This is a genomic window from Xanthomonas euvesicatoria pv. euvesicatoria (assembly GCF_020880415.1).
GTDB classification, from domain to species: Bacteria; Pseudomonadota; Gammaproteobacteria; order Xanthomonadales; family Xanthomonadaceae; genus Xanthomonas; species Xanthomonas euvesicatoria.
Genome location: NZ_JAJIUJ010000026.1, coordinates 1 through 51757 on the forward strand (window position 1 = coordinate 1; position 51757 = coordinate 51757).

Annotated in this window: 26 protein-coding genes and 4 pseudogenes; 10 read left to right on the forward strand and 20 right to left on the reverse strand. The window is 65.9% G+C overall.

From position 1 onward, the window contains the following. Positions 1-6 precede the first annotated feature (6 nt). Entirely contained in the window at positions 7-3459 is a 3453-nt protein-coding gene (locus LN450_RS04195; protein ID WP_170808562.1) for a hybrid sensor histidine kinase/response regulator, read from the reverse strand. Between the two features lie 728 nt (positions 3460-4187). On the opposite strand from LN450_RS04195, the gene LN450_RS04200 reads away from it, so the two are divergent. Further along, positions 4188-6830, forward strand: coding sequence for a glycosyl hydrolase 115 family protein (locus LN450_RS04200; protein ID WP_011349054.1), 2643 nt, complete (start codon positions 4188-4190; stop codon positions 6828-6830). A 94-nt stretch (positions 6831-6924) separates the two neighbouring features. On the opposite strand, the gene LN450_RS04205 is transcribed toward LN450_RS04200, so the two are convergent. Together LN450_RS04205 and LN450_RS04210 are read right to left on the reverse strand one after the other, a co-directional pair. After that, a complete protein-coding gene (locus tag LN450_RS04205; RefSeq protein ID WP_011349055.1) occupies positions 6925-9324 on the reverse strand; it encodes a GH36-type glycosyl hydrolase domain-containing protein in 2400 nt (799 codons plus the stop codon). Between the two features lie 2 nt (positions 9325-9326). Further along, entirely contained in the window at positions 9327-10709 is a 1383-nt protein-coding gene (locus tag LN450_RS04210; protein WP_008571735.1) for an MFS transporter, read from the reverse strand. Between the two features lie 157 nt (positions 10710-10866). Here LN450_RS04210 and LN450_RS04215 point away from each other — a divergent pair, with 157 nt between their 5' ends. Next, positions 10867-11451 carry a gluconokinase gene (locus LN450_RS04215; protein ID WP_011349056.1) on the forward strand — a complete coding sequence of 195 codons (585 nt, stop codon included), beginning with the start codon at positions 10867-10869 and terminating at the stop codon, positions 11449-11451. Between the two features lie 734 nt (positions 11452-12185). After that, a pseudogene (locus LN450_RS04220) lies at positions 12186-13916 on the forward strand (outer membrane protein assembly factor BamB family protein). 339 nt (positions 13917-14255) lie between these two features. Here LN450_RS04220 and LN450_RS04225 read toward each other — a convergent pair. The 5 genes from LN450_RS04225 to LN450_RS04245 all read right to left on the reverse strand — a co-directional run bounded on the left by LN450_RS04225 (position 14256) and on the right by LN450_RS04245 (position 21255). After that, complete coding sequence (locus tag LN450_RS04225) at positions 14256-14483, reverse strand: hypothetical protein (protein WP_011349060.1); 228 nt, start codon at positions 14481-14483, stop codon at positions 14256-14258. Then, positions 14464-14913 carry a 3-dehydroquinate dehydratase gene (locus LN450_RS04230; protein WP_011349061.1) on the reverse strand — a complete coding sequence of 150 codons (450 nt, stop codon included), beginning with the start codon at positions 14911-14913 and terminating at the stop codon, positions 14464-14466. The genes LN450_RS04225 and LN450_RS04230 overlap by 20 nt, the downstream gene beginning before the upstream one ends. A gap of 10 nt (positions 14914-14923) precedes the next feature. Next, positions 14924-15352 carry a hypothetical protein gene (locus tag LN450_RS04235; protein WP_011349062.1) on the reverse strand — a complete coding sequence of 143 codons (429 nt, stop codon included), beginning with the start codon at positions 15350-15352 and terminating at the stop codon, positions 14924-14926. A gap of 270 nt (positions 15353-15622) precedes the next feature. Continuing rightward, the gene (locus LN450_RS04240; RefSeq protein WP_011349064.1) at positions 15623-19477 is read right to left on the reverse strand and encodes a translocation/assembly module TamB domain-containing protein; all 3855 of its coding nucleotides are present in this window, start codon (positions 19475-19477) and stop codon (positions 15623-15625) included. Next, the gene (locus tag LN450_RS04245) at positions 19474-21255 is read right to left on the reverse strand and encodes an autotransporter assembly complex protein TamA (protein ID WP_011349065.1); all 1782 of its coding nucleotides are present in this window, start codon (positions 21253-21255) and stop codon (positions 19474-19476) included. The genes LN450_RS04240 and LN450_RS04245 overlap by 4 nt, the downstream gene beginning before the upstream one ends. 237 nt (positions 21256-21492) lie before the next feature. On the opposite strand from LN450_RS04245, the pseudogene LN450_RS04250 reads away from it, so the two are divergent. Further along, a pseudogene (locus LN450_RS04250) lies at positions 21493-24181 on the forward strand (TonB-dependent receptor domain-containing protein). A gap of 252 nt (positions 24182-24433) precedes the next feature. Here LN450_RS04250 and LN450_RS04255 read toward each other — a convergent pair. The 3 genes from LN450_RS04255 to glyQ all read right to left on the reverse strand — a co-directional run bounded on the left by LN450_RS04255 (position 24434) and on the right by glyQ (position 29507). Then, complete coding sequence (locus LN450_RS04255; RefSeq protein WP_011349068.1) at positions 24434-26041, reverse strand: tetratricopeptide repeat-containing sulfotransferase family protein; 1608 nt, start codon at positions 26039-26041, stop codon at positions 24434-24436. Next, entirely contained in the window at positions 26041-28281 is a 2241-nt protein-coding gene (gene glyS, locus LN450_RS04260) for a glycine--tRNA ligase subunit beta (RefSeq protein ID WP_011349069.1), read from the reverse strand. Before glyS ends, LN450_RS04255 begins: the two co-directional genes overlap by 1 nt. Positions 28282-28598: 317 nt before the next feature. Then, positions 28599-29507, reverse strand: a complete 909-nt coding sequence (gene glyQ, locus LN450_RS04265) for a glycine--tRNA ligase subunit alpha (RefSeq protein ID WP_008577775.1) — start codon at positions 29505-29507, stop codon at positions 28599-28601. An 89-nt stretch (positions 29508-29596) separates the two neighbouring features. On the opposite strand from glyQ, the gene LN450_RS04270 reads away from it, so the two are divergent. Then, a complete protein-coding gene (locus tag LN450_RS04270; RefSeq protein WP_011349070.1) occupies positions 29597-31411 on the forward strand; it encodes a GspE/PulE family protein in 1815 nt (604 codons plus the stop codon). A 394-nt stretch (positions 31412-31805) separates the two neighbouring features. On the opposite strand, the pseudogene xopAD reads toward LN450_RS04270, so the two are convergent. After that, positions 31806-40457 (reverse strand): annotated as a pseudogene (gene xopAD / locus LN450_RS04275) (XopAD/skwp family type III secretion system effector). Between the two features lie 469 nt (positions 40458-40926). On the opposite strand from xopAD, the gene LN450_RS04280 reads away from it, so the two are divergent. Then, positions 40927-41679, forward strand: a complete 753-nt coding sequence (locus LN450_RS04280; RefSeq protein ID WP_003484963.1) for a glutamine amidotransferase — start codon at positions 40927-40929, stop codon at positions 41677-41679. Between the two features lie 59 nt (positions 41680-41738). Then, positions 41739-42638: a BPSS1780 family membrane protein gene (locus tag LN450_RS04285; protein ID WP_014091465.1), complete on the forward strand. Its 900-nt coding sequence runs from the start codon at positions 41739-41741 to the stop codon at positions 42636-42638. Between the two features lie 184 nt (positions 42639-42822). Here the strand turns inward: LN450_RS04285 and tatC are convergent, their stop codons facing one another. The 4 genes from tatC to LN450_RS04305 all read right to left on the reverse strand — a co-directional run bounded on the left by tatC (position 42823) and on the right by LN450_RS04305 (position 45407). Beyond that, positions 42823-43560, reverse strand: a complete 738-nt coding sequence (gene tatC / locus LN450_RS04290) for a twin-arginine translocase subunit TatC (RefSeq protein WP_005923115.1) — start codon at positions 43558-43560, stop codon at positions 42823-42825. After that, entirely contained in the window at positions 43557-44183 is a 627-nt protein-coding gene (gene tatB / locus LN450_RS04295) for a Sec-independent protein translocase protein TatB (RefSeq protein ID WP_011349077.1), read from the reverse strand. Before tatB ends, tatC begins: the two co-directional genes overlap by 4 nt. Before the next feature lie 15 nt (positions 44184-44198). After that, positions 44199-44426 (reverse strand): Sec-independent protein translocase subunit TatA, encoded by a 228-nt coding sequence (gene tatA, locus LN450_RS04300; RefSeq protein ID WP_003484969.1) that lies wholly within the window; start codon positions 44424-44426, stop codon positions 44199-44201. Between the two features lie 72 nt (positions 44427-44498). Further along, positions 44499-45407, reverse strand: coding sequence for a lipid-binding SYLF domain-containing protein (locus tag LN450_RS04305; protein ID WP_011349078.1), 909 nt, complete (start codon positions 45405-45407; stop codon positions 44499-44501). Between the two features lie 153 nt (positions 45408-45560). On the opposite strand from LN450_RS04305, the gene hemH reads away from it, so the two are divergent. From hemH to LN450_RS04320, 3 genes are read left to right on the forward strand one after another with little or no spacing between them, the layout of a single operon-like run. Then, positions 45561-46526: a ferrochelatase gene (gene hemH, locus LN450_RS04310; protein WP_011349079.1), complete on the forward strand. Its 966-nt coding sequence runs from the start codon at positions 45561-45563 to the stop codon at positions 46524-46526. 2 nt (positions 46527-46528) lie between these two features. Next, positions 46529-47389, forward strand: a complete 861-nt coding sequence (locus LN450_RS04315; protein ID WP_039419263.1) for an alpha/beta fold hydrolase — start codon at positions 46529-46531, stop codon at positions 47387-47389. A gap of 7 nt (positions 47390-47396) precedes the next feature. Further along, positions 47397-47705: a hypothetical protein gene (locus LN450_RS04320; protein WP_046934857.1), complete on the forward strand. Its 309-nt coding sequence runs from the start codon at positions 47397-47399 to the stop codon at positions 47703-47705. Between the two features lie 135 nt (positions 47706-47840). Here the strand turns inward: LN450_RS04320 and LN450_RS04325 are convergent, their stop codons facing one another. The 4 genes and pseudogenes from LN450_RS04325 to LN450_RS04340 form a co-directional block, all read right to left on the reverse strand. Next, positions 47841-48626, reverse strand: a complete 786-nt coding sequence (locus tag LN450_RS04325; RefSeq protein WP_011349082.1) for a YgjP family zinc-dependent metalloprotease — start codon at positions 48624-48626, stop codon at positions 47841-47843. Positions 48627-49188: 562 nt separating this feature from the next. Then, the gene (locus tag LN450_RS04330) at positions 49189-50094 is read right to left on the reverse strand and encodes a recombination-associated protein RdgC (RefSeq protein WP_008577753.1); all 906 of its coding nucleotides are present in this window, start codon (positions 50092-50094) and stop codon (positions 49189-49191) included. A gap of 63 nt (positions 50095-50157) precedes the next feature. After that, complete coding sequence (ttcA, locus tag LN450_RS04335) at positions 50158-51075, reverse strand: tRNA 2-thiocytidine(32) synthetase TtcA (protein ID WP_014091470.1); 918 nt, start codon at positions 51073-51075, stop codon at positions 50158-50160. A gap of 419 nt (positions 51076-51494) precedes the next feature. Beyond that, positions 51495-51757, reverse strand: a pseudogene (locus LN450_RS04340) (hypothetical protein); the annotation flags it as partial.

The following is a 51757-nucleotide window of genomic DNA, read 5'->3' on the forward strand; positions in this document are numbered from 1 at the left end:
CACCTGTCAGCGTGTCTTTGCATCGTGGTAGGCGCTCAGGAACGCGCGTAACGAGGCCGGTTTCACCGGCTTGGTCAGCAGCCGGTAACCGCGTTCGCGCGCAAGCTGCTTGAGTTCGTCGCGGCCGTCGGCCGTGAGCAGGGCGCCGGCGATCGGCGCCGGTGCGGCGGCTTGCACGGCATCGAGCGTGTCCAGGCCATCCATGCGGTCGTGCAGGTGGTAATCCACCAGCATCAGGTCCGGCTGTTCGCGCGCACGTTCCAGTGCCTGGTCCACGGTGCTGGCGGTGATCACCTCCACCTGCCAGCGACCGAGCAGCGCGCGCATGCCATCGAGAATTTCGCGGTCGTTATCCACGCACAGCACGCGCAGGCCGGCCAGCGAATCGCCACTGGGCGATGCACGTGCGGCCGTCACCGGCAACAGCGGTGCCACCGGAACCGGCGCCACACGCGGCAACAGGATCGAGAACATGCTGCCTCGGCCGACCTGGCTACGCGCGCTCAGGTCGTGGTCGAGCAGGCGCGAGATGCGTTGGCAAATCGACAGACCCAAGCCCAGACCCTGCTCGCCCCAATCGAAGGGCTGCTGATAGCGGCGGAATTCTTCGAAGATCTGCCGCATGTGGTGCTCGGGAATGCCAGGGCCGGTGTCCCACACCTGCAGCTCCACCTGCTGCCCACGCCCGCGCATGCCCAGCACGATGCGGCCCTGGCGCGTGTAGCGCAGCGCATTGGCCAGGAAGTTCTGCATCACCCGGCGCAGCAGGCGGCGGTCGCTGCGCACCCAGATCGGGCGCACATGCACCTGTAGCTGAAGACCACGGCTGGCCGCCACCGGCGCGTATTGCGCGGCCAGCTCGTGCATCAGCGCGCTGGCGTCGAAATCCTCGACCGTGGGACGCAATCCACCGGCATCCAGGCGCGAGACGTCGAGCAAGCCGTCGAGCAATTCTTCGGCCGCACGCAGCGAGGCATCCACGCGTTCGGCCAGATGCCGCTGCTCTTCGTTGTTCTGATGGCTCTCGCGCAAGGCCGAGGCGAACAGGCGCGCGGCGTTGAGCGGCTGCAACACGTCATGGCTGATGGCCGCCAGAAAGCGGGTCTTGGATTGTTGCGCCAGCTCGGCTTCGCGCGAACGATCGGCCACGCGTTGTTCCAGGTTTTCGTTGGCGTCCAGCAACGCGCGTTCGGCGCGCTTGTAGTCGGTGATGTCGTTGTAGCTGGTGACGTAGCCACCGCCCGGCAGCGCCTGGCCACGCATCTCGATCACCTTGCCGTCGCTGCGGGTGCGTTCGAACACATGCGGCGAGCCGGCGCGCATATGCCGGATACGCCGGTCGATCTGGTCTTCGATATCGCCCTCGCCCAGTTCGCCGCGCTCGGCGTTGTAGCGGATCAGATCGGCCACCGGCCGGCCCACATACAACATGCCATCGGGATAGCCGAACAACTGCTGATAACGCCGGTTCCAGGCGGTCAGGCGCATGTCCGGGTCGACCACGCTGACCGCGGCGCTGATGTTTTCCAGCGTGGTGGACAAGATCTCGCGATTGAAGCGCAGCTCCTGGCCGGCTTCGTCCAGCACTGCCACCACTTCGCCCAGTTCCATGCCCGAACCGCGCAACAGGCTGGTCAGCACCAGGCGCGCGGAGGCGGCGCCGATGGAGGCCGCGAGCAGGCGTTCGGTGAACTGTACCCAGGCGCGGTCGGCCACCACGGTGGGCTGCAGCTCGCGTTCCAGCAGCACCGCCTGGTCGACGAAAGCGCGATGCGCGTGCCGCTCGCCCACCACGCGCTCGGCCAGCGCCTGCAGATCGGCCACGCGCACATGCCCCGGCCAGTGACCGGCCACCGCCGGGCGCTGCGCGTACGGATCCAGGAACGGCGCTGCACGCAACCGTTCGTCCACGCCGGGACGCCAGCGCGCAGAGACCAGCATCATCGCGCCCACGTTGATCAGCAGCGACCAGAACGTGCCATGCGCCAACGGGTCCCAGCCGCGCATGCCGAACAACTGCTGCGGCTGCAGCCAGGCGATACCGAACGGCCCGTCCACCAGCCAGTCGGTCTGCAGCCAGCCGGCGCGCGTGGCCGCCGGCAGCAGCAGCGTGTAGATCCAGGTCATGAAGCCGAGCGCCATGCCGGTCTCCACGCCCTTGCGGCTGGCACCACGCCAATACAGCCCGCCGATCACACCGGGCGCAAACTGCGCCACCGCGGCAAATGCCATCAGCCCGTACGCAGCCAGCGTGGTGTCGTTGGCCACGCTGCGGTGATATCCATAGGCAATGAGCGCCAGCAGCAAGATGGCAACACGTCGGATCCATAACACGCGCGAGGCCACCGCCGCGCGCGCATCGGCGCTGCCGCGGCGACGCAGCAGCACCGGCATCACCAGGTCGTTGCTGACCATGGTGGCCAGCGCGATGCTGGCCACGATCACCATGCCGGTGGCCGCCGAAAACCCGCCTACATACGCCACCAGCGCCAGCACCGTGTTGCCCTGACTCAGTGGCAGGGCCAGCACCACCGCATCGTCGACCACCGCACTGCCCTTGCCGAACAATGCGATGCCTGCCGAAGCGATCGGCACCACCATCGCCGAGATGATCACCAGATAGGCGCCGAAGAACCAACGCGCACGGCGGATATCGCCAACGTCGCTGCATTCGACCACCGCCACATGGAACTGGCGCGGCAGGCAGATCACGGCCAGAAAACTCAGCAGCGTCTGCGAAATGAAGCCCACCGACGGCGTGTGCTCGAACAGCGTGCGCGCCGAATCGGCGATATGCAGTTGGTGCTCGCTCAACCATAGCCACGCGAACAGCCCCACCGCCACGATGGCGACCAGCTTGATCACCGACTCCAGCGCGATCGCCAGCATCATGCCGCGGTGGTGTTCGGTGGCGTCGACCTGGCGGGTGCCGAACAAGGTGGCGAACAGGGCCATCAGCAATGCCACATACAACGCCGGGTCGGCGAAGATGCCGCGCCCGGCGCTGCTATGCCCGGTCAGCACTTCCAGGCTCATCGCCACCGCTTTGTATTGCAGCGCCAGGTACGGAACGATGCCGATCAGTGCGATCACCGCCACCAACGCGGCCAGGCGGCGCGAACGGCCGTAGCGCGAGGAGATGAAATCGGCGATGGACACGGTATTTTCGGCGCGCGCGATCAGCGCCAGGCGCTCGATGATGCGCCAGCCGAACAGCAGCAACAGCAGCGGGCCCAGATAGATCGGCAGGTAGCCGATGCCATTGCGCACCGCCGAGCCGACCGCGCCGTAAAAGGTCCACGACGAGCAATACACCGCCAGCGCCAGGCTGTAGACCGCCGGCCGCAGCCACGGCCGCTCCGGATATAGCGGGCGGCGGTCGCCCCACCACGCCACCCCGAACAGCAGGGCTGCGTAACCCAGGGACACCAGCAGCAGGATCCAGCTCGAGACCAACATGTCCTCCGACGTGGCGCAGCGCCAGCGGTGGAGTTTACGCAGTCGCGCACATCGGCGTTGCAGGCGCCGCATCCGGGCCGGGCGGCTCTGCGGTGTGGGTGCATCGGCATGCGCGTTGCGTCCTGCCGGGCTGCGCAAGACCTTGGTGGCCTGCACTGCCCCCCGCCTTGCCGGGCATTGGCATCGCAGATTGCGCAAACCTGCCCGCGCGGACTGGGGGCATATCTGCGGTTGGTGTGCGGCCACCGGCGCGGCGCCCGTGGCCCATTCACACATGCCGGCACGGTTGAGCCACACAGCGACCATCGCCGCGCTCGGCGAAACCATGGCCGCGCAAGACGTGACCTGCGCAGGGCTGCGGAGCGTCTACCGAGCAGCCGGGCTTGCCGGCGGGCTTGATGTTAGCGCTAACACAACATACTGTCTGTCCACCTTGAATCGGACGATGTACCCAAAGCATTTCGTTGCTCGATGGCGTCTTGCATGACAGCAATGCCAGGCACAAGGTCATCGCTTGCGTCACTGCGCCAGTGCGATCGACTGTTGCAGTGCAACGACGGCAGTCAACGCACCCAGTTGCGCGTTCATCACCACGCGATGGAACGCGACCCCTCGTGCAGGCGTGGCGCAGACCGGTGCGGTGCATCGGCCGCGCCCGCCGCTTGGCAGTGCCGTCGATCCGTGTGTCGCACCCATCCAGAAATCAGCACCGCATGTGTGGAGAGCCCATGTCCGTTCAAGCAAAAAGCCAGATCTCGTCTAGTGCGCCGTCGGGCGTGCGATCCCTGCTGCTCATCGTGGCCGGCCTTTTCGCCGCCGACGGTGTCTGGGCCTGTCGCACGCCGGTGTCGGTGTGCGAACGCGACAGCGCCGGTGCGTTTGCGCTGATCCGCTCGGACGTACCCGCCACGGTCGTGGTCGATGACTCGGCCGATTCCGCCGTGCGATCGGTGGCCGACAATTTCGCAGCCGACCTGCAACGGGTTGCCTGCCGCACCAGTGGCGTGAGCACCGATCTGGCAGGCGTCCGCGGAACGGCCGTGATCGTGGGCACGCTCGGCCAGAGCCCGATCATCGATACGCTGATCGCCGCCGGGAAAATCGACAGGCGCGACTTGCTGCAACGCTGGGAGGCGTATACGCAGATTGTCGTCGATCGCCCCACGCCGCAGATCGATCGGGCGCTCGTCATCGTCGGCGCCGATCGCCGTGGCGCGGTCTTCGGTACCTACGATGTCTCCGAGAAGATTGGCGTGTCGCCGTGGTACTGGTTTGCCGACGTCGCAACGGCGCATCGATCCAGCCTGTTCATCACCCGCGGCAGCGTGTCCGATGCGCCGAAGGTGCGCTACCGCGGATTCTTCATCAACGACGAAGACCCTGCCTTGAAGGGCTGGGCGACGAAGAAATTCGGTGGCGTCAATGCGAAGATGTACGCGCATGTCTTCGAGCTGGGCCTGCGCATGAAGGCCAACTATCTGTGGCCGGCGATGTGGGGCAAGGCATTCAATGTCGATGATCCCAACAACATGGTGCTGGCCGATCAGATGGGCATCGTCATGGGCACCTCCCATCATGAGCCGATGATGCGCGCGCAGAAGGAGTGGCACCTCAAGAGCATCCCCAACAGCGGCGGCGCCTGGGACTACACCCGCAATGCCGCCAACCTGCGCGCCTTCTGGAAGGGCGGCATTGCGCGAATGATGTCCAAGGGCGGCGGCCAACGCTACGACAGCCTGGTGACCGTCGGCATGCGCGGCGATGGCGACGAACCGATGGCCGAGAGCACGGCCAGCCATTTGCTGGAACAGGTTGTGGCTGACCAGCGCGCCATCATTGCCGATGTGACGAAGGCGCCGGCCGCGCAAACGCCGCAGGTGTGGGCGCTCTACAAGGAAGTGCAGGACTACTACGACCACGGAATGCAGGTGCCCGACGATGTCACGCTGCTGTTTTCTGACGACAACTGGGGCCAGATCCGCCGCCTCCCGGTCACCGACCTGCAGCGCGCCGGTGGGTACGGCGTGTACTACCACTTCGATTATGTGGGGGTGCCGCGCAACTACAAATGGATCAATACCAATCAGGTCGAAAAGATCTGGCAGCAGATGGATCTGGCCTATCGGCGCGGCGCACGGCAACTGTGGGTGGTCAACGTCGGCGATATCAAGCCGATGGAATATCCACTGAGCTTTTTCCTGAAGATGGCCTGGAATCCGGAAGCGATGACGCCCGGCGCACTTGCGGCGTATCCGCAGCAATGGGCACAGGAATCGTTCGACGCCGCGCATGCCGCACGCATCGGAGAGCTGATTACCCGCTACAGCATGCTGGTTGCGCGGCGAAAGCCGGAATTGATCGATCAGGACAGCTTCGCCCTGGGCGAAGGTGCGCCGGCCAAGCTGGATGGCGGCGAGTTCGGCGCAATCGTTGCGCAGTGGCAGGCGCTCGAGCAGCGCATGCTCGGCGTCAAGGCGAGCCTGCCTGCCGACCAGCAAGATGCCTATTACCAGTTGATCGAATACCCGATCGCGGCGGTTTCCAATCTGTACCAGCTCTATTACGCGGCCGCATGGAACAAGCGCCTGGCCGCTCGCAACGATGCACGTGCCAATTACTTCGCCGACATGGTCGAAACCACCTTCGAGCGCGACAAGGCCCTGACACAGCGCTACCACGCGCTCAACGGCGGCAAATGGGACGGCATGATGAATCAGGTCCACATGAGCTATGTGATCTGGAACGACCCGACCCAACAGTCCATGCCCTCGATCAGCCGCGTTGGCGGCGATACGCCGCCCGACCGGATCGCGCGCTCGATCGCATTCGCCCCGCCTGCCCCGCAAACGCCAGGGGTGCTCGCGCTCGAAGCGCCTATGTTCTCGCGGGTCATCGCCAACAAGGGGCTGCAATGGACGGCGATCCCCGCGCTGGGACGTACGCAAGGCGCCCTGGTCGCGCTGCCGCAGGGTCAGCCTGCCACCACGGCCGAAGACCGTGTCGCAGTGGAGTACGACGTGGTGGTCACCACGCCGGGCCCTGCGACGCTCGGCCTGTATCTTGCGCCCACACTGGATACGTCCAACCGCGGGCCGCTTCGCCTCGGCGTCTCCATCGACGACGGTCCGGTGACCACCGTCAATTGGGAGCTGCACCCGACCGGCGGGGCACAGAACACACCCGCCGAAAAAGCCTGGGCAACCGCGGTGCGGGACAATGCGGTGTTCGTCTCGGCGCAGATGGGCGCGTTGGCGAAGGGTCGGCACACGATCAAGGTCTTCAGAATCGACGACAACATCGTCCTGGAGAAGCTCGTGCTGAGCACCGTGCCGGTGCCTGCCTCCTATCTGGGGCCAGCGCCGACACGCTGACGCAAGCCAGCTGGAGAGCGTCGCAAGCGCGCTCCAGCCGCTTTCAGCCGTCTATTGCCGCCGCCAACACCGAGGCGGCGACCGGCCCGCGGACTCATCCGGGCAACCGGACCTCGACCCGATACACCTGCCCGCGCGCGATGTTGCCGATGCGCTGCTCCGGACAGAGCGCGCCATCGACCAGTACCTCCATCGCGGTGCGACCCGGCTCGCGCGTCAGCGTGACGTCGAAGTCCGCACCACGGAACTGGCGCCTCGCACGCGCGTGCGGCCAATGCGACGGCAGCTGCGGACGGATCGCCAGCGTATCGCCCTGCCCGACCAGTCCGAACAGGCCATCCAGCACGCAGCGATACACCCACGCCACCGTGCCGGTGTTGAACAGCTGGCTCGAGCGCCCGGCCGTGCGCGGGTATTGATGCCACGCGCCACGGTAGTAGTTGGGCAGCGACACCGGCAGGTGGCCGCGTTGCAGCACATCCTCGCGGGTCGGCCCCGGCAGCAATGCGCGCAGGATTTCCCAGGCGCGGTCGGCCTCGCCAATCTGGTACAGGCTGTACAGATAGAATGCCGCCGCGTGGTTGTACACCGCGCCGTTTTCCGCCGCGCCCGGCCACTTCTGGGTCAGCCGTCCTACGTCATCGCGCATGTGCGTGTACGCCGGCGCCAGCATCACCGGGCCATACGGTGTGTGCAGCTGCTCGCGCACCGCCTCCAGCAGCGCCGCACGTTGCTGTGCATCGGCAGTGCCGGCCAGCAGCGCGAAACTCTGCGGATTGAGATAGATGCGCCCCTCCACATCGTCGGCGATGCCGAAGCGCACCCCGTCGTCGGTGATGCCGCGCGCGTACCAGTTGCCGTCCCACAGCTCACGGTTGGCGTCGGCGTTGATGACGGCAACCGCCTCGCCGAATGCCTGCGCCTGCGCGCTGCGCCCTTGCGCGGTGCAGATCTCCGACCACAGGCGCACTGCATACGCGGTGGCCACGGTGAGCCAGCCGGACACGCCCTTGCCGCGCCAGCCGACCATGTTCATCGGGTCGCACCAGTCGCCCTGCGCGATGAAGCTCAACCCACGTGCATCGCGCGCATCCAGTAGCCACTGCATGGCCGCATCCAGGCGCTCGGCCACGCTCAGGCGCTGCCCGTCATGGGTTTCCACGAGCGTGTCCAGGATGCTGGTATCGCCGGTTTCGGCCAGATAGGCGCTCAAAAAGATCGGCAACCACACGCAATGATCGGTATGCGGCACCTGGTTGATGTATTTGAGCTCGGCGCCTTCCACCAACAAGATGCCGTCCGGCATTGCGCCGCTGGGCTCCTGCTGCGACAGGGCGTGCAACAGCGCCGCGCGTGCGGTGGCGGGCTGCAGGTAGGCCATGCCCATATGGTCCTGCAGATAATTGCGCGTCTGCGGATCGGTGGTCAGGCGATTGACGTCGCCGTGATAGAACACCTGGCGCGGCAACCAATGGTTGACCAGATTGTCCAGCGCCGCATCGGGTGTTGCGATCTGCACGCAGCCACGACCGGCCTGCAGATACTCCGCATATTCACGCGCCGCCTGGGCGAAACCGGCTTCGGAGAGATAGCGCGCACGCAGCGCAGCGATTTCGGCATCATCCTTGGCCGGCCCGAATGCGAAGCGATACACGCTGGCCGCATCGGCGTCCAGTGTCAGCCGGTATTGCAACGCGGCGGCAGGCGTTTCGTAGTGCGCATCGTGGTTGCCCAGCTGCTCGGCCTGCACGGCCGAAGGCGCGTGCAACCCGCCCTCGCCTTCGAATGCCATCTGCTGCGCGTCCCAGGCCACCGGCGTCTGCTCGTGCAGCAGGAAGGTGCAGTCCTTGAAATCGCGCTGGCGGAAGTAATCGTCCACCTTTTGATACGGCGCCACGCTACGGCAGACGATTGCGCCCAAGGCCGGCTCGTAACCGCCGGACTGATGCATCCACGACATGTAGCCGACCGGGAAATAGGCATACAGGCTCAGCCTGCGTGCGCGCCCGGACAGGTTGTGCACACGACATTCCCACAGCTCCACCGCATCGTCGGTGGGTAGAGACACGCACAACTCCACCACGATGTCGTCGTGGCGCACCCGCCAGCGCACATCGTGCTTGCCTGCAGAGAATTCAAACGCTTGCGGCTGCGCGCGCACCGGTTCATGCGGCACCGAGTACAACGCGCCGGTGTCTTCGTCCTTGAGATAGAAAAAGCGACCGGGATGATGCGCGTAGTACGGCTGCTCGGGCATCATGAAATTGCGCGCTTCCAGCATCGGCGCATGCGCGTATTTCGATGGCTCCGGCTGCATGAACTGGCCGGTGGCATAACCGCGGCAGGTCAGCTGCACCATCATGCGGCGGTTCCACAGGAAGCCGCCGGCATTGGGCATTGCAGTAGGGCTGTAGAGCGCATAGCGCGCACCATCGGCGCTGGGCGCCATCAGGCTGGACAGCGCATCGGACGTGGCGGGGGGCGTTGCAGACACGGTCAGGGGTGCTCCGGTTCGTCGCGCTTGCGCGCGGCCAGTTCGAGCTGGATGCGGTTCAACAGCCCGTCGTCCAGCGGATAAAAGCGCATGGTCCAGGCCGCCAGCAGCGCAACCGCGCCTGGAATCACTGTCAGCAACAGCACGATGCCGGTCAACGACCCGGTGGACTGCGCGGTATTGGCGACATAGCCCATTGCAGCCAGCACCCAGGCAATGCCGGCCGAGGCCAACGCCCCGCCGAGCTTTTGCGAAAACGTCGCCGCGGCGAACGTCATCGCCGTGGCACGGCGGCCGGTGCGCCATTCGGTGTAGTCGGCGCTATCGGCATACATCGAAAACGCCAACGGCGATTTCGGCCCCAGCGCCAGGCCGATCAGCATGTTCAAGACAAACACCGCCCACACCGCATCGGCCGGCACGAAAAACATCGCACAACTCAGCAGGCCAACAAGCACCATCAGCCAGAACATCAGCTGGCGCTTGTCCCAGCGCCGCGTCAGCAGCGGCGTGATGGCCGCACCCACGCCCAGGGCCACCGAGTAGCTGCCCAGAAACAGGCCGACCAGATCCGGACGTTGTACGTAGTACTTGAGGTAGTACACGCCCGCACCGCCGCGCATGGTGATCGTGATCATGATGATCAACGACAGCACGAACAGTACGCACCACGGTTTGTTCTGCAGCAGGTCGGCGATGTCACGACGAATCGGCGTGCGTTGTTGCGGCGGCGGCTGCACGCGTTCGCGCGTGGTCAGCGCCACGGTGACGAACAACGCCAGCGCCACTGCGCCATACAGCAGCATCGTGCGTTGCCATCCTAGCGCATCGTTGCCTGCGCCGAACCAGCGCACCAGGTCCATCGTGAAGTAATTGACCAACGTGGTCCCTGCAAATGCACCGATGAAACGCAGGCTGATCAGACCGGTACGCTGCTGGCTGTCGGCGGTGATCACGCCGGATAGTGCCGAGTACGGAATGCTCACCACCGTGTAGGCCAGCATCATCACCAGGAAGGTGATCGTGGCCCACCACATACGCCCATGCTGGTCCAGATCCGGCGTGGTGTAGGCAAGCACGCCGGCAGCAGCCATCGGCAACGCACCCCACAACAGGTACGGGCGGAACTTGCCCAGCCGGCTGCGCGTGCGGTCGGCCAATGCGCCCATCGCCGGGTCGGCGATCGCATCGGCGATCTTGGTCAACAGGATCATGGTGCCGACTGCAGCCGCCGGCAGGTGCATGGTGTCGGTGTAGAAGATCAGCAAGAACGCCGAGATGTTGGCCCAGTACAGATTCAGACCCAGATCGCCGGCACCATAGCCCAGCTTTTCGCGCCAGCGCAGGCGCGCCGATGCAGGAGACGTTGCGGGCGATGACGTCATCGACACACCTTCAAATGCGTTGTACCCGGCCGAGCACGCCGTTACGCTGGGTGCCCGCGCACCTGGCGAGGAGCGCCGACGCTACACCACGCATCGGCTGCCGCCAACGTGAAATCCATTCGAATGCCGAATCGATCCAGAGATATAACCTGACGTGATGGACACCGCCACACATGCCACGCCCGCGTCCGCTTCGCCGCTTGCCATCGTGGTGATGGGCGTGTCGGGCAGCGGCAAGACCACCATTGCACACGCGCTGGCAGCGCATTACCGCTTCCGTTTTCTGGATGCCGACGACTACCACAGCGTGGCAGCACGCGCGCAGATGGCGGCCGGCCAACCGCTCACCGACGCGATGCGCCTGCCGTGGGTAGAACTGCTATCGGCCAAGCTGCGCGATTGCGTACAGGCAGGCGAATCGGTGGTGCTGGCCTTCTCCGGTTTGCGCAGCGCGCATCGCCAACTGCTGCGCAACAGCGGCGTGCCGATGCGCTTTGTGTTCCTGCATGCGGCCCCGCACGTGATCGCCGCCCGCCTGAGCAACCGCGCCGGCCACTTCATGCCACCCACATTGCTCGACAGCCAGCTGCAGACATTGGAGCTGCCGTTGGACGAAGCGGACGTGGTGTCGGTGGACGTGGACGCCAGCGTGCCAGCGGTTGTGCAGGATGCGATCGCACAGCTAGCCGCGATCGATCCCGCTGCAGTGCAACACGCTTCGCGCGCGTCGGAGCGGGTGTAAGCGGACGCAGACCATTTGCGTGATGCGTGCAGTGGGTGCCGTCTAGGCGTCGTGCGTTGTGCGTTGTGCGTTGTGCGTCGCGAGGCTGCCGCTTCCGTGTCGAGATGGATACCTGCAGCGATGCGCGGCGCGCAGCCGCACGACCGCACGCCGCTGCGAAGTGCGCGCATCTGCAACGCGCCATGCCCTTCTCCCGCCGGAGAAGGTGTCCCGAAGCGACGGATGAGGGTACGGCCACCCGCATCGCGCATCCCGCCACCGCCGCACGCGGCACGACAAGCAACGCGCAATGCAATCGGCCACAGCGCCGATCCCAAACGCCCCATTCGGTACATACCGCAGGACGCTGCCATCGACCGGAGACGCTGCGCACCGGGTTCTCCTCGCGCCCTTCCCCATCGCGTCCATCCGTTGCAAAGACCCACCACACAAGGTTGCGCAACATTTCCTGGTTACTTCTTGCAAACCGCCGTCATCGGCGCATCCTCGGCCAAGCCCGCATCAATCATTTTTTCTATCGCAACCCAGGAAATAGTGATGAATCATCACGATTTGTGCGAATAACGAACCGATTGAACGTAAATTTTTCAAGCTGGTCGCACCAGATGCAAACGGACCCGACCGCTGTCTGAATGCAGCGCCGCGCAGGTGTTGCGCAGTCACGTCAATCGTCCATCGTTCGGTCAGCAGATCCGGGGGGATCCAGCGCTTCCTTCCATCTAGGACATGCCGTGATGACCAATCCCAAACGCCGTTTGCGATTTTGCAGTTTGACGCTCGTTCCTTGCCTGCTCGTCAGTGCCGTGGCTTTCGCGCAGTCTGGCGCCACCACCGCGCAACAGCCGGTATCGTCCCTGGATACCGAGGCATTCGCACGCTCCGGCTAGGTCTGGCGCAGCTTCGGTCAAGACCTTCCCTTCGCCAGCCCCACCAACTGGACCACCGCCGGTGGCGGCTACTTGAACTCGCGTTTCGCACCGGGCGAGTGGAAGATCAATCGCACCACCGCCAAGACGCTCAAGCCGGCGTGGACGCTGACCACCACCGGCGACATCTCGGCCACGCCCAGCGTCGAAGGCGGCACCCTGTATGTGCCCGACTGGGGTGGCACGCTGTATAGCGTGGACACGCAAACCGGCAAGCCGAACTGGCAAGCCAAACTGTCCGATTACACCGGCAACGCCAACTCGGTGACGCGCAACACGCCGGCCATCAGCGCCAAGAGCATCATCGTTGGCGACCAGGTCGCCGGCACCTTGCTGGCGCTGGACAAGAAGACCGGCAAGCTGCTGTGGAAGACCACGGTGGAAGCCAACCCGCAGGCGCGCGTCACCTCCTCGCCGGTCATCTACGGCAACCGCATCTACGTCGGCGTCTCCTCCGGCGACTGGGGCAACCTGGCGGCCAACCACACCTTCAGCTTCCGCGGCAGCGTGGTGGCGGTGGATCTGAACACCGGTAAGAAGGTATGGCAGTTTTACAACGTGCCCGAGGGTTACACCGGCGCATCGGTGTGGGGCCAGGTGGCCATCGACCCGATCAACCGTCGCCTGTATTTCGGCACCGGCAACAACTACAACATTCCGCAGGGCGTGGGTAACTGCATTTCAAACGCGCGCTCCTATCGCGGTAGCGAACTCACCGTGCAGGATGAGCTCAACTGCATGGCGCCGGACAACTACGTCGATTCGGTGATTTCGTTGAATCTGGATACCGGCAAATTGATCTGGGCCAACCGTGCACAGGGGTACGATGCGTGGAACCTGTCCTGCATCGTGGCGCCGACCAACGGTCTGTGCCCCAACACGCAGGCAACCAACCTGACCGGCCCGGATTACGACTTTGGCGGTGCCGGCGTGCAACTGTTTGCCGTGCCGCGCAACGGCAGGTTGCAGCAGTTGGTCGGCGCTGGTCAGAAGAGCGGCATCTACTGGGCCTTCGACGCCAAGACCGGCGCCAAGGTCTGGTCGACCCAGGTCGGCCCCGGCGGCACCACCGGTGGCGTGGAATGGGGTACCGCGTTCGACCCGTACAAGTCGCAGATCTACGTGGCCATCAACAACAACTCCAACGCCACCTATACGTTGGGGCCGGCGAACGTGCAGACCCATAACGGCGGCTCGTGGGCCGCGCTGGACGCGGCAACCGGCAAGATCAAATGGCAGGTCAAGGTGCCCGGCATCAACCCGGTGAATCCGACCGTGCCGGCGGGCGGCCAGGGCTCGCTGACGGTGTCGCCGAACCTGCTGTATGCCGGCTCGATGGCCGGCAATATGGTGGCACTGGACGCCGACACCGGCGCCGCCGTGTGGAACTACAACGCCAGCGGCTCGGTGATCAGTTCGCCGGCCATCGCAAACGGCGCGCTGTATTGGGGCGCCGGCTACGGCCGCTTCAACTTCGGCACGGCGGCCACCGGCAACCAGCTGACCAAGTTCGTGCCGGACAACGCAGCAGCCAAGTAAGCGGAGTCTGCAGGACGGCAGTGACGCGTCCTGTCTGCAACACGACACTGCCGCCTTCGGGCGGCAGTGTCTTTCAGTGATTGTTGTTGGGCTGGTATGGCTGCAGGCGCTGCACGGCGTGAGCCGCAATGCGGTGCGGGATCGTCTGCAGCGATGACGCTGCGTCCACCCGCCAAACACGGCGCGGCAAACTAAACGTCGCCAGTGGTTGCCAGGCGGGTACGGACGGCGTGCAGCAACCGCAGCGTCCACATGCCATGCCGGACGAGCAGAGGCCACACCCGCCGAGTGACTGCTAGTGGCTGCGCACACTCAGTTGTAGCTGCTCCAAGCTCCCAGCTACAACCGCGTGACCTGGCATAGGCGAATCTGCCCTGCTTCCAGGCCGTGTGCCTCGGCCGCACGCCGGCGCAGCGCGCTCACCAGCGCGGCTGCGTCCAGTTCACCATCGGCCGGCACGTCCACGCTATGCGCCAGTTGCCCCCATAGCACCGGCCGACCATCGCAGTAGCCCTCGTAATCGGCGAAGTAATGCAGCTGGCGCCGCTCAGGTCCCGACGTGGACATCGCCTTGAATCTCCGTGCAGCCCAGATGTTCCAGCGCGATCTCCAGCCCCAACAGATAGCTCTGCGCGCAGTAGCCACGCACCGTGGCGATGCACTGCCCCAAACCGTGCGGCAGGCAGCGTTCCGGACGGTCCACGCTGTCGTCGTGCGTTTCGACATAGGGGTAAGGCAATTGGCTCAACACGCGATGCAACCGCGCACTGTCCACGCAGCTGCCCGGATCGATCAGCGCAATCTCCATCCGCGCCTGGCCGGCCACACGCAGCGCATCCAGCAGTTCCTGTTCCGAGCCACAGGCACGCAAGGCCACCGTCTTGCCCGCGTCCCCGGCACACGCCACCAATTGGCGAATGACGGCGCGCGGCAACGGCTGTGGCCCACGCACCAGCGGCATGGCCGCCTCCGGCCCGCGCATGATCATGATCGACATGGCGACCTCCTCAGGCAGCAACGCGCAGTGGCGCGTGTATCGGTGGCAGACACCGCGCGGCAATGCCGAGCGACATCGCATATGCACGCGGCGCATCGTGCGGCGTGATCACCACTGCCAATGGCGCATGCTGCGCATGCAGCCACGGCTCCAGTTCCTGATCGGCATCGGTATGCAGCTCGATATACGGCGTGGGCAACGCGTCCACGGCAGCACGCAAGGCCCGCGCACAACTGCGCTCGGACAAGGGGAGATCGCCCGAATCCAGCAACACCAGCTCCACCTCGGCATCGCCACCGGCCGCATGCAGCTCGGCAATCAAGCGATCCACATCGGCACACGCCAACGTGCGCAACGCACGCCCGGCACACGCAGGCAATGGCATCGGCATCAACGGCGCCGGATCGGCCTGAGGACCGCGCAAAATCAGGATACACATCGTGTTCGGCTCAACGCACCACAGTGCGGGAGTGCCAAGGTAGGCCCGGCGGGCATAAAGGAGCTATTCGCGCGCCGGGGCGCGAGCATAAAGAGTGCGTAACGGCGTGTTTTCCATCAGTAGACACAACCCAACGCGCCATCGATGCCGATGCGCAGCGCAGGTAAAGCAGATGCAACCGATGTAATCCTCTACCCATGCAACGAGCGCTGCACGCGAACGGCGGCAGACATCATCGGTCGCCAGCAGTTTCTGCCGGCTCACCGTCGCCTACTTCTCCCGCCGCCAGTTCACCGACCCCTTGGTCTCGATGGTGCTGGATTCGGCTTCGATATCGAAGCCGCGGCTGAGCAGGTACTTGAGCGTCAGTACCGAGCCGCCGCCGACCATCGACACGCCGTAGCCGACGTAGAGTTTGGGCGAGAGATATTTGCCGAAACCCACCACCGAGCCCAGCGTGCTTGATTGACTGACGCCGGCTTCGTCCAGGCCGAGCTTGGCGCCGATCTGCGAGGCGATCAGGCTGCTGCCGGCCGATAGCGCCGCCGAGGCGGCGCTGACCTGCTGGGTTTCGTCGCTGCTGGCAGTGGACAGCCCGCGGCCGAGGACCAGGTACGAAAGCGCCTCCGATTGCGACATCGCCGGCTCGGACCACACATCGGCACGCGGCGATTCGGCGCGGCCGCTGACGTCGATGCCGGCGGTGACATCGCCGATCTTGCGTTCGGCGCGCAGGCTCACGCGCGGGTCGGAAACGATGTTGTTGTTCCAGGTCAGCTGGCCACGGGTGATGGTGAGATCCTGGCCATAGGCCTTGTAGCGCCCACGCACATCCAGCCCGCCATTGGCGGTCATTTCGCGGCCAGGGCGCGCGCGGATCTGCATCTGCCCGCTCAGTCCACCCTTGAGGCCGAAGCCGCTCATGTTGACCTTGTCGCCGAGCACGATGGCCAGGTCCATGTCCAATGGCGATGCGGGCGTTTGTTCCGGGTCCACCGGGTCCAGCACCACCACGTCTTCGGACACCGAGGTGCCACGGTCCAGGCGTTCCAGGTCGATGTCCGCTTCGGGCACGGTGACCTTGCCGCGCAACTGCATGGTGTTGTCGGTAATGCCGAACTGCATGTCCGGGTTGGCGATGATGCGCAACTCGCTGGTGTTGTAGGCCAGCACGTTGTCGCCGCGGATATTGAGCAGCAACGGGGTGCTGGTTCCGAACCACGACAACCCACCATCGACGGTGAGCGTGCCGGGGCCGGACTTGGCCGAGGCGGTGATCTTGGCCGAGCCGTCCGGCAGCGCATCGAAGCGGCCCTTGCCCTCGCTCAGCGTCAAACCCATCGACGGGTATTCGGCAGTGAAATCGCTCAAGGTGGCATCGCCGCCGAGCAGCGGTTTGTCGCGGGTGCCGCGCAGGCTCACGTGGCCCTCGACCAGCCCCTTCGGCCGCACCACGTCGGCAATCACCAGCTCCAGCCAGTACAGCCGCGACATGTTCAGATACAGCTCGCCGTTGAGCGGCGCGTACGCATCCCAGCCGGTATTGAACTTGGCATCGACAAAGCCGGCGCCCTGGAAACCGATACCGAGCTTGCCCTGGATCTGTTGCTGGGTGAAATCGGCCTGCACGCTGAATTGGTCGTAGCGCAGCAACTCGCCGCGATTGGGATTGCCGGCCACTGCCGCGTAGCGGGTTTCGCCCAAGCGAATGCCGCCTTCGGGCGAGGCGATGCGCAGGCTGCCTTCCCAGGCGTTGCCGCGCGGCTTGAAGCTGCCGTCCAGCGACAGTTCGCCGCGCAGATAGATCTGCCGACCTTCCTGCTTGGGCAGCCACGGCTGCACCAGCGACAGCGGCAATGCGTCGCCGTGCACCACCATGCCCTCGCGCGGCCAGTTGGCGCTGGCGCACAGCGCGCCGCCGGTGGCCGCGCCCAGGCAGGTGTCGGACAAGGTAAACGCGGCGCCATCGGTGCTGAACTGCGCCGGTTTGCGCAGCGCCCAGGCATCGCCCTTGGCCGGTGCGATGCGCAGCGTGGCGACCTGCCCCTGCCAGCGCTCGCCGTTGCGCCGCACATCGCCCTGCAGGGCGACGCTGGCCATGCTGTTGGCGATGTCCGCATCCAGTCGCAAGGCCTCCACCGCTCCGCGCGCCTGCACGCGCACGCTATCCAGCACCACACCGGCTTCGATGGCGGTGCCTTGCAGGGCCAATTGCCCGTCGCTGCCGCGCCACGGCAGCCGGCCACGCAGGCTGATGCTCTGCGCGCTATAGGTGTCCCAACGCAGGCCGTTGCCGGCAATGTCGGCGGTGATGTCGGGTGCGTCGCGCTTGCCGCTGACCTGCAGCTGCCCGCGCACGATGCCGGTGGCGCCAGGCAGCACGTCGTCCAGCTGCAACGGCTGCAGCTGCGCGGCGATATCGAGCTGGTCGCCCACCTTGCCCTTGGCGTTGATGCGGCTATTCCCCAGCGCCAGTTGCAATTCGCCTTCGCCCTGTTCGCCGCGCAACGCGAACTTGCCGTTGCCCGACAGCGCGCGTTGACGCAGCTGCCCGGTCAGGCTGGGTATCTCTGCAGTGGCCTCGAACCCCGGCGAGACACCGCCGGCAGGTGCCGGCAATTGGCGACCCTTGGACGCGATCTTGCCGGACAGGTTGCCGTTCCAACCCGGCGCGAAATAGCCCGGGTCGAACTTGGCCAGTTGCGCGCTGACATCCCATTGCAGCTCCGGCGCCCAGGCCACTTCACCGCTGAGATCCAGCGCGCCCCCCGGCGTTTTTGCCTGCACCTGCTTGAGCTGTGCACGTTGGTCGTTGCCGCGGCTGTCGAAGACCAGCTCGGCCTGCTGACCATCGCGCTCCAGGGAGGCGCGGCCGATCGCGGCCCAGGCCTTCAAGGTGCCGGCCACGCCCAGGCGTGCGTCTTGCAACTCCACCGGCACCAGCGGCGCGTCCGGCGTGGCCGGATCCGCGGCCGGGATGAAGCGCAGGCCGCTGGCGTTGACCGCAAACCGGAAACTCGGATTCTGGGTGTCGCGGAAATCGGCGGTGCCACGCAGTTGCGTGCGGCCTTCGAAGGTGTCGATCACCAACGGTTCGACAGTGAGGACCTGCTCGGCCAGGCGGACATGCGAGGGTTGCAGCGTGGCGCTCAGCTCTCCTTGCTTGAGGCTGCCGTGCAGATCGGCGTTGCCGCCCTTGCCGGACGCCTGCAGGTTCAGCGCGATCGGCGTGGCCGGCGGGTTGGCTTGCCCCTCCGCGGCCGGAATCAACAACGAGGTATCCAGCGCCTCGGTCACGGCCTTGAATGCCCAGGTCGGGTCATCGCGGCCGGTGAACACCAGGCTGGCCTGCAGCGGCGCCGGCGCCCGGCCGGCAATGGCCACTTCCATCTTGTCCAGATCCCCGCGTGCCACCAGCCCCAGGCTGGCCGGGGTGCGCCCGCGTGCGGCCGGCAGCACGGCAGTGGCAGTCAGATCGGCACGGTAGTCGTCGTTGGGCAGGTAATCGCCGTGCAGGCGGAAGTCGCCCATGTCGGTGTCGATCACCAGATCGCGCGTGCGCAGCTCGCCGGTGGCGACCTCGAGCCCGCCCTGCACCTTGTGCAGCACGATCATCGGCTGCTGCAGCTGGGTGATGCGCAGGTTCTGCACATCGATCCTGTCGGCCTGGATCGCCAGCGGCACGTTGATCTGCGGCAGCGACTCGGGCCAGCTGGGCAGGGTGAACGGTTCCTCGCTCTTGCCCAGGTTCAACGTGGCATTGCTGACCTGCACCGCGTCCAGCTGCAGCTTGCGCCCCAGCAGCGGGCGCAGGTCCGGCTCCAGATACACGCGTTCTGCAGTGAAGTGGATGTCCTGATAATGGAAGTCCACATCGCGCAAGGTCAGCGGGCCGGCCACCGGGCCTTCGACGGTGCCGTAGGTAAACGTGGCGCCCACCGGCAGGCGCGCCACGACCTGCGCCAGCAACACCTCGCGCCCGGCCACGGTCTGCAGCAGCCAATAGACCGCGATCAAGGCCAGCAACACCAGCCCGAGCACGGTCAGGCCCGAGCCCACCCAGAACCGGCGCCGGCGATAGAAGCGCGGACGCGGTGCCGGCGGCGTAGGGGAAGGTGCGCTCACAGGTTGGCCCCGATATCGATGTAGAGCTGAAACTGCGAGTCGGGATCGTTCAAGCCATGTGCGATATCCACCCGCACCGGGCCCACCGGCGAGCGCCAGCGCAGGCCGAAGCCGACGCCGGTATGCCAGTCGGGCCGGTCATCGAAGGCGCTGCCGCCATCGACGAACACTGCCCCGCCCCAAGGGCCGCCCTTGAGGTAATGCTCGTACTCGGCACTGGCGGTGACCACGTTCTTGGCACCCAGCGCGAATTCATCGGGCTTGGGCGTACGCGGGCCGACTTCGCGAAACGCATAACCGCGGATGCTGTTCGCGCCACCGGCGAAGAAGCGCAGGCTCGGCGGCATCGCCACCAGGTCGCTGGTCCAGGTGGTGCCACCTTCGCCGCGCAGGATCAACCGGCTGTTGTCGCCGGCGCCCAGAAACCAGCGCAGCTGGCCGTACAGCTGGCCGAAGTTGGTATCGGAGCCGGCACCTTCGGCGCCGCCGCGGATGAACATCTGCGCCGACACGCCGCTGCGCGGAAACAGCCGGTCGTCGACATTGACGTAGTTGGCCTGCAACTGCGGATAGATCAGGGTGGAGGTCTCGTACACCGCGCCTTCGAAATCGTCGCCGCTGCTGAAACGCCACCGCTCGCGCAAGGCGTTGATCGAGGCGATCGCGCTCCAACGCTCGTTGATCTGGCCGCTGCGGCTGCCGGTGAATTTGACGTTGCGCAGGTCGATGTAATCGGTCTGCTCGTCGTACAGCCGCGCCGAGGCGGTGTACCAGCCATCCAGCCAACGGAACGCCGGCACGCGGTAACTTGTCGTCAGGCTCTTGCGGTTCTGCGCGTAATCCAGCTGCGTGTCCATCTTGTGGCCGCGCGAGTTCACGTAACGCCGCTCCACGCCACCGCGCACACCGGCACCGCTTTCGCTGCCGTAGCTCAAGCCGGCGGTGTAGACCGTGCGCTTGGCGCGGGTAAGTTTGACGTCCACCGGCACGCGGCCCTGGTCGTCGGCTTCTTCGGGCTTGGGCTGGATATCGATGGTGCTGAAGTAATCCAGCTTGGTCAGCGACTCGCGTAGCCGATCCAGCTTGCCTTCGTGGTAGTAGCTGCCCTCCTCCCAGTACACCAGCGGTTCGAACAGACCGTCGCGGAAGTAGTCGTAGTCGAAGCGCACCTTGCCCATGTCGTAGCGGCGGCCGCTGTCCCAGTTCAGATCGATGTCGGCCGCATGCTCGGCACGCGTGATCGCAACGCGGCGCTGGGTGAAGTCGGCATCGAAGTAGCCACGCTCGGCCAGGCGCCGGGTGATGCGCACCTTGCTGGCTTCGTATTGCGGATGGCTGAAGACCTGGCCCTCGCGCGGCTCGAACTGCTTGAGGTCCTGGCCCAGGTAGCGGTCCTGCTCGGCCCAGCCGGTGATCGAGATATGCGAGGTGCGCACCCGCACCGGCTCGCCACGGTCCACCGTGATCACCACGGTCACCCTGTCGCCGGCGCGCGGTGCGGCCAGCGTAATGGTCGGCGAGTAATAGCCAAACGGCTCCAGCGCCTCACGCGTCTGCCGCTCGGCCTGTGCCAACAGATATTCCAGACGCGATTCGCCCTGCTCCTTGCCCCCGGCCTCATACAGAGACAGGGAGACCTGGATGTTCTCGATCATCTCGGCGTCGTCGCCGCCGTCCAACCCCTTGATTTCGATCTTGTCGATGGTTGCCCGAGCAACCGCTTGCAGCGGAACGAACAGGGTGCACAGCAAGGAAAGAGCAAACGCGACTTTAAGCATCGTCAAAGGATACCCAGCCTCGGCGTGAAGGGACAAAAAATCTAGGCAAGCGCGACTATACGGGGGCCGAGTGAAGTGGTTACAGTCGGCGTTTTGTTAACGTTTCGTTGGCATCGATTGCGAGCGGCCCTCCAATTGCTGCTCGCCCGTTTACACCTTGAGAGAGAGGTCCGTTTCATGAAGCGTCGTTTGCTGGTTACCGCCGTATGCACCGCCCTGACGATGCCATCGCTTGCGATGGCACAGGACCAAGGTAACGTGACCCAGTTGGACAAGGTCACCGTGACAGGTTCGTTGATCCCCCGCTCCCAGATCGAAACCGCGACCCCGGTGTTTTCGATCACTGCCCAGGACATCCAGCGCCGCGGCTTCAAGGACGTCTACGACGTGCTGCGCTCGCAGCCGATGGCCACTGGCTCGGTACAGGACGGTCAGTTCAGCGGCGGCTTTACTCCGGGCGCCAGGTCGTTGAGCCTGCTCGGACTGGACCCGGGCTTCACCCTGGTGCTCATCGATGGCCGGCCCATGGCCGACTACCCGCTGCTCTATAACGGCCAAAGCAACTTCGTCGATCTGGCCAGCGTGCCGGTCGGCATGGTCGAGCGCATCGACGTGGCGCCCGGCAACCAGTCCTCGATCTACGGTTCCAGCGCCATCGCCGGGGTGGTCAACATCATCCTGAAAAAGCGCATGGACGGCGTGCAGATGAACTACCGCATGGGCACCTACGATGGTGGCGGCGGCAACAACCAGCGCTTTCAGCTCACCGGCGGCAACGAGATCGGCGGTGCCAATATCGTGTGGGGCTGCAGCTCAATAATCAGGACCCGATCTACGGTTTTCAGCGGCGCGATTTCGATTCCACCAACGACAACCCGGACCCGACCCTGCGCTACGGCTCGCGCATCGCGCTGCACAACACACCGCGCACCTACATCGACCCCGGTGCCGACAACTGCGCCGCGCTGGGCGCGCTGTTCAACGGTTCGGTGCAATACGACAACCGTGCCAACCGTGGCAATTTCTGCAGCAGCCGTGCCGAGCCTGGCTATGCCAGCATCCTCAACAAGGAGCGCAGCGCCAGCGGCTATGCCAACCTGAGCTATGCATTCAACGACAACACCGAGCTGTATTCGACCCTGCTGCTCAACCGCACCAAGGTCGAAGTCAACAGTGGCTCGCAGTTCTGGCAGGCCTCTTCTGACACCGGCGGTCTGTTCTACAACCAGGACAGCCAGCAGCTGGAAAGCTATCAGCGCATCTTTGCGCCGGAAGAAACCGGCAATCTGAATTTCAACAATCAGCGCCAGACCGCCGATTCCTACAACATCGCAATTGGCCTGAAGGGCGGCCTGGGCGCCAGCAACTGGACCTACGATGCCTATTACGCCCGTTCGGAATACCGCATCGACAGCCGCCAGCAATGGCCGCTGGCCGATCGCATCGAAGACTTCTTCCGCGAACAATTCCTTGGCGCACCGCAAGGCGAGTATTACGGCTACCCGATCTACTCGCCCAACGATGCCAACTTCTATCGCGCGTTGACGCCGGCGCAGTACCGCAGCTTCAACGACGAAATCCGTACCAAGTCCAGAACCTGGACCCAGAACGTCAACCTGCAGCTGACCAACACCGAGCTGTTCAACCTGCCGGCCGGCGCTGTTGGCATCGCCGGCGTGTTGCAGGCAGGCAATCAGTACTGGACCAACCCGACCGACCCGCGCGTCATCGCCGGCGACTTCTATCAGCTGACCGGCACCCAAGGCAGCGGCAAGCGCGACAACTGGGCGGCCGCCTTCGAAACGCGGATCCCGATCCTGAGCACGTTGACCGCCAACCTGTCTGGTCGCTACGACGACTACAAGAACCAGGGAGGCGGTGGGGATTCCAAATTCACCTACAAGGCGGCACTGGAATTCCGCCCGATCGACTCGCTGCTGTTTCGCGGCAACTACGCCACCGCCTTCAAGGCGCCGGACATGGCCTTCAGCTTTGCCGGCGACAGCGGCTTCTTCCAGGGCGTCAACGATTACTACCGTTGCGCGGTGGAAGAACCAGGCGTGCCGATCGCCGATTGCACCTACGCTGGCACCACGATTTCAGGACGCCGCGCCGGCAATCGCGACCTGAAGTCGATCACGGCCAAGTCCTGGGGCGCCGGCGTGGTGTGGTCGCCAAGCGCACGCTTCAGCGTCAATGCCGACTACTACAACATCAAGATCGACCAGAAGGTCAGCGATCTGAGCACCGACAATCTGCTGCAGACCGAATCGGCGTGCCGCCTAGGCAGCCTGGACATCAATTCGCCTACCTGCGTGGACGCGCTTTCGCGGATCGATCGCACCGGGCCCGATGCACCGGTGCCCAATCGCCTGAGTAGCATCCGCATCAATCCGGTGAATATTTCCAACGAGGAAATCTCCGGTGTGCTCACCAAGGCGACGTACAACCTGGCGACCGAATCCTGGGGCCTGTTCGTGTTCGACGCGCAGTACAACGTGACCCTCAAGCACGAAAGCCAGCAATTCCCCCAGGACCCGGTACGCGACCTGCTCAGCGAACCGTTCTTCTCCTCCGAGTTCCGCACCATCGCCAATGCCTCGGTCACCTGGCAGAAGGATGCGTGGACGACCACCTTGTTCGGCCAGCGTTACGGCCGCACACCGAACCTTCTGTCGCAGCAGAGTACCGACGGCTACGCAGTGGAAGGAGCACGCAAGGTCGGCGCGTGGACCACGTTCAATGCAACGCTGACTACGCGATCAGCGACGATATCTCGCTGACGGCAACGGTCAACAATCTCGCCAATACCCGTCCGCCCCGTGGCCGCACCTACACCAGCTACCCGTACTACAACATCTTCAACTACACCGGCTACGGCCGTTCCTACATGCTGGAATTGAACTGGCGCTTCGGCGCGCATTGATCCACAGCACTGTGCATGCGTACCTCCAGCGGCAGCCAATACGGCTGCCGCTGGCGTTTTTGGACCGTGAGGCAGCTGCGGCACTGTTGCTCGCCTGCATGCCAGAGCACGCAGTAACGGCGTTGCGCAAGCAGACCCGGCTGGCGCAACCGCTGTCCATCGGGGCGACTGCTTCGGCGCGCATCGAACTGGAGGCCGATGAAACGTGCTCGCAGCGCGTCTAGTGCGCCGCCCAAGACCTAATGGCTGCTGTCAATGCACGCCAGCATCGATCAGACCCGCCTGCCACAACGCCTGCCGCAAAGGCTCCAGCTGGACTGCATAGCGGCGCCATTCCTCCACGTTGCGGCTGTGCACGCCCTCGCGCACCTGCACGCTGCTCAGCGTGGCCGACGCTGCGGCATTGCGCGTGATGTCGATCTGCCCCGGCTCGATGTCCAGCCCGCAATGTGCCATCAACTGCTGCAGCACCGTGGATGGATCGCGCACCATCTGCGCGTAGTCCACATCGATCACCCGCCCCGGCAAGGCAGCGCGCCATTGCGCCATCAAGCCGTGATACGCCCGATAGTGACGCGCCAGTGTGTGCAGGTCGTAACTGTAGGCATACGAATCGCCGAACAGCGCGCGGTAATTGGAAAAACATACCGCCATCGGCTCGCGCACCAGGTGCACGATCAGTGCACCCGGCAGTGCGCGCGCAATCGCGCCGATCGCCACCGCATTGGCCGGCAATTTATCGATATACCAGCGCGCCGATCCGGCACGCCACTGCGTTTGTTGCAGATACCGCGCGCCAATCTGCGCATAATCCAGCGAGGGCAGCGCCTGCAACAGCGGCGCGTCCAGCAGACTGCGCCCGGCCTGATCGGCGCCCCAACGCAACTGATGACCGAAGTCGTTCAATTCGCCGGCCGAAACGACCTGCGAATGATTGCCCAGCATGCGCTCCAGCACCGTGGTGCCCGAGCGCGGCAGGCCGAGCACGAAGATCGGCTGCGGACCTTGTACGGCACCGGTGCCTTGCGCTGCGAACACGCCCCGCGCAGCCAGGTCACCCAGTTGCGCGTACAGCGCTGCCTCGGCATCGGCATCGGCATCGGCATCGGCATCGTGGCGCAGACGTGCATGCATCACTGCATTGCCGTGCTGCAGCGCATCCCAGGCGGCAGCGGTGTCGCCCAGGTCCTCCAGCTCCTTGTACAACGCGAAGGCCAGCCCGGCACGATCTTCACTATCGGGTTTGGCGAGCTGCAATTGCTGACGTAATTGCGCGACATGGTTGCTGCCGGTGGTCTGACGGCGCAGCCGCGCACGCGCGAGCGCTGCACGGCCGTAGCCGGGCGACAGCGCCAGGGTCTGCTCCAAGGCCTGCGCCGCCTCATCCAGGCGCCCATTGAACTGCAGTTGCACCGCAAGAAAAAAACGGAAGTCCGGACCATCGAATCCGCACGCCTGTGCGCGCTGCATCATCGCCAGTGCCTCGACGTGTTCGCCCAAGGATTGGTGCACGTGTGCAAGCAAAGCCAAGGTCGCGTCGTCGCGGCACTGCATCACCGAGGGATGCCGTAGCAGCGCGTGCAGCACGCGATGTTCGCCCACGCGCAACAAGGCCTGCGCCACACGGCAACGCATCGCCACATCGTCGCCCACATCGCGAGCGGCCAGCTGGAGTTGCGTCACGGCCTCGCGCATGCGGCCGTTGGCCAACACGGTGCCGGCCAGCAGCACGCGTGCAGCCACATGCGTCGGTTCCACCTCCAGCAGCGCCTGCAATGCAGACGCTGCCACGCCCAGGTCGCGCCGCGCCAACGCGGCCTGGGCGGCCTGCCAGTGCAGCGCGCCCGCCGACCTGGACATCAGCTGGATAGGTGCTCGATGGCGGCGACGCTGCCGAGGCGGTCGCCGAGCTTCTTCAGCAGTGCGAGCCGGTTGGCGCGCAGCTGCGGGTCGTCGGCATTGACCATCACGCCGTCGAAGAACGCATCCACCTGCGGGCGCAGGCGCGCCAGGCGTGCGAGCACGGCGACATAGTCATGGCGGTGCAGCGCATCGCCGGTGTCGCCGATGGCCGCTTCCACCGCTTCGGCCAGGGCTTGTTCGGCCGGTTCGCGCAGCAGGCTGGTGTCGATGTCACCGGGGATCTCGCCCTCGACCTTGCGCAGGATATTGCGGATGCGCTTGTTCGCCGCGGCCAACGCGTCGGCTTCGGGCAACGTGGCAAAGATGCCGATGGCATCGATGCGGCGGTCGAAGTCGTAGAGGGAGGCGTGGGTCGCGCCCGGGTGCGCTCCTACGTTGGTCGGTGTCGGCACGGCTTCGGACGTGACGGAGAACAATGCGGCGACCGCGTTGAAATGCGTTGCAGGTACGCCCTTGTCGGCGTAATAGCCGCGTAGGCGGTCGAGGATGAAGTCGAAGATTTCGGCATCTTGGCCAGACTGTGCCAGCGCCGTGTGTGCTTCCTTCTCGACAGATTTCGGCAAAGCAGCTCCTGCGTCCTTGGCTTTACTTAGCGCAGCTTCTGTCTTGAGTGTTTGCCTGGCACTGGCCTGAACATTGATCTGATTTCTTGCCTCAACAAGCAGCTTCTTCAAATCCAGATCAAACCCACTCTCAATCACCGTCCGCGCCAACCCCAACGCATTGCGCCGCAGCGCGAACGGGTCCTTGTTGCCGGTCGGCTTCAACCCGGCCGCAAAGCCACCGGCCAAGGTATCCAGCCGTTCTGCAATCGCCAACACCTTGCCCAGCGGCGACAGTGCGATGTCGTCGCCGGCAAAACGCGGTTGGTAGGCCTCATCGATGGCCAGCGAAATCTCGCTCGGTTCGCCGGCGGCCTCGGCGTAATGGCGGCCGGCAATGCCCTGCAATTCCGGGAATTCGTTGACCATGCGCGATTGCAGATCGTTCTTGGCCAATTCCGCAGCACGCCGTGCCTGCACCGGGTCGGCACCGATCTGCGGTGCAATCGCCTCGGCCAGCGCCGCCACGCGCGCGACCTTGTCGGCCACGGTGCCCAGCTTGGCCTGATAGGTGACGCTGGATAGGCCTTCGCCCATCGCCTGCAGGCCCTGCTTGAGATCTTCGTCGAAGAAGAACTTGGCGTCGGCAAAGCGCGGACGGATCACGCGCTCGTAGCCCTTGGCCACTTCGGCCACGTCCTTGGAGTGGATGTTGGCGATGCCGATGAACTGCTCGGTCAAGGTGCCGCCGTCGTCCAGCACCGGGAAGAATTTCTGGTTGATCTCCATGGTTTCGATCAGCGCTTCCTGCGGCACCGCCAGGAAATCGCGTTCGAAACTGCACAGCACCGCCGCCGGCCATTCGACCAGGTTGACCACCTGCTCCAGGTTGTCGTCGCTGATGCGTGCGCTGCCGCCGGCCTGCCTGACGGCCGCCTGCACTTCGTCGACGATGCGGGCACGGCGCGCGTCCGGATCCACCAGCACGTGCGCCGCACGCAGCGCATCGACGTAGTCGCCGGGTGCCGCCAGCGACACTGCGCCCCCATGCATGAAGCGGTGCCCGCGCGTGATGCGGTCGCCGCGCACGCCCAGCAACTCGGCCGGAATCACCTCGCTGCCGAACAACAGCACCAACCATTGCACCGGCCGTGCGAAGGCGTACTCGTGCGCGCCCCAGCGCATCGGCTTGGGGATGGGCATCGCGGCAATGGCCTCGCGCAGGATCTCCGGCAACAAGTCGGCCGTGCGCGCGCCCGGCGTCACTGCGCGATGCACGAAACGCTCGCCCTTGGCGTCGCTGGTGCGTTCCAGCGCGGTCCAGTCGATACCGGCCTTGGCGGCGAAACCGGCCAATGCCTTGGTCGGTTGGCCTTCGGCGTCGAGGGCGATGTTGAGATACGGCCCCAGCACTTCCGAGCGCTGCTCCGGCTGCTCGGTGGCCACGCCCGGCAGCAGCACCGCCAGACGGCGTGGGGTAGACAGCGGCTTGGCATCGCCGCGGGTGACGGCAACGCCGCGCTTTTCCAGGCCGCTCAGCACGCCATCGAAAAAGGCCTGCTCCAGACCCGGCAGCGCCTTGACCGGCAGCTCTTCGGTGCCCAGTTCGATCAGCAGGGGAAGTTGTTCGCTCATATGACATGGACCTTTGCGTAGTCCCTTCTCCCTGCGGGAGAAGGTGCCCCGAAGGGGCGGATGAGGGGACGGGCGAAGCTCTGTGGAGGTTGGGTGCATGAGGGCTGCGCCCCGTCCCCTCACCCCAACCCCCTCCCGAGGGGAGAGGGGCTCGCTAGCCCCTTCTCCCACCGGGACATTGTCCCCCTTCATGGGGGAGAAGGTGCCCCGCAGGGGCGGATGAGGGGACGGGCGAAGCTCTGTGGAGGTTGGGTGCATGAGGGCTACGCCCCGTCCCCTCACCCCACCCCCTCTCCCGGTGGGAGAGGGGCTCTCGGTTATTTCTTCACACCAGGAAATCCCAGCTTCTCGCGTTGGGCGTAGTACGCCTGCGCCACGCCCTGGGCCAAAGCGCGCACGCGCAGGATGTAGCGCTGGCGTTCGGTCACGCTGATCGCGCGGCGCGCATCCAGCAGGTTGAAGGCGTGGCTGGCCTTGGTGACCTGCTCGTACGCCGGCAGCGGCAGGCCGACCTCGACCAGATGCCTGGCTTCGGCTTCGCAGGCGTCGAAGCGATGGAACAGCTCGGCCACATTGGCGTGCTCGAAGTTGTAGGTGCTCTGCTCCACCTCGTTCTGGTGGTACACATCGCCGTACGTCACCGCCGCGCCGTCCGGGCCGTAGGTCCACACCAGCTCGTAGACGTTGTCGCAGCTCTGCAGATACATGCACAGCCGTTCCAGGCCGTAGGTGATCTCGCCCAGCACCGGCTTGCACTCGAGCCCGCCGGCCTGCTGGAAGTAGGTGAATTGGGTCACTTCCATGCCGTTGAGCCAGACTTCCCAGCCCAGGCCCCAGGCGCCGAGCGTGGGCGATTCCCAGTTGTCTTCGACAAAGCGCAGGTCGTGCACCAACGGGTCGATGCCCAGCGCCTGCAACGAGCCCAGGTACAGGTCCTGGATGTTGTCCGGGTTGGGCTTCATCGCCACCTGGTACTGGTAATAACGCTGCAGGCGATTGGGATTTTCGCCATAGCGGCCATCGGTGGGACGGCGCGAAGGCTGCACGTAGGCCGCATTCCACGGCTCGGGCCCCAGCGCGCGCAGGAACGTGGCCGGATGGAACGTGCCCGCGCCCACTTCCAGGTCCAGCGGCTGGATCAGCACGCAGCCTTGCTCGGCCCAGTACTGGTTGAGGGTCTGGATCAGGCCCTGGAAAGTGATTGGAACGCGCCGGGAATCGGACATGCAGCAAAGGCCGTACGGAAGGGGTGCGCTAGTATACCGGCCGACCCGCGGCGCTTTGCCGCGCAGCACCGCTGCTGGGGAAAACACGCATGGAACAGCGGCGTACCGCCGACCCGGATAACGCCGTGGCACTGCTGCCGCGCGGCCGGCTGATGTTCGACCCGGTGGCCGCGGCCCTGCTGGCCGACGGCATGGTGGTACCGCACGAACACGAGCGCGTGCAGTTCTCCGCCAGCGGCGCGCGCACCGCCAGCGATGTGCATCCGCTGGTGCTGCTGGCCAATCTGAAATTGCACGCCGCGCAACCGCCGGCCGGCGAGCTGGGCCTGGAACGGCTCACCGAATGGCTGGCCACCCGCACCGGGCTGCGCTATCTGCGCATCGACCCCACCCGTATCGATGTGGCCGCGGTCACCGGCGTGGTCTCGCATGCGTATGCGCGCCGCCACCGCATCCTGCCGCTGGCGCTGGATGCCGAGCGCGTGCTGATCGCCACCAGCGAGCCGCTGGCGCTGGAGTGGCTGGCCGACGTGCAACACCTGAGCCGGCGCCGTATCGAGCTGGCGCTGATCAACCCGCTGGATCTGCATCGCTACACCATGGAGTTCTTCGGTGTCACCCAGTCGGTACGCGGCGCGCGCAGCGATGCGCGCAGCACCGAACCCAACGCCGGCCTGCCCAGCTTCGAGCAACTGGTGGAACTGGGCCGCGCCGGCGACGTCAATGCCGACGACCACCACATCGTGCACATTGTCGACTGGCTGCTGCAGTACGCCTACGAGCAGCGCGCCAGCGACATCCATCTGGAACCGCGGCGTGAGGTCGGACGCATGCGTTTCCGCATCGATGGCGTGCTGCACAAGGTGCTGGAAGTGCCGCCGTCGGTGATGACGGCGGTGGTCAGCCGCATCAAGGTGCTCGGGCGCATGGATCTGGCCGAACGCCGTCGCCCGCAGGATGGCCGCATCAAGACCCGCTCGCCGGGCGGGCGCGAGGTGGAAATGCGCCTGTCCACCATGCCCACCGCCTTCGGCGAGAAATGCGTGATGCGCATCTTCGACCCGGATTCGGCGTTCAAGAGCATCGAGCAGCTCGGCTTCAGTCCGGAAGAGGCCGCCGGCTGGAGCGCGCTGGTCGAGCGCCCGCACGGCATCGTGCTGGTCACCGGCCCCACCGGCTCGGGCAAGACCACCACGCTGTATTCCACGCTCAAGCGCCTGGCCACGCCGGACGTGAACGTGTGCAGCGTGGAAGACCCGATCGAGATGATCGCGCCGGAATTCAACCAGATGCAGGTGCAGCAGAACATCGACCTGGATTTCGCCAGCGGCGTGCGCACGCTGCTGCGCCAGGACCCGGACATCATCATGATCGGCGAAATCCGCGACCTGGAAACCGCGCAGATGGCGGTGCAGGCCTCGCTCACCGGGCATCTGGTGCTGTCCACGCTGCACACCAACGATGCCGCTTCGGCCATCACCCGTCTGCTCGACCTGGGCGTGCCGCACTACCTGGTGGCCTCCACCCTCAACGGCGTGCTGGCGCAGCGGCTGGTGCGCACGCTGTGCGTGCACTGCAAGCGCCAGCATACGCTCAGCGACGCCGACTGGGCGGCCATCCGCGAGCCCGGCGAAGCGCTGCCGGAACCGCTCAACGTGCACGCACCGGTCGGTTGCCTGGAATGCCGCCGCACCGGTTACCTGGGCCGGGTGGGCCTGTACGAACTGCTGCCGGTCAGCCCGCGCCTGCGTACCCTCATCCGCCCCGACACGGAACTTGCCAGCTTCAGCCAGGCTGCCCGCGGCGAAGGCCTGCGCACGTTGCGCCGCACCGGCCTGGAGAAGGTCGCCGCCGGGCTGACCACCATCGAAGAAGTGCTGTCGGTGTTGCCGCCGCGGGAATAGACGCCTCCTTCGTCCTGACGACCACGCCGCTTGCGCGCGCATGATCCGTAGGGACCTTCGACGCGGCGAGGGGTCGAGGGCAGTGGGATTCGGTTGAAAACTTCTGTGCTGGCGGCAGGACCGATCCCTGCCGGGTGCTCGTGTTCGCTCAGGTGCACGGTTGCGTGGCATGCATGCAGCAACGCCTCCGGAGTGCACGCCGGTCTCGCACACGTCGCGGTCGATCGGCATGACGGCGATCGACGCGTTCGCCCGCGCCTGCGAGCCGCACGCGCGTGATTCCCGCCCCAGTGGCACTCGGCGCTCGTGCCTTGAGGGCGGAGATATCGTCCGGCGCGCAGCTAAACCGGCTTGAGAGCCGCAGATTCGCCAGGTCTTGCGCGTTGATGGGTCCTCATACGCGGCCTCCGAGGCGCTCGATGTGGGCGGGCTTGCTCACCCTGGCCGTCATCTCGTGCATCGCCTGTCGGTGCCCTGCGATTTCCTGCGTCAGTTTTGCCTACCTGACCGGATCGGGCCGGGGTTTTTGCCGCTCCTTGTCGAGGCGTGTCTGCGCCAACTGCATCCGCTTGTAGGACAGATGCGTTTGCGCCTTGGCGTTGAAGCTCTCGGCCGTGTGGAACTGCACTTCGAACGCGTAGCCCTCGGCATCGGTGAAGCTGGCATTGATGCCCCGGTAGGTGCCATCTCCCGAGGTAAAGTAATTCTGCAGCTTCACGCACGTCATCCCTTGCCGACGCAGTGCGTCCTGGGCCGCCTGCACCTTCGCCACGAAACCTTCGGACGGCAACTCAAGCGCATAGCGCAGCGCATCGCCCACGCGTTGCGTGGCCTGTTCTGTTGTCATGCCGGCGCGCTGATGGCGCCGGATCTTGTCCTTGATCGAGGCGACCGATTTCTGGAACGGGTCGTGTTGCACTTGCTCGATCCGGCCCTGGCTGGCGTTGTAGCGCACGTTGCCCCAGAGCCGCGCGCCCAAGCCGTCGGCCAGCGTGTCGAGCACCGGCGTCAGCGACGCCTGCTTGCGTGTGGCGGCATGGAACACGCTGTGTGCCGGCGATGCGCCTGTATTGACGGCGTTCTGTTCGGAGGCAAGCGCCGGCGGCGTGCTTGCCAACGCCGGCACGGTCTCTTCCTGCCAGTCGTCGATCTCCTCGCACCCCGGCGGCGAGGCCACACGCTTGAAGGCCTCCAGCGCAGGCGCCTGTAGCTTGCGCTGCTCGGACCGCGATGCGCCGCCAAGCGCCAGCGCATGGGCGTGCTTGTACAGATCGTGGAAGCGCTCCTTCAGCGCGAAGGTCTCCGGCGTGTGGAACTGGATCTCCCACAGCGCACCCTCAGGGCTGCGCAGCGTGACATTGATGGCCTTGAAGACTGGCGGGTATTCAGTAAATTGATTGGTCAGCTTGACCCGTGCATGGCCCTGATCGTCCAGTGCGGCCAGCACGGCGCGCAGGCCGGCGGTAAAGCCCTGCGGTTCCAGCACCACGCTGTAGCGCAGCGCGTCGTTGACGCTGGCTGCCGCCTCGTCCAACGACTGCTTCTTCAGCGCCACCCGCTGCTTGAGCTTGTCCTGCAACGAGCCGTATGACTTCAGTTGATGCTGCGTGCCGGCCAGTTGCCCACCATGGCGCGCGGCGATGTTCTGCAGCATGTCGGTGACCTGCGGCTCCATCTGGCGAGCGCGCCTGAGCAAGGCCTGTGCCTCTACCGCAATGTCCTGCGGCTGCACGGCGCGCAGCCGCTCGGCCGGCGGCTGCGGCCGGTCGATCCAGCCGGCCTGCTGGAGCGCTTCAAGCGAGTACTCCATGACGCCAGCGGCCATCGACGGCATGCGCTGCAGCAGCAGCCTGGTCTGCTCGGGATCGAAGCGCCCGTCCTGCATGGCCCGGGCGGTCGCCCTGCTGTAGGGCACGCTGCGAACTCGCTCGGCGAAGTTCCGCTCGGAACGTTCGCAGGCCTCCACGATCTTGGCGAACAGTGCCGTGCCAGTGTCGGACTTCAGCGCATCGGTGCCGACCTTGCTCGCGATGGTGAACAGGTTGCGCATGGTCAGTTCCGGCTCGCCGGGGACGAGCCCGGGTTGCCCGTCCGGGAACTGCGCATGCGACAGCCGGCACACCGGGTAGTTGTCCAGGATGGCGTGGATGCGCGCCTCCACGCCAGAGGCGGACTCGTAGGCCTTGGCCAAACCGGGAAACGCCTACGCCAGGGCCTCGGGCAACGCCGGCGCGGCGCTGTCGGCGGCCGGGTCCGTCTCAAGCGCAAGCAGCTGCGCGTGCAGCAACTCGGCAGCTTCACGCGCCTCCGGCAGGTGGGCGCGTTCGATCGCCTCGCGTGCCTGCACGCGCAGCGTGGCCAACACCACCGGATCGCGGACCGGCTCTTCGAGCAGCTCGCGCAAACCGTTGCGCAACCCGCGCTCGATGCCATCATAGGTGCCGAACATCATGTCGCGCGCCATTGCTTCGCGCAGTTCGTCCGGTTGTGCCAGGAAGCGCGCCTCCAGCGTGGCGGCCGCCGAGGTGATGCGCTGACCGCGCTTGAGGGCCATGATCTCGGCCAACCGCCCGGGCTGGTAGTGGCCGCTGACCGGGTCGATGGCCGGCGTGGCCGTCTTCGGCGGCTTGAAGGACTGTTGCCGGCCGCGCCGGGCCTGGCGATCCACCATCACCCGCGAAATCAGCGCGGCCAGCTTGGGATAGCCTGCGTAGACGAAGGCGTCGTCGCCGTCGGTATCCATATTGCGTTTGCGCAACTCCTCGATCGGCAGTGCGCCCAGGCGCCCAGGCTCCACGATGTCCTTGAGCCGCAGGCTACCGGTGCTGAGGATGTCGCGCGGCAAGGCACCGCGGTCACGGCCGTTTGTCCAGCACGACAGCGTCTTCAGATCTTCCTTGGAGCAGGCCAGGTCGGTGTCGCTGAACTCAGCCGGCCACTGCTGCTCGGGCACCACCACCAGCATGCCCTTGCTGTGCAGCATCTGCGGATCGACGCCGGAACGATCATCGAAACCGGTGTAGCTGTACTGGATGCCGAAGCACTGGGAGAGGAACGCGGCGGTGGCGTCGCCCGTGGCCACGGTGGCGATGCGCTGCTCCGGCACCGGCAGCAGATTCTCCTTGTCGTAGGGCGGCTTGCCGAGCAGCAACGGGCCGCCCGTGACGTCGAAGGCCTGGCTGCGCTGCTGCGGCAGATGCACCTTGTCGTCGGCCGACGGCACCGCCCGCACCCGCTGACCCTGGTAGCCACCGCCGATGAGCGGCCTGTACACCCACAGCGGATCATCGCCTGTCGGCTCCAGTGTCTGCAGCCGGTCCTGCATCGCCGCGTGCGCCTCTTCCAGCGCCGCCGCATCGCGCGGGTAATGCTGCAGCGCCTGTGCCGGCATCATCGAAGGACCCTTGTCCTTGGCCACCAGCTCGCGCTGCTCCTCCGTGGCCTGGTTTGCCTGCACGGCGTGCCAGGCGTCGTAATGCTTGCGGAAGGCCGGAATGGCCAAGGCCACCTCCAGTTTCAGGAAGCCGCAACCATCGTTGGGGCACAACGCCAGGGCAGTGCCATCCACGGCCAACGGCTTGAACGGATGCGCAGGGCCCTCGACGTCATCGAATACGCCCAGGCGCAGCGTGCCTTCCACGACGTGGTCACTGGGCACCATCTCCAGCAGCGAGCGCTGCATGCGCGACCAGTCCTCGCGTTGCGGAGCGAGCTTGGCCGCCAGATGCATCAGGCTGCTGCCCGGGGCGGTGTCGGCATAGCGAAACGCCGGCAACAGCGACGCCGACTCCTTGCGTTGGGACAGCACCAGGCTGTGGCTACCGGATTTGCCGCGCGCCGCGCGGCTTCCGCCGAACATGTCGAAGCGCCAGGGCTCGCCGTTGTAGTTGAAGGTCCGCGCCAGCATGAAGGTCGATAGCTCGCCAGGCAGTTGCACTTCCACCAGCGGCAGCCCGGTCAGGCGCGCAAACAGCGAATACGGCTTGTCCGATTCGGACCGGTTGGTCGACAGCTCCTTGCCCACCAGATCGACCACCACATGGGTCGTGCTGCCGCGGCCGGGCGCCGGCGCCACCGGCCGGCCGGGAACCGAGGCCATGCTCAAGCGCCCGCTGTCCAGGTCAAAGCGGGTCGGTGGATGGGCCCGGGTAATCGCCTGCGCTTCCTTGGCCATGCGCAGGTCCAGGACGTCGAACACTTGCTCACCGGCCTCGATCTGCGCGATCAGGTTCCAGCTCATCTCGCCCAGGTCCGCCTCGATCGCCTCGCGCGTGCGCGCCAGCGTCAGGTCCACCCACTTCACCAACTCGTCGCGGCGCTGGCGCAATTGCTTGCGCGGGCCGTCAAGATGGCGCGCTTTCCATTGCCGGCTCACCACCGCGTAGGCCTTGAGCACCTGGTAGAAGGTCAGCGCCGGGCAGCGCGTTGCATGCTGTTCGATGCCGGCCGACGCGCGTGCGCCGTCGCCGCGCAGGTACAGGTCGATCTTGCGCGCGACGATGGGCTGCAACGTATTGAACACGTGCAATGCCTGGCCCCGATGGCGGGGCCTGAGCTCCGGACTGCGGATCAGCGGCAACAGTCCCATGCAGAGGCTGCCGATCCCCTCTAGGCTGGTCTGGCGTAATCCATCGTCCCCGATCAGTCCTGCAAGCCGCTCCAGCGCTGGCTGTCCCAGCGGACGCATCCAGCGCTGAAGCCGCGCCGATGCAAGGGCCTTGAAGAGCACACCGATGTCGGTGGCCGAAGCGGACGCAAACTGCTGACGGTGCAGGTCCAGGTGCCCAGCCATCGCCTGCAGCTTGGCGACAGGCAGGGTCCGGAACTGTTCGTCGTCCTCTTCGTCCAGAAGCGACAGCCGGGACATCGCGTTGGCCAACACCGCGATCCCCCGCATCTGGAACTGCCGCCAGGGCAGCTCGGCCGAGCCTGCACGCTCGGCGAGCAGCACGAATGCCGACTGGCACACCGGCCGGGCGAGGCATTTGCTCAGCGCGTTGAGCGCCACGGCCACGCCTTGCGGTTCCAGGGCCTTGCGCAAATCGGGATCGTCGGCCAGCGTCGCCGCCAGGACGTCGATGGCGGTCTCGCAGGCTGGCGTGCCGGGCCATTTGCTCAGGGCATTGAGCGCTTGGCTCACGTTGATAGGGTCGAAGGCACGACGCAAGCCGGCATCGTTGGTCAGCCGCTCGGCCAGCGCGCTGGCGGCGGCCACGCAGACCGGCACGTTGGGCAATTTGCTCAGGGCGTTGAGTGCGTTGCCAACGCCTTGCGGATCCAGATCCCTGCGCAACCCGGGCTCGTCGGCCAGCCGTGCGGCCAGCGCCTCGACGGCAGCCGCACAGACCCGCATCTGGGGCCATTTGCTCAGCGCGTTGAGCGCATTGGACACCCCTAGCGGGTTGAGCGCATCGCGCAACGCGGGATCGTCGGCCAATCGCTCGGCCAGCGCGCCGACCACCTCGCCACAGACCGGCACGTCCGGCCATTTGCTCAGCGCGTTGAGCACCTGGGGCAGGTTGGAAGCGTCCAGCGCCTTGCGCAGGTCGGGATCCTCGGTCAGCCGCTCGGCCAGCGCACTGGCAGCGGCCGCGCAGACCGGCATGTCCGGCCATTTGCTCAGCGCGTTGAGCGCGGTGGCCACGCCATGCGCACTCAGGGCATTGCGTAACTCGGGTTCGTCGGCCAGCCGCTCGGCCAGCGCACGGGCGGCGGCCGCACAGACCGGCACGTTGGGCCACTTGCTCAGGGCGTTGAGCACGGTGGCCACGCCATGGGCGGTCAGGGTTTGGCGTAACTCGGGTTCGTCGGCCAAGCGCTCAGCCAGCGTGCCGGCGGCGGCCGCACAGGCCGCGTTGTCGGGCCATTTGCTCAGGGCGTTGAGCACGGTGGCCACCTGCTGCACGTCGAAGGCCACGCGCAACCTGGGATCGTCGGCCACCCGTGCGGCCAGCGCGCTGGCGGCGCCCGCACAGGCCGGCGTGTCGGGCCATTTGCTCAGGGCGTTAAGCGCGTTGGTCATTTCTCGCGGCTTGAGCACGTCGCGCAAAGCGGGCTCGCGTAGCTGCCGCTCGGCCAGCATGTTGGCGGCGGCTGCACAGGCCTGGTTGTCGGGCCATTTGCACAGGGCGTTGAGCACGGTGGCCACGCCATGCGCACTCAGGGCATTACGTAACCTGGGATCGGCAGCCACCCGTGCGGCCAGTGCGCTGGCAGCGGCCGCACAGACCGGCGTGCCGGGCCATTTACTCAGGGCATTGAGCGCATTGGCCACGTCCAATGGATTGAGATCCTTGCGTAACCCGGGATCGGCGGCCAGCCGCTCGGCCAGCGCACCGGCGGCGGCACAGACCGGGGTGTCAGGCCATTTGCTCAAGGCATTCAACGCGTTGGCCACGTCCAGTGCATTGAAGGCCTTGCGTAACTGGCGATCGCCGACCAGGCGCCCTGCCAACATGCGGGCAGCTTCCGCACAGACCTCGGTGCCCGGCCATTTACTCAAGGCGTTCAAGACGTTGGTCACGTCGACCGGGCCAAGTTCCTTGCGCAGGTCGGGCTCGTCGACCAGCCGCTCGGCCAGCGCGTTGACGGCCTCAGCACAAACCGCCGTGTCCGGCCATTTGCTCAACGCGTTGAGCGCGATGACCACACCTTGCCGGTCCAGGTCCTTGGGCAACTGGGGCTCGTCGGCCAGCCGCCCGGCCAGCGCGCTGGCAGCAACCGCACAGACCTGCTTGTCAGGCCATTTGCTCAAGGCCTTGAGCGTGGTGACAACCATGTGTGCGTCGAGCGCCTTGCGCAACTGGGGCTCGTCGACCACCCGCTCGGCGAGCGCGCTGGCGGCCTCTCCGCAGATCGGCGTGTCGGGCCATTTGCTCAGCGCATGGAGCGCGATGACCACTTCCTGCGGCTTGAGGGCCTTGCGCAACCTCCTCTCGTGGGCCAGCCGCGCGGCCAGCGCACTGGCGGCCTGCCCGCAGATCGGTGTATCGGGCCATTTGCTCAGCGCGTCCAGCGCTTGGGTCACGTTGGTCGGGTCCAGGGCCTTGCACAGCTCGGGATCGTGGGCCAGCCGCCCGGCCAGCGCGCTGGCGGCCTGCGCACAGCTCGGTATATCCGGCCATTTGCCCAGCGCGTTGAGCGCGTTGGCCACACCTTGCGCGTCCAGACCCTCGCGCAATTGGAGATCGTCGACCACGCGTTCGGCCAGCGCACTGGCGGCGGCACAGACCGGGGTGTCGGGTCATTTGCTCAGCGCGTTGAGCACGTTGGACACGCCCTGCGGGTCCAGGTCCTTGCGCAGCTCGGGGTCGTCGGCGACCCGCTCGGCCAGCGCACTGACGGCCACCGCACAGACCTGGCTGTCGGGCCATTTACTCAGGGCGTTGAGCGCATTGGACAGGCCTCGCGCATTCAGGGCCCGGCATAGCTTGGGGTCGTCGGCCAACCGCTCGGCCAGTGCGCTGGCGGCGGCCGCACACACCGGTATATCGGCCCATTTGCTCAGCGCGTTAAGCGCCTGACTCACGTTGATCGGGTCCAGGGCCTTGCGCAAGCCGGGATCGTCCACCAACCGTTCGGCCAGCGCACTGGCGGCAGCTGCACAGACCGGGGTGTCGGCCCATTTGCTCAGGGCGTTGAGCGCGTTTCCCAGTTCTTGCGGTTTCAGTTCCTTGCGCAATCTGGACTCGTCGGCCAACCGCTCGGCGAGCGCGCTGACGGCATTCCCGCAGTCCGGCGTGTCGGGCCATTTGCACAGGGCGTTGAGCGCGGTCGCCACGCTCTGGGCATCCATGGCGCAACGCAGGCGATAGTCGCTGGCGACAAGCGCGGCAAACCGGTGTGCCGTCGCCTGGCACTCTGGGTTATCGGACCACTTGCTGAGGGCATTGAGTGCCAGGCTGATGTTCTGCGCATTCAGAGTCTGCCGGGCGTGGTCGTCACGTCGCAGATGACGGGCCAGACGCGCCACCGCGCGCTCACACCGGCCGCTGTCGAGATTCTTCGAGAAGGCATTCAGAAGCAGAACCGACGGGTAGCCTCCCAGCCCCACCAGATCGTCAACCTGCGTGAGCTCTCCGGCGATCCACGCGATTGCCTCCATGCATGCGGGCTGATTCGGGTGCTTGCTCAGCTTGTTGCCCAGATGCGCCAGCTGCGCCAGCGATGCCCCTTCGAACCATCCGGTCCCAAACAGGTATTGCGCCGCGAGCTCGGTGCAACGATCCAGATCGCCGGGCGTCACGCCTGCCCTGGCGCGCCGTGCAGTGGCAATCAACTGAAGATATTTGTCCAGCCGCTGCGCGTTGACTTGCGCGTTGACACTCTCTTCCAGGAAGGGCAACGCCATCCCGCCACGCATGCGATGCGCCAGCTCGTTGTCATATGCCATCGACACGCACCGGCCCGCGTTGTGGTTCCTCCCGATTCCGTGGGGCTCGCTCAACTGTCGCTGCTGTTGCTGTCGCTGCGCCTGTAGCCGTTTTTTTGCCGCCCAGTCCAGCTGATGTTCGGCCCTACGCAGATCCTCGGTCGTCAGCCCCATGCCATGGAATGGCCGCTTTGGCTGCCGGGATGGCGCCTGCTCTTCACGTGGTCGCTTTCTGGCGGACCATTCGAACGGTGGTTCGCGCGGCCGAAATGCCCTTGCCTCCACACCATAATGCTGCGACGAGCGTTGTGGCCGATGCTGCGCTGACGACGTGCCGACGTCGTCAGTCGCCCTATCCGGGTAGCCCTCGGTTTTGATGCGCGCGTTTTTGACGGCAGCCGGCTGCCACGGCCGAAAGCGCCTGTCCCATGCGCCTTCGCTGGCATCGATTTCCTCTTTCTTTAAGGCGTTTGCCGTAAAGGGCTGCCTGTCGCGCGTCGAGGCCCTTGGGTCATCCGACTCCATCCTCTGCCGTTTTCTAGGCGGCCGTCCAAGCGGTTGCTGCGCGCCGCTGCTGCTGGCTGCTGACTGATCCTCCGTTAGCCCGGACTTTTCGGCATGAGCGTAGGGCGAGTTTGTGCGGAACGCAGTTGGATTGGTGGCATGGGTTTTCATGCCCGGAAATTTAGTCAATCTGCCCGCGAGCGACTTCTTCAATACGAAGCGCCGACGACGTGTGCGACGCCCGCTGCGCGTTGGGCCAATGGCCCTACTACATTGCATGGATCGAACGCGTGGGATGCAGCACGCCGGCACGGCGACGTGCTCCGCTGGCGTCAAGCGCAGTGTTCTGAAGGGTATGCACGATCCGATGTTTTTCCACACCAATCCCGCCGAACCTTGCGTCGACCTGACCACGGCGACGGCGCAGAGGCACTGTCATTCCAGCCGTGCGTTTGTCTGCCGATATCCAGGACATGCACCAGTCGGCGACCACCGCTACCATCATCGGCATCCCGCCGCGAGGGAATCAGGACATGTCATTCGGCAATGACCCGCAGCGCGCGTCTTGGAGTGCCGCTTGAAAAAAACGCGTCGCTGCCGCCTACAATCGGGGGCATCTGTTGTGTCCGGATCTTTGCGCATGTCCGTTTTGCCGTTCCTGATCATCGAAACCGGGCAGCCCGTGCCGGAGATGAAGCGATACGGCCGTTTTCCGCACTGGATCCGCGTGGCGGCCGGGCTGGCCGAGCAGGAAACGGTGGCCATCGACGTTGCCAATGGGGACGCGCTGCCCGACCCGGCCGACTTTGCCGGCATCATCGTCAGCGGTTCGGCCGCCTTCGTCACCGACCGCGCCGACTGGAGCGAACGCAGTGCCGAATGGCTGCGCCATGCCGCCCATCAGGGCATGCCGCTACTGGGCATCTGCTACGGGCACCAGTTGCTGGCGCACGCGCTGGGCGGCGAGGTCGACTACAACCCGGCCGGGCGCGAATCCGGCACCATCGCGCTGGAGCTGCACCCGCCGGCCGAGCAGGATCCTTTATTCGCAGGGCTTCCGCCGCAGTTCCCGGCCCATGCCACCCATCTGCAGACGGTCGTGCGTGCCCCGGACGGCGCCATCGTGCTGGCGCACTCCCGGCAGGACCGCTGCCATGCCTTCCGCTGGGGCCGGGCCACCTGGGGCGTCCAGTTCCACCCCGAATTCGCCACCCACCACATGCGCGGCTATGTGCAGGCGCGTGCCGACTGCATTGCCCGCCACGGACGTTGCGCCCGCACGGTCGCCCGCGAGGTCACCGCCGCCCCCATCGCCCGCAAGTTGTTGCGCCGCTTCGTGCATCACGCACGCCGGTTGCAAACAGTGAGCGCTCGTCCCGCCGCGCACACGTAAAAGCAGCGATAATCGCGTGACGCCGGATGGTCCGGCGCGCGTATCGATCCGGAATGGGAATGAGCGAAATTCGTAAGGTGCCGGCATCTGCCGGCGCAGAGTGGCTGTTGACCGGTTTCTCGCTGTTGAAGCGGGCGCCGCTGGCGCTTGGCTCGATGGGGGTGATCTGGAGCGTGGCCGCCTCGCTGGTGGTATCGCTGTCGGTCCTGGTGCCGCTGTTGGGCCCGGCTCTGCAGTTCCTGCTGGTGCTGGCCGGCCCGTTGTTCATGGGCGGCCTGCTGTGGGCCATCCGCGAAGTGGACGAAGGCCGCATCGCCAAACCGTCGCATCTGCTGCATGGCCTGCAGGACGGCCGCGCGCCGCACCTGCTGGTGTCGCTGCTGCCGCAGCTGATCGCCGGCCTGCTGCTGGGCGTGCTGCTGCTGGCGATGATCGGCGCCAGCGGGCTGCAGCAGTTGTCCGAGGTAATGGTGAAGATCAACCAGATCAGCCAGTCCGGCGCGCAGCCGGACCCGGTGCAGATCGAGCAGCTGGCCGCCAGCCTGCCGGCCGGGCGCATCCTGCTGTGGCTGCTGCTGACCATCGCCACCTTCGCGGCGATGACGCTGGCGCTGTTCGTGATGCCGCCGCAGGTCATGTTCGACCGCAGCACCGGTGGCCACGCGCTGCGCGAGAGCCTGCGCGCCAGCCTGCACAACCTGCCGGCGATGCTGGTGTTCTTCGTCCTGGCCTTCATCGCCATTTTCGCGATCTATTTCGCGGTCATGATCGTGGCGCTGATCGTCGGCCTGATTGCCGGCCAGACCGTGGCGATGTGGCTGGCCCAACTGCTGTTGATGGCGGTGCTGATGCCGGTGTTCGCCGGTTCGGTCTACGCCGCGTGGAAGCAGATGTTCACCCACGCCGGCGCCGCCGCCCAACCAGCCCCGCCATCGCGACCGGATGTGTTTGTTGCTTGAATTCGCGCGGCTGTAGGAGCGCACCTGGGCGCGACCGGGGCTTCTCGACGTAGGCTTGGTCGCGCCCGGGCGCGCTCCTAACGTGGACCATGGCGTCCGGGGCGACGCCGCGCAGCGACGCATGTGCCCGAAGACGACCGCACCGCGCACCTGCATGGCGGCGCGCTTCGGTGCAGCGACGGCACTAGGCGCTCTTCGGCGCCACCGCACGCGAAGCCATGATGCCCAGCTCGTAGAGCAGGCACATCGGGATGGCCAGCATCAGCTGCGATACGACGTCTGGCGGGGTGAGCACGGCGGCCAGGATGAAGATGCCGACGATGGCGTAGCCACGGCCTTCGCTGAGCTGCTTGGGGCTGACCCAGCCCAGCAGCACCAGGATCACCAAGGCCACCGGCAGTTCGAAACTCGCGCCGAAGGCGAAGAAAATGGCCAGCACGAAATCCAGGTACGAATTGGCATCCGGGGTAATTGCGATCACGTCTGGCTTGAACGTGGTCAGGAAGTGGAACACCGCCGGCAACACCAGGAAATAGGCGAACGCGCAGCCGATATAGAACAGCGCCACCGCCGACGCCAGCAGCGGAAATGCCAGCTTCTTTTCGCGCTGGTACAACCCCGGCGCCACGAACGCCCAGGCCTGATACAACAGCCACGGCACGCTGAAGAACACCGCCACGAAGAAGGTCAGCTTGAGCGGGGCGAAGAACGCGCCGGCCGGATTCATCGCGATCATCGTCTGCCCCAGCGGCAGTTGCGAGATCAGCGGTGCGGCCAGCCACGAATAGATCGCCCGCGAAAACGGCAGCAGCGCCAGCAACACCACGCCCAGACCGATCAGCGCGCGGACCAGGCGGGCGCGTAATTCGACCAGATGCTCGATCAGACTGCTTTCGGCCTGTGCGTCGTCGAACAGGCTCACGGCTGTTTCTCCTGGAGTTTGGCTGGCGCGCTCGGCGTCCACGCGGCCGGTGTGCCCGCATCGACTGGCGCAACGGCGACCGGCTCGGGCGCGCTGGCAAGATGCGCGGCATGCGGCGCGGGCACTATCGTGTCGTGCGGAGCCGGAACCAGGGTTTGATGCGGCGCTGGCGCAATGGGTTGAGCCTGCGCAATCACCGGCGCGGTATGTGCAGCTCCAGCCGCATCGGTTACGCCGGCTGTTGCATCCACATCGGGGCTGGCAGACAAATCCGCATGGGCCAGTTCCAGCGGCGTTGCCACCGGCGTGGCGCTGGCGCGGATGTCGATATCGCGACTGACGTCGTCATGCAGCGTGCGGGCGCCCTGCTCGACCTGCTGCTGCGTGTTGCGCAGCTGGTCTTCGGCCTCGCGCAGCGAGGCCTGCACGTCCTGCAGGCTGCGCTTGAGCTCTTCGGCCTCGAGTTCGCGTTCGAGTTCCTGCTTGACAGAATCCCACTGCATTCGGGCACGGCGCACCCACAATCCGGCAAATCGGGCCGCCTTGGGCAAACGCTCGGGGCCGAGCACCACCAGGGCGACGACCGCAATGAGCGTCAGTTCGCCAACACCTATGTCAAACACCGACGCCGCTCCGGATCAGCGCGCGTCGCGGTCGCGTTCGGCCTGCGCCTCACGCGCCTGCTCGGCAGTGCGGGAGTCGTCGCCGAGCTTGCCGGCCGGCTTGTCGTCGTCGTGCATGCCTTTCTTGAATTCCTTGACCGCGCTGCCGAGATCCTTGGCACCGCTGGTGAGCCGCTTGGTACCGAACACCAGCAACACGATCACCAGCACGATCAGCCAGTGCCAAATGCTGAAACCGCCCATGATCTGCTCGCTTGCTTGAAAGATGGAACGCGCAGGATACCCCAGCGCACCGCGCAGGGGGATGACAGTGCGTTAGCGGTTGCCGTCCAGTGATTCGGTGCGGATTTCGCCCTCCGATACCGGCTGAAAACCCTGCTGGGCGGGCGGCGTGGTGCTGGGCTGCATCGGCACGGTACTGGCTTCGCTGCCCGGCGGCGGCACATTGGCCGGTTGCTGTGCCTGCACCGGCGGCGGGGTCTGCGGACGCGGTGCCGGCGGCGCGCCATCGGCGGCGGCATCGGTGCTGCGATTGGCGCGCGCGGTGTAGGTCGCCTCTTCCAGCCGGTCGCGGAAAGCGATCACATCGGTGGATGGGCGTTCGTTGGTGCGGCCTTCGAAAATCATGCGCGGAGTCGCGCCGCTGCCGTAGGCATTGAGGTCGGCGGCATCGTCGATCTGCAGCACCGCACCGTCCAGCGCCACGCCGGCGAACAGGCCGCGGGCACGCGACCACGACCAGATTTCGGCCTTGAGCTGGCCGTCGGTCGCCGCGGCGGCGTTGCGCCCGACCGGACCTGCGGCCACGCCGGCGTCGGCGCCAAGGGTGAACTTGCCGTTGACGATGTTGTCCAGGCTGCGGTCGTTGCGGAACACCAGCACCACGTCGGAGGACTGCACGCCGGCCTGGAAGCCGATGCTGCCGCCGGTGAGCTTGACGAACACCGGTTGCGACCAGCTGCCGTCGGGATTCTTCATCGACATCAGGCCGTGGCCGCGGCGGCCGCCGATCACCAGACCGGCCTTGAGCGTGTCGGGAATGACCACGATGGCGCGCGCCTCGTCGAGCAGTTTGTCCGGAATGGCCTGCTCGGGGATCTTCATGATCTCGGTGAGCACCCGCACCGCATTGCGTGCGCGCTGGTCTTCTTCCGGGCCGGCGACGGCATGGCCGGCGACCAACGTCAGCGACAACAACAGGGCCAGGCGCGACAAACGAGGCATGACAAGCTCCAAGGAAGAATCCGTCAAAGATAGCAATGCCGCGACGTTAGTACCGGCGCAATGAATCGGTGGTGAGCGCAACCGGCGCGGAAGAGACGGCCGATCGCAGCGATCGTTGCGCTGCTGTCGGCAGCGGTGCCCGGCTCTGCCAGAATGGTGCGCATGAACACGACACCCGATACCGCCCTGCTGGTCGTCAACCTGGGCACTCCCGAATCGCCGACCGCCCCGGCCGTGCGCCGCTACCTGGCCGAGTTCCTCAGCGACCGCCGCGTGGTCGCGATTCCGCCACTGTTCTGGAAGCCGCTGCTGTACGGGGTGATCCTGCCGATCCGCGGGCCGAAATCGGCCGAAAAATACGCCAAGGTGTGGTTGCCGGAGGGCTCGCCGCTGGCGGTCTACACGCGCCGCCTGGCCGACGGCCTGCAAGCGGTGATGCCCGACTGGCATGTGGAATGGGCCATGCGCTACGGCGAGCCGGCCTTGCGCAAGACGCTGGACGGGCTGCGCGCGCGCGGCATCAGGCGCATCGTGGTGCTGCCGCTGTATCCGCAGTATTCCACCACCACCACCGCCTCGATCCAGGATGTGGTGGAGGCATGGCGCACCAGCGCGCCGGAGATCGCGGTGGAGGTGATCCAGGACTACTGCGAGGACGCCGGCTGGGTGGCCGCGATCGCCGAGTCGATTCGCGCGCACTGGCAGGTGCATGGGCGCAGCGAAAAATTGATGTTTTCCTTCCACGGCCTGCCGCAGCGCGTGGCCAATGCCGGCGACCCGTATCCGCAGCAGTGCGAACGCAGCGCGCAGGCCATTGTGGCAGCGCTGGGGCTGGGCGCGGACGAGTGGCAGATGGGCTACCAGTCGCGCTTCGGCGCCGAACGCTGGCTGCAGCCGTACGCCGAACCCACGCTGTGGGCATTGGCCGAAGGCGGCGTGCGCAGCTTCGACTTGGTCTGTCCGGGCTTTGCCACCGATTGCCTGGAAACGCTGGAAGAAGTGGCGCTGGGTTTTGCCGAAACGCTGGCCGAGCGTGGTGCCACGCTCAGCTACATCCCCTGCCTCAACGCCAGCGATGCGCATGCGCAGGCGCTGGCCGCCGTGGCGCGCCGGGCGTGAAGTTGGAGCCGTTTGCGTGCGACCTGGCCATCGGCCGGATCACCGGACTGCGCAACCAAGATCGCGGCCCGCGCCGGGTGCTGGCCTTGCATGGCTGGCTGGACAACGCGGCCAGCTTCGTGCCGCTGAGCGCGCATCTGCGCGCGCAGGAGCTGGATCTGGTGCTGCTGGATCTGCCCGGCCATGGCCACAGCGCTTGGCTGCCGACAGGCGCCGAATACACGCTCAGCAGCGCGATCGCCATGTTGTTGCAGGTCGCCGATGCCCTGGGCTGGGAGCGCTTCACCGTGCTCGGCCACTCGATGGGCGGCGGCATTGCCAGCCTGCTGGCCGCCGCTGCGGCCGAACGCGTGGAGGCCTTGATCGCCATCGAGGCGCTGGGCGCCCTGGCCGAGCCCGTGGAAAGCACTGCCACACGCCTGCGCGATGCCGTTGCGTCGGCACGCACGCTGGCAGAGCGGCCGCTGCGGGTATTTCCGTCGATGGAAATGCCGGTACGCGCGCGCATGATGGCCAACCAACTCACCGAACCGGCTGCACGGCTGCTGGTCGAACGCGGCGTACGCGTGGTGGAAGGTGGCTACAGCTGGTGCAGCGATCCGCGCCTGACCCTGCCCACCGCCATCCGCATGACCGAAGCGCAGATCGACGTGCTGCTGGCCTCCATCGCCTGCCCCGCCCAGGCGATCTTCGCCACGCCCGCCCAGGCGTATTTCCCGGAAGCATTGCGCGACCACCGCGTGGCGATGATGCGCGACGCACGCCTGCAGCTGCTGCCCGGCACGCACCACGTGCATATGGAAGCGCCGGAAGCAGTCGCGGCGGTGATCAACGGCTTCTTGGATGGTTTGCGTCACGCGTGATACGCAGATGCCAATCGCGCAGGTGAACGTGGCAGATGCCGCCCGTGTCGTGGGCGCACTCGAATCCTTCGATCGGTGGCATGCGCCGTGGACCTTCATCCAGGCGGTGCGCGCCGCTGCCCACCTGGATGCAGGCGATCGCGTCCTGTTGGAGCAGGCATGGGCAGCGGCGTGTCACGCCGACCACTGGATGTCGGCGCGCACCCTGGACGCAGGCGCTGCGGCTGCAGAACACGCCCTGTCAAAACGCTTTGCCTGGCTGTCGCCGCTGGCCTGCCGGCAACTTGCCCGGGCTGCCTCCTACGCGTGGCGCTAGCGGCATCTTCGCTGCAGCGTTGACCACTCGCCGGTGCCGGCCGCACCAATCGCCTATTGCTGTTGCTGTTGCCGCACCCGTAGCTGCACCACTGTCGCGAAAGGCACATCATCGCAGCCGCGCGCTACGCCTGCATCACTGCACGTGCAGCAACCGGCGCAGTTGCGCCTTGAGCTGGCGGCCGTGTTCGTGGAAGTAACTGCGTTCCTCGCGCCAAGTGGGAAAACGTTGCTCCACTTCGGCCCAGAACGCAGGCGAGTGGTTGGCCTGCACCAGGTGGCAGAGCTCGTGCACCAGCACGTATTCGAACGCGGAAGGGCGACCCAGCACCAGCGCCAGGTCCAACGCCATCGAGCCATCCGGTGCGAGCGAGCCCCACTGCGAGGACATCACCTTCAGCCGCAGCCGTGCCGGTGCGCGCGGCAGGCCGGGCAGATAACCCGGCAACCAGCGGCCGACGTCGGCGCGTGCCTGCGCTTCGTAGAATTCCTTCAAGGTGCGGCGCAGGCCGGCATCGCCCAGGCGGATGGGCACATGGAACTGCGCCCCGTCGTCGGTGATATCGATGCGTGCATAGCGCCCTTCGTGCCAGCTCAACGGCAGCAACGCACCGCGCAACGGCAGTTGCCCGGGCACGCCACGCTCAAGCGCAGGAAACGCATCGACCTGCTGATACCGCGACAGCTGCGTGGTCAGCCAGTCCAGATGCGCATGCAGAAACCGTTCGCCGGACATCAGGCTTGCGCGCAGCGGCAAGGTCAGCCGTGCGCCGCGCTCGTCGACGCTGAGTTTGATGCGTCGCGCACGCGGATCGCGCACGCGCAGCACTGCGATGTCGCGGCCGTCCAGCTGCACGTGCACGCAGTCGCGTTCGACAACCTGCGAGGGCGGAACAATCAGGCGGCGGACGGGCTTGAACATGCGCACAGGATACCGCCGCGATGTGTCAGGCGGTGAGACGCATCGATTGCCGCACTCGGTGACTGCCAGACCGTGATCGGCGTCGTCCCTGGAAGCGATTGGCCAACCGATGGATCAGTGGTGGGGCAGCTGTTCTGCAACGTTGCTGCCGGGCCCTTGTCCGCCACCGCGCAGGACACATCGCACGTATGTCCTTCACGAGAGCAGCGGAAGAACGCTTTGGTGCGGTGTTCTCAACGCCTGCGGGACTTTTGGCGGCATGGATGCCGCCATCGAATCCCCAGCGACGGGTTCACGGCGTGTCCCGCGACGGCGGGCAGGCAAGGACTCGTCGAGTTGGCCGGTGTGCAGGGCCTTCACTAAAACGATCCGCACCTTGTCTGGTGCGGTGTCCTTGCCGCTTGCGGGACCGTGTGGCGACATGGATGTCGCCGCCGAGCCTCCACGGATGGATTCACGGCGTGTCCCGCGTGTGGCGAGGGCACCGCGCCCTCGACGCACCGAAAGCGTTTGATTCGCGCCACGCATCGCGCCTCAACGCCGCCACCGTCCGACGTTCCGGTTACTCGGCCTTGCTCAACTTCAACGCGGTTTCTAGCAACAGGAACAGCCGGCGGATTTCCGCGCTCATCAACGCAAAGCGTGCGTCGAGTTCGGCACGTGCGCCATCGTCTTCGCTGTGTTCGAGCTGATCCAGGGCGCCGTCGAGGAACTTGAGCTTGCGGATCACCAGATCGTCGCCGAGCACGAACGACAGATTGTCGTCCAGCACCAGCGCCAGCTTGGTGACCTGCTTGCCGGCTTCCAGGTGTTTGTCGATCTCGTCGCCGCGCAGTTCCTGGTGCTGGCACTTGACCACCGCGCCGCCTTCGATGGGGTCCTTCATCTCGCACTCTTCGCCCAGGCTCAGGCCTTCGGGCAAGGGTTCGCCGGCGATCCAGCCGGTGAGGATGGCGCGCGGGGCCACTTCGGCATTGAGCGGCAGCGCCGGGAAGCTGCCGAGCGCGCCACGGATCTCGCTCATCACGTTCTCGCCGCTCTTGCGGCTGGAGCTGTTGACCGCGATGTAGCCGTGCTGCAGGTCCAGGATGGCGTCGGTGCGCGAGCTCTTGACGAAGGCGCGCGGCAGCAACTCATGGATCAAATCGTCCTTGAGGCGCTTGCGTGCCTTGCCACCGGGGCGGCGGCCTTCCTTTTCCTCGATCTCGGCCACCTTGCGCTCGAGCAGGTCGTTGACCACCGCGCCGGGCAGGATCTTGTCCTCGCCACCGACGGTGAGCCACAGAAAATCTTCCAGACGGTGCGAGAGCACTTCCTGCTCGTCGCGGCCGAACGGGGAAATGAAACCGCGCGAGCTCATTTCCAGCGGGCCGACCGGCTTGAGCTGCACCGGCGGCAGCAAGGTGTCGATCTCGGAGAAATCCAGGGTGGTGGGAAAGCGGAACAGGGTGAGGTTGCGAAAGAACATGCGTTGGACCGAATGAAGAAAAACGTGGAGGGTGGAAGACTGCCGGCAGCCGGAGCGGCGGCGTCAGTCGCTGTCGTGGGGGGCGTGGCTGGCGGACAGCCACGCGCTGGGATCGGGATCAACATCGCTCGGCGCATCGCCGCTGCGGCCCAGCGCCAGGAAATCGAACAACGTGCGATCGGCCAATTGCTCGGGGCGGACATCGCCCAAGGCGCGGGCGATCTGCTCCACGCGGCCGGGGAACTCGCGGTCCCATTGCTGCAACAGCTTGCCGACCTGCTGGCGCTGCAGGTTTTCCTGGCTGCCGCACAGGTTGCACGGAATGATCGGGAACTGCCGCGCCTGCGCGTACGCCGCGATGTCGGCTTCGCGCACATAGGCCAGCGGGCGGATCACCACATGCGCGCCGTCGTCGCTGCGTAGCTTGGGCGCCATCGCCGCCAGCCGCGCGTGGTGAAACAGGTTCATGAAGAAGGTGGCCACGATGTCGTCGCGGTGATGGCCGAGCGCGATCTTGGTCACGCCATGCGTCTGCGCGTAGGCATACAGCGCGCCGCGCCGCAGCCGCGAGCACAGCGAACACATCGTCTTGCCGGCTGGAATCACCCGGCTGACCACCGAATAGGTGTCCTGCTCGACGATATCGAACGGCACCCCCAGCCCGCGCAGGTAGGCCGGCAGCACATGGGCGGGAAAGTCGGGCTGTTTCTGGTCCAGGTTAACCGCCACCAGGCTGAACGGCACCGGCGCCTTGCGCTGCAACTGCAGCAGCATGTCCAACAAGGTGTAGCTGTCCTTGCCGCCCGACAGACAGACCATGACCTTGTCGCCGGGTGCGATCATGCCGAAATCGGCAATCGCCTGGCCGACCTGGCGCTGCAGGCGTTTGCCCAGGCGCAGCTGTTCGCGCTGCAACCGCTGGCGCGGGTCGCGCGGTGCGGGGTCGGCCAGGGGTTGCGGCAGCGGCAGGACAGCGGTCATAAGCCGGCCATTGTAGCTGCCGGGGGCTGGCAGGCGACGGGGTTGGCTGCGCGCGGGGGTGGCACGCCGACACGCAGCCCTTGTGACGCATTGGACGTTGACGCGGCAGCGGCACGGACGGCTGCAATGGCGCCGGTCGATGCAGACCTGTTGCCTGGACATGGTGTCCTGCGGCCGTTGCCAGGTAACCACTTGCCGGCAGTCCGGCTTTTTGTCCGCAGATGCATGCAGTCGTCAGCGTGCAATGCGCACGGTAGCTGCGCGCATTGTTACTTGCGGGCCGCCTCCATTGACCCGCGTTGCCTGGTGCGGTGCCACAGCACAGCTCGTATCTCGCAGCGCAGCAAGCCTTTCTGCGGCAGGCTCGGTACAGTCGGCAGGTCGCTTGACCCGGGACCGGCATGGCATCTTCAGCTTCGCTACAACGCGCGGCTTTTTTCAGTCGCAGTTGTGGTAGCGCTAACATTTTCTGGCTGGATGCCGATGGCAGTCGCGCGGACGCATCGGTTGCCGGTGCCATGCGCGCTGCGCAACGCGTACGTGGCCATGGCCTGTGCGCTGATGCCGATGTCCCGGTGTAACGCTTTCCCTCTCTTCCCTCCCCTGCTGCAGGAGTTCACCCCATGAGCAACACCGTGTACATCGGCGCGAAAGAATATTTCCCCGGCATCGGCAAGATCGG

Excerpts from the sequence above, each read along its gene's own strand:
- ttcA (WP_014091470.1), bottom strand. The coding sequence starts at position 51,075 with ATGACCGCTGTCCTGCCGCTGCCGCAACCCCTGGCCGACCCCGCACCG.
- glyQ (WP_008577775.1), bottom strand. The coding sequence starts at position 29,507 with ATGTCCGATTCCCGGCGCGTTCCAATCACTTTCCAGGGCCTGATCCAG.
- LN450_RS04280 (WP_003484963.1), top strand. The coding sequence starts at position 40,927 with ATGTCCGTTTTGCCGTTCCTGATCATCGAAACCGGGCAGCCCGTGCCG.
- LN450_RS04285 (WP_014091465.1), top strand. The coding sequence starts at position 41,739 with ATGAGCGAAATTCGTAAGGTGCCGGCATCTGCCGGCGCAGAGTGGCTG.
- LN450_RS04225 (WP_011349060.1), bottom strand. The coding sequence starts at position 14,483 with ATGTCCACGTCGGGACCTGAGCGGCGCCAGCTGCATTACTTCGCCGAT.
- LN450_RS04330 (WP_008577753.1), bottom strand. The coding sequence starts at position 50,094 with ATGTTCTTTCGCAACCTCACCCTGTTCCGCTTTCCCACCACCCTGGAT.
- LN450_RS04305 (WP_011349078.1), bottom strand. The coding sequence starts at position 45,407 with ATGCCTCGTTTGTCGCGCCTGGCCCTGTTGTTGTCGCTGACGTTGGTC.
- hemH (WP_011349079.1), top strand. The coding sequence starts at position 45,561 with ATGGTGCGCATGAACACGACACCCGATACCGCCCTGCTGGTCGTCAAC.
- LN450_RS04270 (WP_011349070.1), top strand. The coding sequence starts at position 29,597 with ATGGAACAGCGGCGTACCGCCGACCCGGATAACGCCGTGGCACTGCTG.
- LN450_RS04320 (WP_046934857.1), top strand. The coding sequence starts at position 47,397 with ATGCCAATCGCGCAGGTGAACGTGGCAGATGCCGCCCGTGTCGTGGGC.
- LN450_RS04195 (WP_170808562.1), bottom strand. The coding sequence starts at position 3,459 with ATGTTGGTCTCGAGCTGGATCCTGCTGCTGGTGTCCCTGGGTTACGCA.
- LN450_RS04230 (WP_011349061.1), bottom strand. The coding sequence starts at position 14,913 with ATGTCGATCATGATCATGCGCGGGCCGGAGGCGGCCATGCCGCTGGTG.
- glyS (WP_011349069.1), bottom strand. The coding sequence starts at position 28,281 with ATGAGCGAACAACTTCCCCTGCTGATCGAACTGGGCACCGAAGAGCTG.
- LN450_RS04235 (WP_011349062.1), bottom strand. The coding sequence starts at position 15,352 with ATGTGTATCCTGATTTTGCGCGGTCCTCAGGCCGATCCGGCGCCGTTG.
- tatA (WP_003484969.1), bottom strand. The coding sequence starts at position 44,426 with ATGGGCGGTTTCAGCATTTGGCACTGGCTGATCGTGCTGGTGATCGTG.
- LN450_RS04210 (WP_008571735.1), bottom strand. The coding sequence starts at position 10,709 with ATGACGTCATCGCCCGCAACGTCTCCTGCATCGGCGCGCCTGCGCTGG.
- LN450_RS04325 (WP_011349082.1), bottom strand. The coding sequence starts at position 48,626 with ATGTTCAAGCCCGTCCGCCGCCTGATTGTTCCGCCCTCGCAGGTTGTC.
- LN450_RS04255 (WP_011349068.1), bottom strand. The coding sequence starts at position 26,041 with ATGTCCAGGTCGGCGGGCGCGCTGCACTGGCAGGCCGCCCAGGCCGCG.
- LN450_RS04200 (WP_011349054.1), top strand. The coding sequence starts at position 4,188 with ATGTCCGTTCAAGCAAAAAGCCAGATCTCGTCTAGTGCGCCGTCGGGC.
- LN450_RS04245 (WP_011349065.1), bottom strand. The coding sequence starts at position 21,255 with ATGCTTAAAGTCGCGTTTGCTCTTTCCTTGCTGTGCACCCTGTTCGTT.
- LN450_RS04215 (WP_011349056.1), top strand. The coding sequence starts at position 10,867 with ATGGACACCGCCACACATGCCACGCCCGCGTCCGCTTCGCCGCTTGCC.